Genomic DNA, 56626 nt, shown 5'->3' with positions numbered 1-56626 from the left:
AACCGCTGGTACGAGGACGACCACTACTACGCGGGCGCGATGGCGATGCCCTGGATGTTCGCCGGGCGGCGCTGGGTGGCCACCCGGGAGCTCCAAGAGCTGCGCTACCCGGAGACGTCCGCCGTCGCGCAGCCCGTCACGGCCGGCTGCTACCTGTCGACGTACTGGGTGACGGACGGGCGCTACGACGACCACATGAGGTGGACCGTCGGCATCAACAAGAGGCTCAACCGGGACGGCCGGGTCCACCAGGGCCGGACCCATGTGTTCACGGCCTTCCAGGACCACGAGGCGACGGTCTACCGGGACGGTGCGGCGGGGCCCCGGGACTTCCACGCCCTCGACCACCCCTACCGGGGGCTGGTCCTCGAAGTGATCGACGCCGAAGGGGCAAAGGAGCGGGCCGAGCTGCTGGAGTGGCTGCGGTCGCGGCATCTGCCGAAACGGCTGGCCGGCTCTCCGGCGGCGATGGTGACCGTCTTCCGCCCCACACCGCTGCCCGGCGACCGGATGAGCTATGTGAAGCAGGTCGAGGGCGTCGACACCCGGCTGACCCTGCTGTGGTTCCTCCAGGAGGACCCGGGGGAGTGCTGGGCGGAGCACTTCGTCGGACTCGACGCGGCGGTCGCGGAATCCGGCCTGGGGCGGGTGGAGCTGGTGGCGCCGTTCATCCCGACGGTGCCGGGCACCGATCTGTACGTCGATCGGCTGCGGTCGGGGAGTGCCATGAAAGAGGTGTGACCTTTCCAGGTGTGACCTTTCCCGAAGGAGTCACCCCGCGAGTACGGCGACGGATCACTGGAGCGAGGCCGTCCGGCAGCGCGTCGCTCGTCGTGGCCGATGACACACCACCTTCCGTCGCCGCTTCCCCACCCTGTGTGTGAATCTCGTCAGTGCGTCCTGCGGACGCCTCAGCGGTGAGGGCCGACCCCCTGTCGCTCGGCGTCAGTGCCTGCGCGCCCCCGGTTCGGCGAGACAGCTCGGCGAGGCAGCGAAGGGCGGCAGCGATCTCGTCAGAAGTAGGGTCGAAAGAAATTTGTCCCCGGTTGAACCGTGCGTCCGGGCACGTCGTTCCAGGTGCTGAGCAAGGTAAATGCCGCGACCCAGGAGTCGACATGCACAGGAACCCACCCCGCCAGCAGGCAGCGGCTGCTGTGGCAACCCGTTGACCGAGGCGATCCGCAGCGTCGAGGCGCTCCAGCAGGAGTTCGGCCCTGTGGTGCGCGCGTACCTCAATTCGCGTTGGCGGGACAGGCACCAGGCCGAGGACATGTTCCAGGAGACCTTCCTGCGGGCTTGGCGCTCGGGCGCTCCCGAATCCGACAGTCAGTACACGCCTGCCCAGATCCGGTCCTGGCTGTTCACCATCGCGCGCAGCGTGCTCGTCGACCACCACCGGGCCGAGAGCCGGCGACCCGCAGTGCCCCGGGGTCACGAGGAGCTGGTCGCTCTCAGTGACGCGACGAGCCTGCCGGTCGCGGAGACCGACCGGCTCGCGGACGTCTGGTCTGTGCGCGCGGCACTCGACCAGCTCACCCCATCCCATCGAGAGGTAGTTGTGGATCTTTACTACCACGGACGCACCGTGGCGGAGACCGCTGAACGCATCGGTATCCCCGAGGGGACCGTCAAGTCCCGTGCCTACTACGGCGCCCGTGCCCTGCGTGCCGCCCTGCAGGGCCAGGGGCTCGTACCGTGAGCGCATCCGGCCCGGATGACGCGCGACTGGGTCCATCGTCCGAACACGCCCAGGTCAGCGGGTGGCTCGGGGCATACGTACTCGGTGGGCTCAGCGCCCATGACCAGGCTCGTACCGACGCTCATCTGCTGGCCTGCGACGAGTGCAGCCGTGCCTGCGACGCACTGTTCGACGTCCCTGAGGCCCTGGCCGCAGGCGGCCCACAGGTACTTTCGGACCGGGTCGAGCCCGCGGCGCCTGTGTCACGGCCGATGAGATGGCGACTGGCTGCGGCCGGGCTCGCCCTGGCCGCCTGCGCCGCGGGTGTCGGCTTCGCTCTCGGTGCCACCACGTACGGCGACAGTGCGCCGCCGCAGGCCGCCGCCGTACGCGACATGCCTCTCGGCGGAGCCCCCGGCCAGGTCTCCGGTAGCGCCGAGCTGGCTTCCCGGCCCTGGGGCACCGAGGTGCGCCTCACTCTGCGCGATCTTCCGCCGCACGAGCGCGTGACGCTCGTGACCGAGAACCGTGACGGCCGCAAGGAAGTGGCAGCGGCCTGGGTCAGCCCCGACAACGGCAAGGTCAACATCACCGGTGCGACGGGCATCAAGGCCCAGGACATCGTCCGCATCAGCATTCTCGACGCCGAGCAACAGGATCTGACGAAACGTCATATCTAGCGCCCCGGCAGACAACGTTCGCCCCGTCGTGACGCCCGGCACGCGCTCTCGCCGCACCGTCCGAAAGCCCGAGTACAGCCAGTACGAGGACTTCCGGCCAGCACGCCGAGAGCACGCACCGCGTGCCGCTCCTTCACGGGCAAACGTTGCCCGCCGCGGCACTGGCTGCCGCGGCTCCCTTGCTTCTCCCCTCCGGTACGGCAGTTCGGTCCAGACCTGCCGGCCCTCGCACAGCAGAACAACACCAACAGGAGTGACAGCATGATCAGCAAGCGCCTCGCGACCACGACGGCGGCCGCCTTCCTTCTTGTCGGCCTCGGCGCCCCCAGCGCGCTCGCGCTCACCGAGTCCACCGAGACCGGCGAACTCAAACTGATCGACACCCAGTACGGCAAGGCGCTCGCCGACTCGGACGGCAACGCTCTCTACGTCTGGGAGAAGGACTCCGCGGGCACCTCCGCCTGCAAGGACGAGAAGTGCGTGACCGCCTGGCCGGCCGCACTCGCGGACGACAAGCCGGAGGCGGACGGCGCCGTGACCGGTGCACTCGGACACATCGACTCCGTACAGCCCGCGACCAAGGGCAAGCAGCAGCTCACCATCAACGACCAGCCGCTGTACTACTTCGCCAAGGACGCCGCGGCCGGCGACGTCAAGGGGCACGGTCTCGCCCCGGGCGGCGCCGGGACCACCTGGTACCTCGTCGGCGCCGACGGCAAGCGTCTGGCCACCAAGGCTTCCACGGGCGGTGCGGGCTCCGACTCCGGCAAGGACAACGGCGCCGGACAGACCGCCGACAAGCCCAAGGGCGGCGTTGACGCCGGTGCCGAGGGTGCCACGGACAACAACACCTCCCTCATCGCCGTAGGCGGCGGTGTCGCCGCCCTCGGTGCCGCGGCCCTCGGCTACTCCGTCATGAGGCGTCGCAGCGGCTCCGCCGCCTGATGACCGGCAGGCACGCATGCCGACGGGGCGTCGCGGGCTCGCGTCCGCGGCGCCCCGCCGGCGCCGCCGTGGCGGGCGTGGGCTCGCTCGCCCTCGGGATCGGCATCGCCGTGTACGGCGGCCTGGGTGCCCCGGCCGACAACACCGGCGCGCACATCCCGGTGGCAGCCTCCCGGCAGGACACCTCCCCCTCGACGGCCACGCCCGCCGCTGTACCCCCGCTGGCCCGGTCCGAGCCGGTCCGGGTCCGCATGGCGTCCGCGGGCGTGGACACGGGGCCGCTGTTGCCACTCGGCCTGCGCAGCGACGGAAGCGTGCAAGTGCCCTCTGTCGCCCAGGCGGACCGCATGGGCTGGTACACCGGAGCGGTCACTCCGGGGGAGCGTGGGCCGGCCGTGCTCATCGGCCACTTCGACACCGTCGAGGGCCCCGCCGTGCTGCGCGACATTTCCCGCACACGCCCCGGGGACAAAATCCTGGTCGACCGGGCGGACGGCAAGCAGGCCGAGTTCACCGTACGGGAGCTGCAACAGGTCCCCAAGGACCACTTTCCCACCGAGCAGGTCTACGGCGACACCAGCACAGCCACCCTGCGCGTCGTCACCTGCGGCGGCTCCCTCACCGACGGCCACAGGCCCGACAACATCATCGTCTACGCGGAATTGACCCGAACCACATGACTGCCCAGCACACACGTCCGTCCCGTACACGCGCCACCCGCTGTGCCTGCGCCGCCGCACTGGCCTCCGCCACCCTGCTGCTGAGCGCATGCTCGTCGCCCGACGGCTCTTCCGCGAAGGCCCCGCCGAGCGCTGCCTCCGCCTCCTCCGGCGCCCGCACCACCCTCCTCGCGCAGACCCCGGACTCGTTGAACGTACCGCGCGGGGGCCGACTGGCCGTCCCCGTGACCTTCGGGTGGAAGGGAGAGCGCCCGGCGGCGGGGGCCGAGCTGAGAATGACCGCGAAGAACGGGTTCACCTGGGCGGCCGTCGCCAGCAGGGGCACGCGCGTGAACCCGTCGACGGTGAGCATCACCTACGACGACCTTCCCAAGTCCGGCAAGACCAAGGCTCGTCTGCAGGCGCCCGACGGCGCATGGGACGCCTCGAAGCCCGCGCTGAGCGTCGAACTGGTCGAGAAGGGCGCGGCCGGCGGTTCCGCCTCGGGCGACAGCGTCAGCGCGACCAAGGCCGCGGAGAAGGAGGCCGACGTGGACCTGTTCATGTTCCCGCCGCCCCGCGCCTCGAAGCCGGACGCCGACGGAGTGGTCACGTACGACTTCGACTACGGCAACCAGGGCTCGCAGCCCGCCAAGGGGAAGATCCGGCTGGAGCCGTTCCCGGGATACTCGGTGCACTGGAAGCCCGAGGAGTGCGCCACACCCGCCAAGGACGGAACGGTCACCTGCGATCTCGGGGACATCCCGGCGCAGGCCACCTTCACTTTCAAGGTCGAGGTCCCCGAGGGGGCCACCGGCATCCCGGAGGCTGTGCGGTACAGCATCCAGCCAGTCGGCTCGACAGATGCCGATCCTCTCAACAACGACGGAATACGGTTCGTCGAGATCAACCGCTGACGCAGTGACGATGTGGGGCGGACCGGCTCGTCGGCCCGGTCCGCCCCACACATGCGTGCGGGTGTGGCCCGGGCCGACGAGGCATTCCGATTGTCCGGCTGCTCGTCGGATCGGGCATCGAGCCCCCTCGGCCAGGACGGCGGACCAGTCGAGAGGGTTGATGACGACACCGGAAAAGATGCCGCGATGTGAACGAGAAAGAAATAATTGATCAGGCGTCGACGGCACCCTTGCCGGCATCGCGCACAAATGCGTTCCACGCGGCGGGGACGAACGTGATCGAGGGGCCCTCGGGGTCCTTCGAGTCGCGTACGTCAATTGCGTGGGTGAAAGGGGACTTGACTTCGACGCAGGCGCCGTTGCCCCCGGAATACGAGGACTTCGTCCACTTGTCCGTAGCACCCTGACGAATGGCCATGTTCACTCCGGTTCAAAGAGTTGCGTGATGACACCAACGAGTTCCGGTTGGTGTGATGGACGCTACTCGCCAAGCTCCTTGACCGAAGGGGGCGTTCACTCGACTGAGTGGTATATACCAAGTAGTTCTTCCGCTCGGGGCGGGCGGCGGTGTACCTTGCCGCCGCCCCTCCCGTAACATCACTTCATTTCCAGCAATCCGGACTTTGCGGGCCGCTTTGTCGCGGCGCCCGGCCGGTACTCGGCCGGTACTCGGTCGGGGCTCGGCCGGCGCTCAGGCGGTGCTCATTCGGTGCTGACCCCGGCGTACCCCTTCATGATCTCGTTGATGAAGTGGCGCGTCTGCTCCACATTCAGCGCCTGTGCCCGCAGATGCTCGTACATGAAGCTGTACCGCTGCACATCCTGGGCCTTCTCCAGATAGAGATCGCTGGTGACTCCTTCGATATAGACGACGCTGGAGTCGGCGGTGTCCGGGAATTCGAGAACGGCGTACTGCCCGTTGATTCCGGGGTGCGCGCCCATCTCGAACGGCAGTACCTGCACGGTGACATGCGGCAGATGGGAAAGCTCGACCAACTGCTCAAGCTGTTCGATCATCACCTGCTTGCCGCCGACCATCCGGCGCAGCGCGGACTCGTCGATGACCGCCCACAGTCGCAGCGGGTGCTCGGGGTCGGTGATCCGGTCCTGGCGGCGGGCCCGGACGTTGACGCGCTTTTCGATGTCGGACGGCGGGGCCTCCGGCAGCGCTCCGTTGATCAGTGCCTCGGCGTAGCCCCGGGTCTGCAACAGGCCGGGGACCACCTGGGGTTCGTACACCCGCAGTGATTCGGCGTCGGTCTCCAGACCGATGTAGACGCTGTACGGGATGTCGCCGAAGGCGTGCCACCAGCCCTGCTGGCGGGAGTCCTTGGCCATCTGCATGAGCGAGTCGACGATCCGCTGGTCCGCGACCTCGTACACCCCGCAGAGATCGCGGACATCGCGCTGGCTGATGGAGCGGCGGCCGTTCTCCAGGCGGCTGATCTTCGACTGCGAGACGAGCAGTCGCTCCGCCACCTCCTCGGCCGTCATGCCCTTGAGCTCGCGCAGTCGGCGCAATTCCTGGCCCAACCGGCGTCGCCTGACGGTGGGATTGACGTTGGACGGCACGGAAACGGCACCTCCGGCTGTGTAGCTGTGCGTATCTACTGCTGAGCAGATTGCCACCACTGCCCACGGTCGCGCTGGGAAATGGCCACACGCATGTGCGCGGGGCAGCCATGATTCCGGCTGCCCCGCGCGTGGTGCGGCTCCCGAACCGGGCCTCGGGGACGACGGTGCGGCGGTATTCGGTTGGTGCTGCCGTGCTTCCGTGCAGTCGCGCGGCGGTGCTGCGGTGCCACGGCGTGGCCGTGCTGTGGTGCTGCGGCGCCGCGGAGTAGCGGTGCTGCGGTGCCACGGCGTGGCCGTGCTGTGGTGCCACGGCGTGGCGGTTCTGTGGTGCTGTGGTGCGTGCGGCCCCGGGGGGTGATGTGCCTAGTGGGCCGCGGTGTGCGCCATGCTGCCGCGGCGTGACTGCGGCTGCACTTGCGGTTGCAATGGAACTCCGGCCGCCTGGTTGCGGCGCGGCTGTGCGACCGCCCCGTTCTGGACGTCCATCACGGCGTGCGCCACGAGTCCGCCCATGGGGTCGTGTCTGATCAGGTCCCGGAGCCGGGAGCGCGATGAACGCCCCTCGTTCCCGGGGTACAGGTGCTTGCCGAGTCCGACCGCGTGGGCCAGTGCGGCGAGCGCCGCGGTCCGCGGGTCCGGCGGTACACCGGTGCGGATCGCACTGTCCAGCCTGGCCCTGATGTCCCGGCTGATTGCCGTGTCCGTCGCCTGGTAGCGAGTCGTCGGCAGCACTCCGCACATCTGGCCCGCCACGGCATGCACCATGCCGCACCGCTCCAGATGAGCGAGGTAGATCTGACGCAGCCCCAGCCGGGGCCCGCCAATCCAGTGGACCGCCCGAACCGGGCTGCCGCGTCGCCGCAGCAGTTCCAGTGCGGAGTCCAGAGTCGGATCTCCTGTCGGCCGTGGCATCACCACGGCGATACGATCCCCGTCAGGGGCTATCCGTCCTGCCAGAGCCAGCTCCACTAGCTGAGCTCCGGCGAGGCCGAGGTCGAGCGACTGCGGCTGCGCTGTGGTACCCGTGGTCGGGTCCAGAGCGAGCAGCAGAAGCTCCTCCGGAATTGTTCTGCGGCTCCTGCCCATCCATGCCTCCCCGCGTGGATGAATGACAGGGTGACCCCTCTCACATTGGTCTGTCGAGAGTGCCTGGGGGCTTTGTACGGGAACCAGTAGGTATGTCGTTCCCGTCTAGCAGCCGGGCCGGTGGTTGCACACGGGACACTGGTAGATGGTTCGGACAGCGCGGGGGTGTCCCCCGCGCCGCATGGAGGAGGCATCGGTGGCGGGCGAGTCCCCCGACAAGTCGGAGCAGCAGAAGTCGTCGGGGACGGCTCGGAGCGAGAGCGATCCGCGGCTTTCCGTCTTCCGTGAACCGCCCGCCGAAGACGCGGCCGGTACCAAGACGGACACGGCGACGGCTGTTTTCCGCACGAAGCCGTCCGAGGACGGCGAAGGCGCGAAGGCGGACACGGCTACGGCCGTCTTCCGCACGGCGCCGTCCGAGGGTGGCGAGAGCTCCGAGAGCGGTGACGACACCGAGAGTCGTGAAGATGCTGCGGGCGGTGACGGCTCGGAGTCGTCGGCGGACGCGGGTACGGACGCGGAGGTCGAGGTCGAGGGCTCTGGCGGCGCTGTGGGCGCCGAGGAGGCCGCGGAGGCCGAGGGGGCCGAGATGGACGCCGAGAGCCCGGAGAAGACGTCTGAGGCCTCGGAGAGCGCGGATTCGGTTGAGCCCGCGGATGCCGCAGCGGACGAGGAGGCGGCGGAGCCCGTCGAGCCCGTCGAGGGCGCTGAGCCCGCTGAGGGCGCCGAGGGCGGCGGCAGCGCCGGGGAAGGCGACTCGCGGCTGCGTGCGGCCGTCGCCGCCTGGGTGTCGAAGGACGACGCGGACGGCGACGCGGAGGACAGCGACGCGAAGGCCGAGGACGCGAAGGCCGACGCCTCGGACGACGCGGCGGCTGCGTCGAGCGATGCCGACGACGCCGATGCCTCGGGCGACACGGACGAGCCGTCCGATGACGAGCCGTCCGGTGGCGAGGCATCCTCCGGCGAGAAGAAGGCCGACGACGCCGACGCGGCCGAGGACGCCAAGGACGCAGGCGACGCCGAGGACGCCGACGACAAGCAGGGCATCGATCAGCCGACCGCCATCTTCAGGGCGCCCACCGCACCCCGGGTCGACCAGCCGACCACCGCGCTGAAGATCACCCCGCCCCCGTCGAAGCCGAAGTCGGAGGCCGAGTCCAAGCCCGAGTCCGCCGCCGAGCGGACCAGTAAGTTCGTACCGCTGCGCGAGGCCGACGTACGGCCGGCGACGGCGCCCGCGCCCCGTAAGCCCGAGACGCCTGCTGCCCCGGCCGCCCCTGCCGCGCTGTCCACCGCCGAGCGGACCACGCAGCAGCCGATGCCGCCCAGGCCGCCGCTCGACCTGCTGGCCGAGCTGACGAACACGCCCCCGCCGCCGGAGACGCCGGTCCGCACCGCCGTCCGCAGAGTCAAGATCTGGACCCCGCTGGTCCTGCTCCTGCTGATCGTCTTTGCGATCGCGCAGATGGTGCGCCCGCTCCCGGACCCCGAGCTCCGGATGTCGGCGAAGGACACGTACACCTTCGAGGGCGAAAAGCCGTCCCTGCCGTGGCCCGACGAGGGTCAGGGCTACATGGCGGCCACCGGGCTGGGCGAGGTGGACTCGTTCGGCGAGCAGAAGGCCGTGCCGATCGGCAGCGTGGCCAAGGCGATGACCGCGTACATCGTGCTCAAGGACCACCCGCTGAAGAGGGGCGAGAAGGGCCCGTCCATCAAGGTCGACGCCAAGGCGGAGTCGGACGGCAAGCTGGACTCGGAGGGTGAGTCGACGCTCAACACCGTCAAGGCCGGTGACGAGCTCACGGAGCGGGACGCGCTCTCCGCGATCATGATCCCCTCCGCGAACAACATCGCGCGGTTGCTGGCGCGTTGGGACGCGGGCTCCGAGAAGGCGTTCGTCAAGAAGATGAACGACACCGCCAAGTCGCTCGGCATGAGCAACACCACCTACACCGACCCGTCCGGTCTCGACGCCACCACGGTCAGCTCGGCCGAGGACCAGGTGAAGCTCGGCCAGAAACTGGTGGAGATCCCGGCGCTGATGGACATCACCAAGCTGCCGTCGTGGACCGATCCGTCGGGCAAGACCCACCGGAACTACAACACCCTCGTCCCGTACGACGGCGCCCTCGGCATCAAGACCGGCTCCACCACCAAGGCCGGTGGCAACCTGCTCTTCGCCGCGCACAAGATGGTCGGCGACACCGACCAGCTCATCGTGGGCGCCGTGCTGGGCCAGCACAAGCCGGCCATCATCGACACCGTGAACGCGGTGAGCAAGGAAGTGATGGTCGCGACGCAGGAGCTGCTGGAGAGCGCCAAGGTCGTGAAGAAGGGCGACGTCGTCGGCACCGTCTCGGACGGCCTCGGCGGCAGCGTCCCCGTGGTCGCGACCAAGGACGTCCCGGCGGTCGGCTGGCCCGGCCTCACCGTCAAGATCGAACTGACCGACGACGGGAAGACGATCCCGCACTCGGCGGCGGCCGGCACCCACGTCGGCACGCTCACCGTGGGCGAGGGCACCAGCCAGGTCAAGGTGCCCGTCGCGCTGCAGAGCGATCTGTCCGAGCCGGGCTTCAAGGACAAGCTGACCCGGATCGGCTGACCGGCCGACGGGCAACGGCCCGATGGCCGGAACGACCCGATGACAAAAGGGGGCGCCGATCCCGGCGCCCCCTTTTGTACTGCGCACGTGTTAGCGTCCCGGGGCAACTCGATGACGCACGGACGGCGTCCTCACAGGTGCATGGGTTACTGGGGGCACGGGGCGGGGCGGATTCGGGGAGACGGGGAGAGCCGTAGTGACCACTGCGGAGCCGAGGCCCGGCCATGAGGCGGCCGACAGCACAGGCACGAGGGACAGCAGCACCGGCGGACGGACGCGGACCACCACGACCGCCCGGCCGGATGCGGAAGCCGGGGACGCCCTCGCGACGCCGCGTACCGACCCGTCGCGTACCGACCCCTCGCGCAAGGCCCGCATCGGACGGCTGCTGCGGCATCCGGTGACGGTCGCGACGGCTGCCGCCGCCGTCACCCACCTGCTCTGGTTCCTCTTCTTCGCGAACAGCGGCGGCGACCTCGCGGCCCAGGACGCCTGGGCCGAGTTCGTCGGCCGGCACCCCGGTACGGCGTACAACCTCGCCTGGTACGGGGGCATGCACCCCGTCTCGTACAGCGTCGTCTCGCCGTATGTGATGTCGGTGCTCGGCGTGCGTACCACGATGATGATCGCCGGGACCGTGTCGGCGGGCCTGACCGCGCTGATCCTGGTCCGGGTCCCGGCCGTCCGCAACCCGCTGGCCTGCTCGCTCGCCGGGGTGTTCGCGTATCTGTGCAACGCGCTGTCGGGGCGGGTGACGTTCGGGCTCGGCATGATGTTCGCGGTGGGCGCGACGGCCGCGGTGTTCTGCTGGCCGTACCGCTGGCGGTACAAGCGCTGGGCGAAGGCGGCCGTCGCCGCACCGCTCGCCGGGCTCGCGACGGCGAGCAGCCCGGTGGCCGGGCTGTTCCTGGGCGTGGTCGCCGCCGCGCTGTTCCTGAACAAGCGGCGCCCCGGCGCGTACGCGCTGGGCCTGGCCCCGGTCGCGGTGGTGGGGCTGTCCGCGTGGCTGTTCCCGTTCTCCGGGACGCAGCCGATGTCCATCGCGACGCTCTCGCTGCCGTTCCTCTTCTCGGTCCTCGTCTTCGTCCTCGTGCCGCGCGACTGGAAGACGGTCCGCACCGCGGCCGCCGTGTACGGCGTCGGGACGCTGCTGACCTATGTGATCGACTCGCAGATCGGCTCGAACATCACCAGGATGGCGATGCTGTTCGCCGGAGTGGTGTTCCTCGCCGCGCTGCCGTACACCGAGCCGCGCTCCCGGCGCTGGTACGCCCTGGTCGTCGCGTTCGCCGGGCTGAACTTCTGGATCGGTTTCAAGAGCGTCGACGACATCGTCCGCACCGCCCCCACCGCCTCCTGGGCGCGTGAGCTGGCCCCGCTGGTCAACGAGTTGCAAGAGGTCGGCGCCGAGCGGGGCAGGGTCGAGGTCGTGCCCGCGAGCAGCCACCGGGAGGCCTCCGCGCTCGCGCCGTACGTCAACCTGGCCCGAGGGTGGAACCGGCAGGCGGACATGGAGCGCAACCCGCTCTTCTACGACGGCACCCTGAACAGCACCAACTACCACCAGTGGCTCGACCGTTGGGCGGTGCACTACGTGGTGCTGCCCAAGGGGACGCCGGACTCCAGCGGCGCGGTGCAGGAGGCGCAGCTGGTCGACGAGGGGCTGCCGTATCTGAAGCCGGTGTGGTCCGATGCCAACTGGCGGCTCTTCGAGGTGGACAGCCCGGTGCCGCTGGCCGATCCGCCGGCCACGGTGGACCGGGCCGACGCGGGCGAGCTGACCATCCATGTGAAGAAGCCGGGCCGGATCCTGATCCGTGTCCCGTACTCGCCCTGGCTCGCCCTGGTCGACAGCGAGGGCAACAGCGTCGAGCGGCCGCAGGAGACCGAGGAGTCCAAGCAGCGTACGGACGAGGGCACTCCGCGGACCTTCGTCAACACCAACGGCTGTCTGCTCAAGGCCGAGGAGGACGCGGACGGCGACGAGTGGACGGAACTGCTCGCGCCGCGCCCGGGTGTGTACCGGCTGACCTCCCCCTACCAGCTGTCACCCGGCACACCGTGCCCGGAGGAGCTGCGCTGACGGTCCTCGGCCCGGCGTTCGAGGGGCTGTGGCCCGTACGGGAAACGGGCCTCACGGAGCCGGTTTCGCGGCCATAGTGGAGACATGAGCCTGACCACTGGCGGAGAACCGCCCGGCCCTGTGCGGTTCTACCTCGCGTGCGACCGCGGACGCTGCTCGGCGCGGGCCGTGTTCGACCTGGTCATCGCGGAACCGCCGCCGGACATCGAGGCGGACCTGTTCGGCCATGTGCTGCACAGCGCGACCGTCGCCTCCCCGTACATCGAGGAGCTGGGCTGGGTCTTCGTCCAGCAGGAGGGCTACCGGTGCCCGAACTGCGCCTCCCCGGGCCGTCGTCCGCGGTCGAGGGACGTCACGTCCTCGTGATCCGGGACGGTTCGGCGGGGGCCGAAGCGTCCCGGATCTAGCGTCGAACCATGACGAACACCGAGCACGCCCCCGGCACCTCTGCCGCCCCCGGTACCTCTGCCGTGCCGGACACCTCTGCCGTGCCGGACACCCTCTCCGCACCCGGCAGCACCCCCGACAACGTCGACGAGGCACCGGCGACCGACGAACGTGACCCCGCTCAGCTCCTGACGGCCATGGTCGACCACGTCCTGGCCCTCGCCGCGACCTGGACCGACTGGGACGGCAGCCCCGTCCCCGCAGGTGACCGGATCTACACCCCGCACAAGGCGATCCGTCGCGTCGCCGACCACATGGTCGACCATCTCGCGGAGATGGAGGCGCGGATCGTGGGCGAGGAGACACAGCCCGACCACTGGCACGCCTCGGCGACCACCACCGAGGCCGACCTGGCCCCGTTCACCGCGGCCGACCTGGACGAGGCACGCAGCCGGCTCACCCGCCTGGCCAGGATCTGGGCGAACCGTCTGGACACCCTGACGCCCGACGAGCTCGACCGCTCGGCCGGAACCGGCTGGACCTTCCGTCAACTCGCCTTCCACCTGGCCGAGTCGGCCTACTACGCGGACTCCGTGGGCGACCTGACGGCGAAGCCGTGACGGCCGGCGCGCCTGTTCCGCCTGTTCACTGAGAACGTCGCCGAAGACGTCACGGACGCCGGGCCAGAATCCGGTTCAGCGGCGGTTCCCCCGCCAGTACGGCACCGATCGTCACCCCGAAGGTGATCGCGGCACACACGACGATCAGCCAGGTCAGCAGCGTGAGCACCAGGCCCAGGGAACCGTACTCGTGCAGGGCGCGATTGAGCGCGGCCGGCAGGTAGAGCGGGGCGGTCAGCGCGAGGGCGCTGGTGGCTGCCGAGGCCAGGACCGCTCCGGGCAGCAGTGACAGCCAGGAGACGCGGCCGGCCAGCAGCAGGTGCTGCGTCCACAGCCACACCCCCGTGCTCACGAGGAAGAGCAACGGGATGCCCAGCCACGCACCGACGCCGAAGCCATCGCGTACCGGTCCCTGCAACAGGACGACCAGGACCAGTACGAGCAGCCACACGATCCAGCGCCAGGCCGCGATCCTCGTGCCCGCTCTCGGAAGCCGCCACGCCCGCTCGCAGACCCGGGCCATGGCGCGGCTGAAACTGGTGGCGGAGAGCAGCGTCACCATCAGACCGATGGTGCCGCTGGTCTCGTGCAGGCCGCCGTCGGCGGAGCTCTCCAGCACCTGGCTCAGTTCCGCGTCCGCCTGGCCGGTCAGGCCGAACATGGCGCGCAGTGACTCCAGCAGCTGGTCGCGGACGCCGGCCGGCGTGAAGGCGGCGAACGCGAACAGCAGGGGCACGGAGGCCAGGAACGCCTGGGCGGCGAGCCGGGTCGCCGCGTCCAGGAGGTTCGCCGACAGCAACCGGGCCGTCAGCTGGCTCACGACGGGGAAGTGCTGCTCGACACGGGCACGCAGCCGCTCCAGCCATGCCGGGAACGCCATGGCGCCTCCGTCTCCCCTCGTTCTCCTGCCGGTGGTTCACCCGCTCCACCGAGCATGCGGTCCGCCGGGCCCCACCGCCCTGGGACGCGTCGGCCCGCGTACAGCTCGGGGCGCCGTTCCCCCGTACGGCGTACACCCGGTCGTGGTGCCGGGAGGCCCGGGTGAGGGTGGCATGGGCCGAGCCCACCGGCCCCGGAGTCCTCTGCGAGGGAGATCGACATGCCCTGGAACACCGAGACAAGGCCCGCGGAGCCGGGGATCGACACCGCCGAGACCAAGCCCGCGGAGCCGGGGATCGCGGAGGCCAACCGGTCGGTGCGGCGGCGTTTCCCCTTCGACGACGACCAGGATTTCCAGGACGCGCGGCGCGGCTTCATGGGCACGGCGCCGGAGAGCGTCGTCCGCGACGCCGAAGGACGCACGGTGTGGGACCTGGATGCCTACGGCTTCCTGGCGCAGGACTGCCCGGACACGGCCAACCCCAGCCTGTGGCGGCAGAGCAGACTGTGTTCCGACCACGGCCTGTTCGAGGTCGTGGAGGGCATCTACCAGGTGCGCGGCTTCGATCTGTCGAACATGACGCTCGTCGAGGGTGAGCGCGGCGTCCTCGTCATCGATCCGTTGCTGTGCGCCGAGACGGCCGCCGCGGGCCTGGCCCTGTACCGCGGCCATCGCAGGGACCGGCCCGTGACGGGTGTGCTGTACACCCACAGTCACATCGACCACTTCGGTGGCGTACGCGGTGTGGTGACCGACGAGGACATCGCGGGCGGCGTACCGGTCCTCGCCCCGCAGGGCTTCCTGGAACACGCCGTCAGCGAGAACGTCTACGCCGGTACGGCCATGGGCCGCCGTGCCGCCTACATGTACGGCGCGGCGCTGCCGAAGGGGGAGCGCGGGCAGATCGGCGCGGGGCTCGGGCAGACCACCTCCACCGGTGCGGCCGGCCTGATCCCGCCGACGGTGGACATCACCCGCACCGGGCAGACGGAGACCGTCGACTCCATCCGGATGGTCTTCCAGCTGACCCCCGGCACCGAGGCACCGGCGGAGGTGAACATCCACTTCCCCGACCACGCGGCGCTGTGCATGGCGGAGAACGCCACCCACAACCTGCACAACCTCCTGACCCTGCGCGGTGCCCAGGTCCGCGACCCGCGGGTGTGGGCCCGCTACCTCACCGAGGCGGTCGATCTCTTCGCGGAATCCAGCGAGGTCGCCTTCGCCTCGCACCACTGGCCGGTGTGGGGCCGCGAGCGCGTGACGGCGTTCCTGGCCGAGCAGAGCGACCTGTACGCCTACCTCCACGACCAGACCCTGCGCATGCTCAACCAGGGCCTGACCTCCGTGGAGATCGCCGAGCGGATCCAGATGCCCCCGGCCCTGGAGCGGGCCTGGCACACCCACGGCTACTACGGCTCCGTCAACCACAACACCAAGGCCGTCTACCAGCGTTACCTGGGCTGGTTCGACGGCAACCCGGCGCATCTGTGGGAGCACCCGCCTGCCGAGTCCGCCCGCCGGTACGTGGAGTTCATGGGCGGCGCCGACGAAGTCCTGCGCCGCGCCCGGCAGTCCTTCGCCGACGGGGACTTCCGCTGGGTGGCCCAGGTCGTCAACCACGTCGTGTTCGCCGACCCGGACCACGCCGAAGCCCGCGCTCTCCAGGCCGACGCACTGGAACAGCTCGGCTACGGCAGCGAGAACGGCACCTGGCGCAACTTCTTCCTCATGGGAGCCCTGGAACTGCGCCACGGCAAGGTCGGCACCCCCATCGACACCGCGTCTCCCGACCTCCTGGCCGCGCTGACCCTGGACCAGCTCTTCGACGCACTCGCCATCCGGCTCGACGGCCCGCGCAGCTGGGACGCGGACATCGCCGTGCGCTGGAACCCGAAGGGCGGTGACCCGGTCACCCTGCGCCTGCGCAACGGCGTCCTCGGCCACGTCACCGGCACCGGCCCCGCCGCGGCCGGCCCGGACGTCGAGATCACCCTCGACGAGGCGGACCTGCGCGCCGTCCTGCTCGGCACCGTCACCCCGGCCGAACTCGCGGCCCGGGACACCGTCAAGGTCGTCGGCGACATCGGGAAGCTCACCGAACTGCTCGGCCACCTCGGCGACCCGGACCCGGACTTCGCCATCGTCACACCGTGACCCGAAGGCCGGACGGCCCTGCGGCGGACAGGAACAGGGCCTGGCCGGCGACGACGTGCGAGTCACCGTAGAAGGAATGAAGGACCGCCCCCTCGACGGGGATCTCCTCGTGCGTCCGCTGGGGGACTGCTGGACCCCCGCTCTGTGCCTGCCGCTAGAGTGCGATGCTTGTTCGATTTTCCGCGGGGCGGAGGGGGAGGCTCTGTGAGTGCGCAACTGAGAGACACGGCCGGTGAGTTGGCGGAGATATTGTGGCGGGAACACACCGTGTACCGAGAGCGGTCCGGCGGTGTGGTCATCCGGGGTGAGCATGTACGGCGGTGGATCAGCCTCGCTCCGGCGGGGGGCCGGGACGAGGTCCTCGTGCGCGCGGGGCGCATCCTGGACGGCGGCACCACCGCTCCGGCGCGTTCGGAGGCTGTGGTGCCCCTTTCCGCCGGTACAGGCGTGCTCGCCGCGACCTGCCGTCGCCTGCTCGCCGAGACGGCGGCCGATGTGGCACCGGTCGCGCCAGGACGGGCAACGCCCGGGCGGTCCAAGCGGTCCAATCGGTCCAGGCGGTCCAAGCGGTCCAATCAGTCCGGGAAGGCCGCGCGGCCCAAAGGCAGTGGGAAACACACCAGTTTCGGTTCATGGGTGATCCTCACCTGCGTCGCCGGTGTGATCGCCCTGTACGTCTACAGCACCGCGATGCACGGCTGACCAGTGCTACAGGGGCAGATCAGCCTGGCCGCACGGGAAGGGGCGTGTCGCCGGCCCTTGAACGACCCCTATCGGTTGATGAAAAGCGACCCCTTCGTGCTGCTGGACCGCCGTGAACGGCTGCCCCGCATGTGGAGGCACGGGTCCGGTCAACCGCTCGCTCGATCTTCGCAAGATGGGCTGCAACGATCGGGATTGCCTCGTCGTACTCGCTGGGGTCCGCGGCCATGGGCTCAGCCGATCAGCACCGACCGATCGGGTTGAGGCCGGCGCCAAGCCATCAGCTTGGGAAGCTGCGGTCATTTGGGATTGGTTCAGGCGCTGACCTGGGTGAACGGTCTAGATGGGGCCTCGCCGGGCCAGGCTGCTTTCCCCGTGCTTCCCCGCTGGATCTGGTGCGCTTGTGGTGCGGGGTCCTCACATGCCGTATGCGCTCCAGAGCCTGTTCGGCCGTAGGGAGCACCGCGCAGGGCCATAAGGCGCAATCCGGGATGAAGTATGTGATGTCGTGCGGTACATGGGGCACCTTTCGCTTGCCCTCCCGCCCGCGGCGCCTCATCGCCCCATCCTGTTGGCCGGACGTTCGCGGCGGGCGACTTCAAAAGGAGTGACATGCTCACGCGTAAGTCCCTCGCTCGGACCGCCAAGGTGCTCTGTATGGGCACCGTCGCCACGCTGGCCCCCATCGCGCTGGCCACCCCCGCTTCGGCCGCGATTCTGCCCGTGGCGTGCAGCGAGGCCGCCTTGCAGAGCGCCATCGAAACCGCCAACAGCATCCCTGGAAGCGACACGCTCAACCTGGCGCCCCGCTGCACTTACCGGCTGACCACCGAGCTGCCCGCCATCACCTCGCCGATCGTCATCAACGGCAACAGCGACACGATCACCCGTGTGTCGGGAACGTTCCGTATCCTCACCGTGGACGGCGGCAACCTGACCCTGGTAGGAGCCACCCTCACCAACGGCGACGCCACGGGCAGTTCGATCCAGAACGGCGCCGGTGGCGCCATCGTCGTCACCGGCAATGGCTCCCTGAGTCTTATCGGCGCCCTGATCGCGAGGAATCACGCCAACTTCGGCGGCGGCATCAGCGTTTTCGGTGGCTCCCAGGCGCAGGTGAACGGGAGTGCCTTCACGGGCAACACCGCCGCAGTGAACGGCGGCGCCATCGCCAGCGACGGCAGCACGGCCGTCAGCTTCAGCAACCTCAGCGGGAACACGGCCGGCAACGTGGGCGGTGCCATCGCCAACACCGGAACGCTGACGGTCAACGGCAGCACCCTCATCAACAACACCGCGCCGAACGGCGGCGGCGGTCTCGCCAACGGCGTAACCGCCCAGCCAGGCGGAACCTCCACCGTGACCGCCAGCGTCATCAGCGGCAACTCGGCCAGCGGCGTGAACCCCGGCGGCATCTACAACAACCAGGGCACCGTGACCCTGCGTATCACCGTGGTCATCCGCAACACCCCGAACAACTGCCTCAACAGCCCGACCACGGTCCCCGGCTGCCGCAACTGACCTCCGGCACCCGTCGCCGACTACCGTCGCGCGGTCCGGTGTGCACCCGACACAGATCTTGAGAACCCGTCGTGACAGCGATGCCACCATGGGCTCAAATCCCAAACCCACCGCGCAGGTTGAAGGCCCCTGGCCAGCAAAATCGGTCGAGGGCCTTCGTCGTGCACGTTGCCTGTTGATGACCGCGATTCCCGTGAATCCTCGGTCTATCAGGCACGGATGGGGCACAGTCGCACGCGGGCTTTGAGGTTGGTCCTCATCCTTATCAGGTCGATCACGGTGGCCAGTGATCGTGACCAAACCGGTCGACGCCGAAGCCCGGCGAACGTTGACTGCGCCGCCGCGATATCGACACCGCCGGGCGGGTGGTCCTGGTCCAGCGGGCTCAGGCCGAGATGCAGAACGGTAGGCTTTTCGACAAGGCTCCGAAGCCGGCGGCCGGCGTCCGTCCCGTCGCCTTCCCGGTCGAGATCCTGGCCGACGTCATCGAGCACCTGGAACGCTCCGCGGGTGCCGGTCGCGACGGCCACGTCTTCCTCGGCCCCCAGGGGGACAGCTGCGGCGCAGCAACTTCCGGGACGGCTGGATCAAGGCGCGCAAGAAGGCGGGCATCGCTGCCGATGTCCACTTCCACGATCTGCGGACACGGGGAACAACCTGGTCGCTGCTACGGCGAGCACGCGTGAGCTGATGACGCGCATGGGGCACAGCACCGCCCGCGCCGCGCTGATCTACCAGCACATGACGGCTGACCGGGACCGTGCGATCGCCGATCGGCTGGGGGCGGTGATCCGCAAGCAGCAGGGGGACGCCGGCACGTAGTGACACGTACATGGCACGGCCTGATCATGCGAAAGGGCCAGTTCGAGAGGATCAAGCCTCTGAACTGGCCCTTAGTGCTGTGCCCCCGGCAGGATTCGAACCTGCGACACCCGCTTTAGGAGTTCGATCTACGCCCGCCCCTGGGGCCGTCGACGGCTTGTCCGACGGTCGCCCGGGGGCGCTGCCGTATGCCGCCGTTCGGGCTCGTTGATGTCAGCGGTGGATGTCAGGTTCCTTCGCCTGGCCTGTCCTCTCTAGGGCCGACGGTAGGCAGACGCGTCGACGCCATGCTCAGGCATCCTGCTGAAGGTCACGTAAGTGGGGTGCTCGGGATCGCCGACCTCCATGAGGGCGAACAGATCTAGGTCATGGTTCGCGAACCGATGCAGGTACTGAAGGAACAGCTCCAGTTCGTCGTCGGACAACCGTTCCTCGTGCCGCTCGTTGCGCATGTGCTGCCCGCCTTGTTCGGCTATCGATTGATGGGGATCTCGTAGACGACCTCGCACAGGGCGGCGGGCACCACAATGTCGGCCGTCTCCACGGGATGCCCCTCGTCGCTGTAGTACGTCCGTCGGATGTGCGTGACGAGTGCGGCCTTCTGGATGCCGAGTAGCGACGCCTCCTCGGCGGTCGCCTGCCTCGGCTCGGGCTGCTCCACTGAATGGCTGACGGTGACCCCGATCGTGGCCATACGGTTCACGACGCCCGTCCCCGCATGAGGCCCTCCTTCGGGCAGGACGATGAGAGTGCCGGCGGTGAGGTCGTACGGCTCCCAGCTCGTCGACAGCTGCACCGGCCTGCCGTCCGCCAGGAACTCGTACGCAGTGCGCACGCACAACTCGCCTTCAGTGATGCCGAGTCGCGTCGCGATGTCTGCAGGGGCCGGCACTTTGGCGTCCGTCCGGCTCTCCCAATCCCCTTGTCTGCCAACGGCCTTCATGTCGGTCCGGAAGGGCGACCCGGTCGTCTGCTCGCGCGCCGACGACCGCACCACCCGCACCCGCTGTCGGGGCTCGGCGACATAGGTGCCGGAACCGGCGCGACCCTCCAGCACTCCTTGGGAGATCAGCAGTTCCTGGGCCCGGCGGACCACGTTCTCGCCCACGCCGCACTCCTGGCCGATCTGAGACCGGGAAGGCAGGCGGTCTCCCGGCTCCCACACGTGCTCAACGATCCGCCGCCGGAGTTCGTCGGCGATGCGGAGATAGGGCGGCTGCTCAGGCATATGGAAAATCTAGTCCACTAGCTCTAACCTAGTTAACTAGCTTCACTAAAGGTGATCGCTGGTGACGGAGGCTGCCCTGTGCCCGCTTCGGGAGTTAGCGCGGCGGCCATCGCTGCCCGACTGTCCGCCCTCGGGCTGCCCGCGCGAACGGAGGAACGAACCCGGCATACGTCGGTGGAAGCGCAGGTGCCCGATGCGCTCTCCGCCGAGTCATGGCGGGAGGTTCTTGCCGCGGTGGCTGAGGCTGATCGGTTCGGACTTCTCGCCACCAGCTTGAACGGCCGCACCTTATGGGCGGTCGTACGCAAAGAGGTCCCCGCGACGGGCGATGTCGGGGGACCGAGCTATCAGCGATAGGAGCTGAACAGCGTGCTCAACCGTATCCGCCGCGCCTTCGCTCTCGCCAGGGTGCGTTACTGCTCAAAAGGCAGGCACCGCCGCGCGTTAACGCCCTCCTGCCCTCCGGCGTCCCCACTCGCCTCCCATGAATCCGTTGGCGTGCCGGCTCCCTTCCTGGGCTGGGCAACTGCCGACGTGGCGCCCCACCGAACCGTGCTCAGGGGGGAAGACGTCGCGCTCGTCCGCCCGTACGTGCTGGCGTCGGAAAGGCGCGTTCGGGCAGGCGCGATGATCACTGCTTCTCACCTGCCGCCGGATGGCTGGGCGTTCCTCGCGGGAGGCCACTGATGCCACCTCGTCGACAACCACACGTCTCAGGTACCTCAGCCGTCTCCTATCGCTCAACCGATTGCAGGATCGGCACACACGCCTCCTGCACGGAATCCTCCCCGGCCTTGGTATCGGACGACCTCCCGGTGATCTGCGAAGCGTGTGACTGCCCGTGTCACTCCTCTCCTGGCCCGTCCACGCCCACGGAGGTGACGCGGTGAGCGCTTGGGCCCCTGGCGGCGTGCTGGTCTCCAGCATCGAGATCACTGCGGCCACCGTTCGGCGAGGCGACGTCATTCAGCTTGGCGGCCAGGCCTGCCGGGTGGGAGATCTCATTCAGCTTCCCCAGGGAGCGAAGCAATTGCTCTTCGAGTCGGGTGAGCTGCTGACCATGCACGCGCGTACCCGGCTCGTAGCCATGCGCATGTTGAGAAGGCGGTGACCGGCTCCATGCGCTCACGCCACCGCGACATTGCCGACGACCTTCGTCAGCAGATCACCACCGGCCGCATTCAGCCCAGCGAACGTCTTCCGTCCGAAGCCAACCTTGCCGACCAGTACAAGGTCAGCACGGTGACCCTGCGGAGAGCCCTCGCCGTGCTCCAGAGCGAAGGCCTCGTCGAGAAGATCCACGGCAAAGGCAACTTCGCCCGTCGCCCTCACCGCAAGATCTTGTACGTCGGCGGCTGGGGCACTTTGGACCCGTGGACAGCCGCTGAGCCGGCATTGCGCGTCACTGTCCGCAGCACCACCGTTCAGGCCCAAGCACACCTCACGGCCCTGCTGAAGGTGCCCGCAGGCAGTCCCATCGTGGAGACCACCTGCATCAGCCACGAAGGGGAGTCTCCGCACGGCCTGGCTCGCATCTACATGCCGCGAGACCTGGTCCCGGCCGGAGTGCTCGATGACGACTCCATGTGCCGAGACGCAGTCACAAGATTCGCCGTCCTTGCCCCGCCGCCGACCGCTCTCCGAGAGACCGTATGCGCTCGTCCCTCGACACCGGACGAAGCATCGACCCTTCGCGTCAGCCCGGCGTCGGTCGTCCTATCCATCACCCGCATCGCCACCGACTCCACCGGTCGAGTCATCGAAGTCACGCTCTTGGCGTTCCCCGGGGATCGCGTAGACGCCGTCTTCACTACCCACCCCGTGACCGACGAGAGGCAGACCCAAGAATGACAGCACCGAACGAACTACGACTCCTCCCGTGGACGGGCCCGGACGGCAAGCCGTGCTACCTGAGTACCGACGACCAGGGCGGCTACGTGTCCCGCCTGGCGGACAACATCGAAGCGGTCCAACTCGGCACGGCGGCCGGACTGCTGGAAGAGGTCTCCGAAACCCTCGACGACGAGGACGCGACCCTTGACGAGATGCGATGCCTGGTTAAGGAGCTGACCGGGGCTCTGCGGGACATACTCCGCGTCGCAACCAGCCGCGGCCGCCTCCTGGCGGCGAGCGAACCGCGTGAGCCCGCCTACTGATTTACGCTCCCGCTGACCTGCACAGCAAGAGAAGCCCACGGCTCTGACCAGCTCAGACGTCGTGGGCTTCTGGCGTTGTCTGCCGACTTCGGCTGACCTTGGACAGCCCAGGACCGCTTCGTCCCGAAGCAATTGGGTCCGCTCGCTGTCCTTAGGCTGCTGTGCCTGTTACCTGCGCTGATGGTCCACTGACGTCCACGGGTGTTCGCGGTTGTGTGTCGCCGTTGTCACGCAGCTAGACACTCAGGCGTCGTGCGATCCCTCACTCCTCGCCAGGCGGTTCGAGCAGGTCGCGGGTGAGCCGGGGGACGGGGTGTACCGGAAGTCGACTTCGTCTGACCCGGTGGGTGCTGCCTAGTCAACTGCGAAGAAGGGATTTCCCCTCACACGAGGTGCCGCGTCGTTCGGGCTGGCCGTACTGACTGCCGTCCTACTGCGGGTCAGATGACGTCGGCCTGCCCCTGATGCGGCTGCTCCAACTGTTGTTCCCGCTTGCGCTGCTCCACCCGCAGCATCTCTACGTTCTCCGCGAACCTCTCCAGGTTTACCGCCGCGTCCGCATCCGAGTATGGCGCAATGCCCAGATCGAAGGCCGTGACGTGCTGCTCTACCTGGTCCGCGGTCTGCTGAAGGTTGTATGCCCGCTCACGAAATTTAAAATAGCCCGTCACCGCAGTTGCGAACGCCAGGAACGACCCCAGCACGATCAGGATCGTCTTACCCGGCTGCGGGGTCTCCCAGAAAGCCGTAGTCGCCGTGGTGCCCACGGACGCGAAGAACACCCCCCACTGGAACCAGTTATGAATACGCCGGTAGAACCGCGTATCCCGCCTCAGACGCTCCACCACCCGCGGTATGCGCTCCCGGTAGCTGTTCCTATGCTCCCGTGTGGGGCGCGCCTGTGAGGCGTTGAGGATCCATCGGTCATGGATGATCTCCAGTTCTCTGCGGAGCAGAAACACCGACCTGACACCGTGTTTCTCGTCCTTCACCCGCAGAAGGAAGCCGACCAGGAACACCACCACTAGGACCAGCATCACCGCGATGGTCACGATGTTGAACGTACGTAGGTCCGGCACTTCTTCCGGCCACAGGTTTCCCCACCCGGCCACTGCCAGAACTAGCGGCGTCACCGCAAGTGGTCCCAGCCGGAGCCATCGCGACAGAAGAGCCCTGCGTATACGGCGCTCCGCTGTCGCTACGTCCCGACGGTAGGTGATAACGCTGTTCGCGTACTCGTGCTGTTGAGTGGGCTCTAGGCTCCATCCGTATTCTCGTTTTGGGTCATTGAGGGATTCAATGACCTCTTCAACGAGGCGGCCCCAGGTGGAATCCGAGTCCGCGGTGAAAAGGCTCTCAAGTCGTACGTACCGCTTGTATCGGTCAGGTGACCCATACCTTCGATGGAAGACGTATGCGCCGTCACTGGCGTATCTGACCTGCCTGGCTATTTGGACATCTATGGTCCACTTGAGTTCTTCTCTATCGGTCTTCCAAGCAGCGGAGAGGATCGCGGCTACGCCCTCCCAGGTCAATACGAAGTCCTCGGGGAGGGGGGTGAGCATGCCGGCCTCGGATAGCCGCTGGTCTTCGTATTCGAGGTGACGCAGGACATCACCCACCCACGGTTCGTAACTGCCAGCGGTCTCGGGTTCATATTCGCGCGGCACGTCGGTAAGGCCAGACATCTTGGAGTGGCTCCCGGTCGAGGGTGGTGGTGTGCGTCGATGGCACGCTACCGCCACCCTGTTCTCCACAAGCGCATAACTCTCGTGCTGGGGAGTGGAGTTGCCCACCCCTGCCCCTGAAAGGCGCCTCAGGCCTCGCGCTTGCACGCTCGCTCAACCCACCACTTACCCCAGCTCCCATCCCGTCCGCCTTCGACCCACACTCCGTGGAGCGGTCGTGGTTCAGGGCGTCAAGGTGGAGCGCGCCACTGTACGAACGACCTTGACGCCCTGGGCCGCGACTGCTCGGCTCTGCCTGGGTCGAAGGTGGTCGGGATGGGAGCCTCACGACGCTCGCCCCGCTCCGGCCGGCACTTGCGAACGGTGCCCCGTCCATCCCGGAGTCTGAGCGCCCCCGCCGGAGGCACCCTCTTGAAGTCGCGGGCTTGGTTCTCGTCTCATGCCCCTCGGGCCTATCCAGTTGTGGGCGCGCGTCGGCGGCGGCAGCGCCGAGCGGGCCGAAGGCAGGAGCGCGGGCGCAGCCAGAGCCGGGAAGCGCGCCCGGCGGAGCGGAGCGCAGCCGGGTGCCTTGATGAAGTAGGGAAAGTCTTATCCCGTTGGGATGAGGTGCTTGCCGTCGCGGCTTCGTACGCGGGGGCCGTTGCTGTCCAATGCGTCCAGAAGCCTGATTGCGTAGACCTCGGGCATGCTCGCTGACCTCGTCGGGTGTGGGCCATGAATCGGCTGTGGACTTGCCGGAGGTGCGTTCGGTGCTGCCGGAGGGCTTGCAGCGAAAGACCAGGGCGGCGATGCCTCGGGTCGTGTTCTTGTAGACGCCGGTGAGTTCGTCCACCTTGACGTGGGGTCCTGTCTCTTCCCAGACTTCGCAGATCAGCATCACCACGGATGTGTGCACGCACGTCGTCCGGAACACGCAGCGCGAAGCCATGAGGCACATGGACCGGCTGCTCAGGAGGCGTCCCGGTCGTCAGTGACCGCCGCCGTTGATGTCAGATCTGGATGTCAGAAGGGGTCCACCTCCGAAAATCCGGAGGTGGACCCCTTCTGAACTGGTGCCCCCGGCAGGATTCGAACCTGCGACACCCGCTTTAGGAGAGCGGTGCTCTATCCCCTGAGCTACGAAGGCGAGGCGGGGATCTGTGGGAAAAGTGTAGGGAATAGCAGGAATGCTGCTGATCCCGGACGCATTGCCCCACTGATCCAGCGGCGCGCCAGCGGAGTGGCACACCGCCGCCAGTGTAGCGGGTGGGGCTGTGCGGGCGAGGGGGTTACCCCGCCCGGCGTCAGGAGGACAGCTGCCCGACCTGCGGCCGGGCAGCTGTCCTCCTGCGAGGCTCACGTGCTGTGCCGACGGAGATGGGGTTGGTCATCCAGGCGAAGTCGAGGTGGATGGGCAGGGCTCCGCGTCGGCGGAGACGGCCCGACGGGTGAAGGCCCTCCGGCCCCAGCTGAGTCTGGGGTGCCACTCCCACCTGTACGAGCTCGGGCCCCCGTGCGGCCAGGTACGGGCCTGGCGGACCGAGGCCGACGATCTCGTCCGAGAGCTGGCCCACTGACTGGCCGATGATCTCGTCCGAGAGCTGACCTGCTGACTGGCCGACCATCTCGTCCGAGAACCGATCCACTGACTGTTCGTCACCATCTGGTTTCTGATAGTTGTTTCAGCGGGGTACGGGCACATGCCCGTGGCGGTGTCCCCCGGCACCGCAGGGAGGACGCACATGAGCACCATCACTCGGGACGAGATCCTCGCCGGCGAGCAGCGGGCGGTGGACCACGCGTACGACTGCTACGCCACGAAACTGGCTGAGCTGAGCGGTACCTCGGCCGCCACCGCCTCGGCGAGCGGCAAGGACGGGATCGCCAACCGGGCCGAGGCGGAGGCTCGTGCAGAGGCCTACGGAGGGCTCGGCGACGAAGCCCTGGTCTTCTCCCGTGTCGATGCGCCGGAGGACCCGGGAGGAGACCCCCGTCCCTGGTACATCGGGCGCCGCGGCGTGCACGACGCCTCGCACGAGCCGGTGGTCCTGCTGTGGACCAGCCCCCTGGCGAAGAGGTGGATCGAGACCCGGCCCGAGAATCCGGGCGAGGTGGTCCTGCGCCGGCAGCTCCGCTGCGTGCAGCGGATCGTCGAGAGCTACTTCGACGAGATCTGCCGGCCGACGCCCGCTCCCGTGCCCTCGGCCGTACCCGAGCCCGCCGCCGTACCCGAGCCCGCCGTCGTACCCGAGCCCGCCGCCGTACCGGAGCCCCGTCGGGCCGCCGATGACAGCGCGGCGGAGGAGACGGACGCGTCCCCCGTCCCGGAGCGCACGTCGGCCCCCACCTCCGGCGATGTCGTACGACGCCGGCGGCGGAAGGCGCTCCAGCCGGACGACTTCCTGCTGCGGGAGCTCCAGCGGTCGCGCGGTGGTCGGATGCGGGACATCGTCGAGACCATCCGCCGTGACCAGATGGAGCTGGTCACCGGCTCGCCCTCGGACATCCTCGTCGTGCAGGGCGGCCCCGGTACCGGTAAGTCGGCGGTCGGTCTCCACCGGGTGACCTGGCTCGTCAACAACGAGCACTTCAAGGCCCAGGACATCCTCGTCATCGGCCCGCACCAGCGGTTCCTCGACTACGTCGGCCAGGTCCTCCCCACCCTCGGCACCCGGGACGTCAACGCCGTCCAGCTGGACCGGCTGTGGGAGGGCGAGATTCTCGGTGCCGACCCGCCGAAGGCGCGTCTCGTGAAGTCGGACGAACGCATGGCGGCCGTGCTGCGGCGCCGCGTCGAGAGCGACTACCGCCCCGAGGCTCTCGACGCCCTCACCGTCGCCCCCTCTTTCGAGGGCGACGAGCCCGCGATCGTCGTCACCGCGGGCAGTACGACCCTTCGCGTGCCGAAGTCCGAGGTCCTCGCCCTCCTCGACCGGGCCCACGCCGCCGACGGGCCCTTCCGGGAGCGGCGCGACCGTTTCCGCGGCCTCTTCGTCGACCGGCTCCTCCAGGAGCTCGCCGACATCGCACCACGCCGCGGGCAGGCCGGCACGATCCGCCGCGACCTGGAACGCAACCGCCGGGTCGAGCGCCTCGTCGAACGCGTCTGGCCGTCCCCCGGACCCCGGGAGGCCCTTCGCAGCCTCTACGACTCGGCCGACCTCCTGCGGGACTGCGCCGACGGCATCCTCGACGAGGACGAGCAGGCGGCCCTGCTGCGGGCCCGCGCCGCCAGCGCCGACGCCGATCCGTGGACCCTCGACGACCACGTCTGCCTCGAAGAGCTCCGGGTGCTGATCAGCGGCGACAACCCACCGCGATACGGCCACATCGTCGTCGACGAGGCACAGGACCTCACGCCCATGCAGGCCCGCTCCCTGCGGCGGCGCTGTGCCGTGGGCGGCTCCATGACCGTCCTGGGCGACCTCGCGCAGGCGACGGGCGCCCACATCCCGACGAGCTGGGACCTGCTCGGCGCGCTCCTCTCCGACCACGGCGACTGGAGCGTGGCCCAGCTCACCACCAGCTACCGCGTCCCCGCCGAGATCATGGAGTTCGTTGCTCCGCTCGCACGGACGATCGCTCCGGCCCTGCCGTACCCGCAGGCTGTCCGGGAGACGGGAGCGAACGCCGTACGGACCGTGGCGACCGAGCCGTGGAAGCTGCTCGACGACACCGTCGCCCACGTGGCCCGGCTTGCGGACACCAGTGACGGCAGCACCCCCCGCTCCGTGGCCGTCATCGTTCCCGACGACTCGGACTGGCTGGACGCCATCAGCCGCAGGATCGGCGAGGACGGCGACATCGGCGAGGACGGCGACATCGGCGAGGACGGCGACATCGGCGAGCGGAACCGTGAGGCCGTCTCCGTGCTGGCCGCAGCTCAGGTCAAGGGCATGGAGTACGACCACGTCCTGGTCGTCGAGCCCGCCACGATCGCCGACCGCGGTCCCGCCGGGCTGCGCCAGTTGTACGTGGCCCTCACCCGCAGCACCCAGAGCCTGACCGTCCTGCACACCGCCCCGCTGCCGGAGGCGCTCACCGGTTCCGGGGACACCGAGGCACCGACGGCGCCCGATGCCCAGCTGGAGGGCGGCGGGGTCGGAAGGCTTCCCCGGATCGGTACCGATGTCCGGGTCGAGGTCGTGGAGCGGGCCCCGGGCGGTCGCTTCAAGGTCAAGCCGGTGTCGCCGGTGATCGACCGACCGCTCGTCCTCACCGTCCGCCATGGATCGGTTCCTCCGCTGCGGGGCGAGACGCTGGACTGCTGGGTGCTCGCCAACGAGACGACCCAGACGGTACTCACCGCCGACCAGCGCGGTCGCTCGCCCGTTTCGGAGCGGATGGCAGGACGCTACCTCGCGGCACTGGATGTTCTCGGAGAACTGACCGAGAGCGACGGCGACGTCCCCGACGCCCGCATCCGGCTCTCCGAACTCCAGGGCATGGCCAACCGCATCCTCCGACGGGACCAGGCCGACTGGGTTGACGTGCTTCACCTGTTCGGCGATCCGAACAGAGAACGGCTCGGAGTTCTTCGCGACCTCGCCGCGACCACCAACCGTGCGCTCAAGGAGGGCACTTTCGACGCGGACCGGCTCGCGAAGGGGCTGGCAGCTTCCGATTGGGCGGGGTCTCTCGCTGAAGCGCGGCGAGAGCTCCAGGAGCGCTTCGGCACGACGACGAAGCCTGACTCCGACGGCGCGGTCCCCGCCGTCCCGACGCAACCCGATCAGAAGGAAGAAGTGCAGATGACCACCGCGGACACCACCGCCGCAACACCGGCTGTGACGGCGAAGGACGGCTTCCTTCGCGCGCTGGAGACGGCCGCCGACACCGACCGCGCGTGCAGAAAGCACGAAGCGGTTCGTCACGCGCTGAAGGCATCACTCCTCTGGGCGGACCTCCAGCCGGCCGATTCACCGGTCGTCGACGTCAGCTGCGTCACCCAGCACGGTCTCTTCCTCTACGAGGCCTTGGGCGCAGGCTGCTCCACCTATGCGGACCTGCGATCGGGCGCCACCCGCCTGCTCGAGATCAACCACACACTGCCCGCCCCGGCCGACGGTCTCTACCTTGTTCTCTCCGAACCGCCTGCCGAGGACTGGTCTGTGGACACGATTCGCGACGTCTTCCATGTCAATGTCATCTGGCGCAGCCCGGTCGGCTGGGGTGGAGAGAACGCAGACACCGCGTTTGGTTCCTTTGGCGTGAGCAACTCTCAATAGTTGTAAGCCTCCCGCCGGGGCATCCGCCATGCTGCGGTCGGCGGCCGCGTCCCGCCACTGCGGTCGGCGGCCGCCTTCCCGTAGGGCTACAGCTTTCGGCAGAGCAGAGCGTCGGGCGTCTTGCCCTTGACGAACGCGCCGGTGAAGGCGATGCCCGCCGCGTACTCGTCGGTGGCGCACTGGCCCTTGTAGTTCCCGGAGGCGAATTCGCCACCAGGGTTGCCGACCGGGCGGTTGTCACCGCGGTCGAACCACACGGTGCGGCCCGTCGTCGGCAGCGCACGTGACGCGGCGGAGCACAGCACACCGGAGACCGCCTGGCCGCGGATGCTGTATCCGGTCATGAACTGGTCCCGCGGGCACTGGAACTTGGTGTACCCGGAGGCCCAGTCCCCCTGCTGGACGTACCGTTCGTCCGTCACGACGGTGAATCCGACTGCCGGGTCGGCGAGTCCGGGCGCACCCGCGTCGGTGCACAGGGTGCGGCCGTCGCGGTGGGACACGCCGGTGATCCGCTGTCCGTCCGGGCATACGCCCTTGCGGGCTCCAGGGTCCCAGTCACCCTGGGAGCGCACCCGGAGGGACTGCACGGCGTCCGCGTGGTCGAGGTTCAGCATGTTCCAGCGCTGGTCCACCGGTACCGGCCCGGTCTTGCCGGGCGCGGAGACCAGCCGGTTCCAGTCAGCGGTGCGCCAGTCGCCGCCGTCGAGGATGCCGGAGCGCTTGCCGTCGGTGTCGTAGTCGAGCAGCTTCCAGCGCCCGTGTCCGGTGAAACCGACCAGCGGCCAGTATGCGAAGTCGGTGTCGTTGGCCATGAGGTAGTCGACGAAGTTGCCGAACCAGGCGCGTGCCTGCGGGTTGGTCTCGTCGGCGCCGATGCCGAACTCGCTGATCCACAAGGGTGCGGTGTAGTGCTGCCCGGTGTCGGAGGAGACGAAGAACGCCTGCCGGTGCAGCGTCGCGAACAGTTCGTCGCGCGAAAGCTCCTGGTAGCGCCAGTCGTGCGTCTCGCCGGTGCCGGTCGCCCCGGTGTGGTTGGGTCCGGTGTACCCGTAGAAGTGCGCCGAGTAGACGAGTTTGTTCGACGCCACAAGCGTGTGCGAGAGCATCCGTGCCGGTTCCAGCGTCGGTCGCCCGTGCGGCAGGCCGTCGGCGGGGATGCCCTGCCAGTTGATGCCCTCGACCATCACCAGGAGGTCCGGGTCGGCCTCGGTGAGCAGCCGGTCGCCGAGGCGCTGGGTCGCGGCCCACCAGTCGTGGCCGTCGCCCAGGCCCCAGTTGGCGTCGTCGGTGACCGTACGCCGTACCTCGTTGTACAGGTCGGCGCCCACGACGCGCTTGTTTTCCTTGTACCGCTTGGCGAGGAACAGCCAGTCGGCTTCCCACTGCGCGGTGCTCTGGCTGGTGTTCCAGCGCTCGTTGCCGTCCAGGCCACAGCACCAACGTGATGTGACGGTGTGGTTGTTGAGCACGACGGCGAAGCCCTCGGCGGTGGTGGCGTCGATGACCGCGTCGAACACCTGGAGCGGTGTCTTGCCGCGGAGTTGGGGGTTCGCGGCGACCGCCGCGTCCGAGACCGGGCGTTGGTCGTGCAGCATCTCGTTGGAGAACGGAAGGCGGATGCTGTTGATGCCGAGCGCATGGAAGTCCGACAAGATGGTGGCGATGGGCGCCCGGTCGAGGCCGAGCGGCACCTGATCGGACTTCTCCGAGTCGTGGTGGTTCGCGGGGTCGTTGATGTCCCCCGATCCGTTCCACGAGCCCTGCGCGCCCTGCCAGTTGGCCGACTTGAGTTTGAACCGGTTGCCGTCGGCGTCGACGATGTACCGGCCGCGTGTGCTGAGGGGTGGCTTCCAGCTGTCCGCGAGGGTGGTGCCGGCCGTCGTGGCCGTTTTGTCGGCGTCCGGTGCGGGGGATCCGCCGGCCGGAGCGGCCAGCACTGCGGCCAGCAGGCCTCCGGCCAACAGGGCCCCAAAAAGGGTTCTCTTCACGGTGTCCTTCAGCGGTCCGGGGTCATGCCGCAGCCTCAAGGAGGCTGCGATGCGCGGTCGACCCGGTGGATATGGGTGTGAAGCGGTAGTGCGTGATGGAGCGGTGGATCTGCCTGGGCCGCAGGACGGCCGAGGAGCACTCGGGCGACAACGTCGCGGAGCCGGGGTACGCGCTGCGCCGGTGGAACGTGCGGCACTCTCGAGTTGCGCCCCTTGAGCGAGAGTTCCGAACACTGCGGCAAGAGCTGTTCACGCTTGGACGGGACCGCACCGCCGGGCGAAGCCGGACCGTGTGCGGTCCGTTTCAGGTATGGCCGGCAGCCGAAATCTCGTCCGTTCAATCGGTGTTGGTCGGTGGCGCGGTGCTGTTGCGCACGATCAGTTGCGGGGCGACGGAAGTCACCGAGACCTGAGGTGGGCGACCGCTGCGGATCTGGTCGAGCAGCAGGGTGACCGCGTGCCGCCCGATCTCCTCGAAGTCCTGGTGGATGGTGGTGAGCGGCGGAAGGAAGTGCGCGGATTCGGCGATGTTGTCGAAGCCGACCACGCTCACGTCGTCGGGCACCCGGCGCCCGGCTTCGTGCAACGCGCGCATCAGGCCGAGGGCCATCTGATCGTTGGCCACAAAGACGGCAGTGATGTCAGGGCGGTGGGCGACTTCGCGGCCGACGCGGTAGCCGCTGTCCGCGGTCCAGTCGCCATAGAGGGCCGGCGGGACGGGGCAGCCGGTGTCCTTGAGGATGTGATGCCATGCCTCGGCGCGGCCGCGAGCCGGATAGGAGTCCTGCGGGCCGGCCAGGTGCCAGACGGTGCGGTGCCCGAGGCCGAGGAGGTGACGTACCGCAAGACGGGCGCCTTCCGCCTGATCGGTGTGTACGGCGGCGTATCTGTGGGTGCCGTCACCGTCGTTGACCACGACGGGCAGGCCGGTGGGCAGGCGCAGCGCGGGGGTGTCGAGGATCTGCGCCTCATTGAGGATGATCCCGTCAACTGCCTGCTTGGTGAGGCGCTCGAATGCCTCACGCACTGCTTGTTCGGTCTGGTCCTGCACAGTGACGATGCTGACCGAGTAGTCGATGCGCTGAACGGCGGAGACTATCGACTCCAGGGTGCGGGCGTTGCCGTGTGCCTGGAGATCGAAGCTGATGACGCCGATCGCGCGGAACTGGCCGGTGACCAGCGCGCGGGCCGCGGTGTTGGGGCGGTAGCCGACCATCCGCATGGCGTTGAGGACGCGTTCGCGCGTGGTGTCGTCGACGTTGGTGCGGTTGTTGGCGACGCGGGACACGGTCTGCGCGGACACGCCGGCGAGGGCTGCCACGTCGGCCATGGACGGGGCACGCGTGCGCCCCGTCACGGCTTCCACCGTCCGTCCTGCGCCATGGATCGCTTCCTCTCATCTTCATCACCCAGCGCGGGCGCTGATCACTGACTACGTTTACGCAAACATGCAGATCGAGTCAACAGCTTCGTCAAGAACATCTTCGGATGTCGGCGTGCAGGGCAACCCCCTTGGAAATTCCGGGAATTGCCATCTTTTGGTGTGTTTGGTTTCCCCTGTGACGGCCTCTCGATGCCTCCAGGGGCGGCTGGGTGCACTTCCGAAGCGCGTCCACGATGTTTGCCCTAACAGGAACCCGCCGGGCTCCGCCGGGGCGACCGAGCCGTTGTCGTGAGGCGTCACCACCCGGGGCGTCGATCACTGTGGTCAGCGGCGAGTGATCCGGACGCGCACTGGTGGAGAGCGCCGGCATCCAGGCATCGGAAGGTGCGTCCGAGTCGATGTCGACCTGAGCGATGAGGAGATGAGGAGTCGAAGGGCCGCTTCGAGAGGGGTGTGGTCGGTCCGGAACCCGGCTGCACAGTACACGTCACACGGACGGGCGTGCGCCGGTAGGCGGGTCGCCCCCCATCGGGGCCGCAGTCGGGCGCGTGTCCGTCCCGTGGGGGAGGGGTTCGTAAGGGGGCTGTCCGTGGGGGGAGTTGGGGGTGGGCGTACCGTTCTGACTGACCAGCAAGAACCGTTGTTCAGCATGCACGGGGGTGTTCCCGCATGCCCGCATGCCGTGTCCGCACCGCTCCGCGGATGCCGGGGCCTCTCGGGGTGCCGGGTGTTGCCGTAGGGGCGGCCGGGGGAAGCGGCGTGGTGCGGGTTCGGGTGCCCCCGCGCCCGGACGTCGGGTGGCGCCTGACCGACGCCGCCCCGAAGGACCCCCCATGAAACGCCCCTTTGTTCCCTTTCTGGCTGCCCTTGCCTGCGCCGTCGCGCTCATCGTCGGGATCACGACCGGAGGCGGTCCGGACACGCCCGATGGCTACCACCGCGGCAAGGACGGCACGCTGACGATAGACGTTGCGCACCGTCCCGCCGCGCCGGACTTCACCGGAAGCGATGCCGACGGGAGGCTGGTGCGGCTCTCCGACTACGCGGGGAAGACCGTCGTGGTCAGCGCGTGGGCCTCCGGGTGCGGGCCCTGTCGCAAGGAGACCCCGGACCTGGTGCGCTACCACGAGAAGATGAAGGACCAGGGCGTCGTCGTCCTGGGGCTCAACCAGGACCGTTCCGCCAATGCGGCGCGTGCCTTCGCCCAGGAGTCCCACATGTCCTACCCGAGCATTCTCGACCCGGGGGGAGCGAAGCTCCTCCTTCTGCCCAAGGGGCTGCTGAGCACCCAGGGACTGCCCGTCACCCTTGTCGTGGACGAGCGGAGGCGGGTCGCCGCCACGGTGTCCGGGCCCCTTGGTGATGGGCGGCTGGAGGGCCTTGTCGCCGCCGCGCGGGCCGGTTCTCCAGCCGCGCGCTGAGCGGGACGGGGTGTTTTGACGGGGGCGGGTGCGGGCATGGCGTCGCGAACGTACTGATGACTGAGCAAGCGCTTAGATGCTGAAGAGGTCGTTCGTGCCGCACCCCGACCCCGACCCCGCCCCCGACGGCCCCGACCCCGACCCCGCCCCGGTGGACGCCGGGCATATCGAAGCCGCACTGACCGCGCCGGGAGCTGCGCGGGACCGTCGAAGCGGAGGTCAGTGGCGGGTGAGCGGTGCGGTCGGGCGGTGTGGGTGGAGGCGTTGTCAGTGACGGGTGAGCGGTGTGGGTGGAGGCATTGTCAGGGGCGGGTGATGCGGATCCGGTACTTGCCCTTCTCGTCCTTGTCGACCACGGATATGCGTATCCCGCTGGTCCGGTCGGTGAAGGTCTGGCCGGGCTGGAAGGTGGCGTCGGAGAGGTCGGTGTGCACATTGGGAAGCCGTGTGCAGCCGGTGCTGCCCTTGGTGCTGTCCGTGACGGACACCGGGCCCATCCCGGTGTCGACGTCCGAGCTCACCTTGTAGATCAGCACGCCCGGCTTGCAGACCGCATGGTCGTTGCCGGCCTTGGTGCGTACCTCCACCGCGTAGCCGGACTTTCTGCTCAGCGGTACGAACGCCAGCTTGGTGCCGCCGCGAGTGGCCAGCGGACCGAGTACGTGCTCGGTGGTGCCGGACCGGGCGGCGCAGTTGATCTGGCTGTTGTCCAGCCAGCCGAGCTTCCACTTGTGCCAGCCCAGCAGGTCGTTGTCGGCCCCCCAGTCCTCGGACATGATGTCCCAGTGCCCGACCGCGCCGCCGCCCTCCACCGTGTACAGGTCGGGGAGGCCGAAGACATGGCCGTTCTCGTGCGGCAGGACGCGGTATCCGGTCTGTTTGAACGATCCCGAGCCGTCGTCCTGGCGGCTGTAGATGAAGGACGTGTTGGCGAGCGGGACGCCGTCCGCCCGCGGAGCGTCGTCGTTGCCGGAGAAGGTCACGGACAGGACGGTGTCCAGGGCGGAGGGTCCGGCGTTCGGTGTGACCAGGATGTTGACCAGGTCGTACGTGGCGAAGTCCACCTCGGGATCGGCGGCGGAGACGATGTCCTCGATGAGGTCGCGGTAGCCCGGTTCGTACGGTGAGCCCCGGTCCATCCCGTACTCCGAGAACGGCAGGGGCATCCGCAGCCAGGACTTCAGCGGGGTCTCGGGGACATAGGTGAGCCGTCCGTACGACGCGGTCCGGAACCAGTTGGAGGTCTGCGGGAAGAATTCGGCGTACCGGTCCATCGCGGAACCGGCGCCCGGTGCGTCCGGGAAGTCGATCATCAGGTTGAGGGCGTGGACCTTGCCCTTGGAGCGGGCGTAACCCTCCGGTGTCGGCATGCCTTCCGACATCTGTACGCCCATGGGCGCGGGTATCCGGCACGAGGATATGCCTGCCGACCTGGCGGTGGCCACCGGGCCCGCCGTGGCCCGGCCGGCTATCGGAAGAGTGTTGCTGGCTGTGGCCATTGTGGCTATGACCAGGGCTGTTGCGGAGGTGAGCGCGATCGGGCGGCGGCGGTTGCGTATCCGGTGGCGGGGCATTTGCATACAGGCGCCTCGGGGTCCGCGGCAGTCGGCCGGCCCTGACTGCGCTCTGCGGATCAGCCTGTTGCGGGTGGTGCGGCCCCGCTCGTTGGGTGCGCCGTTCGGATGATCTTCCGTCCCGATTGTGTGATCCAGGTCATGCCGCGAGGGGGAAATAAGCGGGGACTGTTTCCCCGTTTGCACTCCTGTCCCCCGCGAAACGGGGAGGCGGTCCCCGGTTACGGGAAGGGTCGCCAAGAGGTCGATGTGCGGTCGCCGTGGAGAACGGGGATCGTCGTAGGGGAAGAGAGCAGCCGTCGTGGACACCGTCAGCCGCACCGCCACCGGAGCGCCGCAGTCCCGGACACCGCGTCCGCGGGCCGATGCGCTGCGCAACCGGGAGCGGATCGTGACGGCCGCGCGCGAGATGTTCGTCGAGTTCGGGCCCGATGCGCCGCTCGACGAGGTGGCCAGGCGCGCCGGCGTCGGCAACGCCACCCTCTACCGGAACTTCCCCGACCGGGCCGCGCTGGTGCACGAGGTCGTGCTCGCGGTCACCTCCCGGACCACCGACCGCGCGGAAGAGGCGGCGGCCGAGGAGGCCGACCCCTTCGCCGCGCTCAGCCGCTTCGTGCACGCAGCGGCCGACGAGCGGATCGGGGCGCTGTGCCCGATGCTCTCCGGCGCGTTCGACAGGGACCATCCCGAATTGCTCGCCGAGCGCAGACGTCTCGAAGAGGCCGTCGAGGGGCTCGTGTCGCGCGCCATATCGGCGGGGCGGCTGCGCACCGACATCGCCGTCGGTGACGTAATCGTCGCCCTCTCCCAGCTCACCCGGCCGCTGCCCGGCATCGGCTGCCCGGACATCGACCGGTTCACGCACCGTCATCTACAGCTGTTCCTGGACGGACTTCAGGCCCCGGCCCGGTCCGAACTGCCGGGAGCGGCGGCGACCCTGGAGGATCTGCGGCGCCGGCCATGACATCCGCACCGGGCTTCCGGGACGGGTTCCCGAACCGGGCGCCCGGTGACGTGTCCGCCGCGCCTTGACCATTCCTTCCCTTTCACCGTCCCTTTCACCACCCGCCCCTTCACCGACATCTCGGTTCACGACTCTTCGCGTGCGTGCGCGTGCATGTGCGTCCTCAGGTGGATACCCCCATGTCAAAAACAGCCGATATCCGGCTCCCGGACCCCAGTCGCTGGAAAGCGCTGGCGTTCATCGCCCTCGCGCAGCTGATGGTCGTGCTCGACGCCACGATCGTGAACATCGCGCTGCCGCACGCCCAGACGGCCCTGGGCATTTCCGATGCCAACAAGCAGTGGGTCATCACGGCGTACGCCCTCGCCTTCGGCGGGCTGCTGCTCTTCGGAGGCCGGATAGCCGACCTCTGGGGCCGTAAGAGGACCTTCGTCGTCGGTCTGATCGGCTTCGCGCTGGCCTCCGCGCTCGGCGGCGCGGCGCAGAACCAGGGCATGCTCTTCGGCTCCCGCGCGCTCCAGGGCGCCTTCGGGGCGCTGCTCGCCCCGGCGGCCCTGTCGCTGCTCGCCGTGATGTTCACCGATGCCAAGGAGCGCGCCAAGGCGTTCGGCATCTACGGTGCGATCGCCGGTGGCGGCGGCGCCGTCGGCCTGATCCTCGGCGGCTTCCTGACCCAGGCGCTGAACTGGCGCTGGACCTTCTTCGTCAACATCCCGTTCGCCGTCATCGCGGCCGTGGGCGCGTACTTCGTGATCCGTGAGCCGGCCGGCAGTCGCAACCGCTCGCCGCTCGACGTCCCGGGTGTCGTCCTGTCCGCGCTGGGTCTGGTCTCGCTGGTGTACGGATTCACCCGGGCCGAGTCCGCCGGCTGGTCGGACGCGCTGACCATCGGCATGTTCGTCGCGTCCGGCGTGCTGCTGCTGTCCTTCGTCCTGACCGAGTCCAGGGTCAAGTCGCCGCTGTTGCCGCTGCGCGTGATGCTGGACCGCAACCGCGGTGGTGTCTACCTCTCGCTGGGGCTGGCCACCATCGGGATGTTCGGGCTGTTCCTCTTCCTGACGTACTACCTCCAGGTCGTGAAGGGCTACTCGCCGATCAGGACCGGCTTCGCCTTCCTGCCGATGATCGCGGGCATGATCACGGGCTCGACGCAGATCGGTGCCCGGCTGATGACCCGGGTCCCGGCGCGCAAGCTCATGGGCCCCGGCTTCCTGACCGCCGCCGTCGGCATGCTGCTGCTGACGCAGCTGGAGATCGACACCTCCTACGTCGGGCTCATCCTGCCCGCGCAGCTGCTGCTGGGTCTCGGCATGGGTACGGCGTTCATGCCGGCGATGTCGCTGGCCACGCACGGTGTCGAGCCCCGGGACTCGGGCGTCGCGTCCGCGATGGTCAACACCTCGCAGCAGGTGGGCGGTGCGATCGGTACGGCGCTGCTGAACACCATCGCCGCGTCGGCCGCGACGGCGTACACCTCCTCGCACGCCGCGCTCGGCGCGAGCAACCCGGAGCTGCTGAAGCTTCAGTCGATGGTGCACGGTTTCACCGGTGCCATCTGGTGGGCCGTCGGCATCCTGGTGGTGGCCTCCGTGATCGCGGTGACCTTCATCAACGCCGGGCGTCCCTCGGCGGGCCCGGCGACCGGAGCCTCCGGTTCCGGGGGCGCCGACGGAGTCGAGGACGAGCTCAAGGTCCCGGTCGTCGCCCACTGAACGCCGACGCGTGACGCACGAGGTGACACGGAGCTGATGTGAACGCGGCTGTGCCCCGGTTCCGGTCGAAGGCTCGATCGGGACCGGGGCACAGCCGCGTCGGTATGTGCGCGGCTCAGCGCAGCCAGGGCAGATCCGCGTCCGTGCCCTCCGGCTGCAGCCCGGCGGCGACGACCTGCATGATCTCGCCCAGCGAGCGCACCTGCTCGGGTGTGAGCCGGTCGAACATCGCCTGGCGTACGGCGTCGACATGGCCCGGCGCGGACCGGCGCAGCATCTCGAAGCCGTCGTCGGTGAGGACCGCGTTCTGGCCCCGCTTGTCGGAAGGGCAGTCCTCGCGGCGCACCCACCCGCTCTTCTCCAGCCGTGCGACGGCGTGCGAGAGCCGCGAGCGGGTGATCTTGGCGTCCTTGGCCAGTTCCGTCATCCGCTTCCGGCGGCGGGGGGCCTGGGAGAGCTGGACGAGCAGTCCGTAATAGATGTGTGGCATGCCGGCATCGCGCTGCAACTGGCGGTCGAGATGGTCCTCCATGAGCGTGGTGGCGTGGAGATACGCGCGCCAGACGCTCTGCTCTTCGTCGGTGAGCCAGCGGGGCTCACCGGTGGATGCCGTGGTCATGGAGTCCACTGTACGACCTTTTCTTGAAAGTTGAACTAGGTAGCGCTAAGGTCTCCGGAGAGGGGAAGCTTGAAGATTAAAGAATCCTTCCTTCTCGAAAAGACGCCAGTAGAAGACTTACCCGGATCAGCAGTGGATGGGGAGTGCCCATGACCGTCACCCCGGAGCGCATGCCCGCCCTCTACCTCTCCCACGGCGCCCCGCCGCTGGCCGACGACCCGGTCTGGCCGGGTGAACTGGCCGCCTGGTCCGCCGGGCTGCCCCGCCCCCGCGCGATCCTGATGGTCTCCGCGCACTGGGAGGAGGCCCCGCTGGCCCTCGGGGCCACGGAGACGGTCCCGCTCGTCCACGACTTCTGGGGCTTTCCCGAGCACTACTACCGGGTGCGGTACGCCGCCCCGGGCGCCCCGGAGCTGGCGGAGAACGTGCGCAAGCTGCTGCGCGGCGCCGGTACGCCGGTCCAGGACATCCCGGACCGCGGGCTGGATCACGGGGCGTACGTCCCGCTCGTGGAGATGTTCCCGGACGCCGACATCCCCGTACTCCAGATCTCCATGCCGACGCTGGACCCGCAGCAGCTCATGGAGATCGGACGCAGGCTCGCGCCGCTGCGCGACGAGGGCGTGCTGATCGTCGGCAGCGGCTTCTTCACCCACAACCTGGCCGCCCTGCGGCACGCGGGCGGTGGCGTCCCCGGCTGGTCGGCGGAGTTCGACGACTGGGGGAGCCGCGCACTCCAGGCGCAGGACATCGACGCGCTCCTCGACTTCGAGCACAAGTCCCCGGCCGGCCGGCTGGCCCACCCGCGCACCGAGCACTTCGCGCCGCTCTTCGTGACGCTCGGAGCCTCGGAGGGCGACCTCGACCGGGGGCGCAGCGTCATCGACGGGTTCTGGATGGGGCTCGCGAAGCGGTCGGTGCAGTTCGGCTGAGACCGGCTCCTGCCCGGACCCCGGTCACAGGGCCGGCGGGTTCAGTTCGATCGAGCGGAGTGCGGCGGCGAGGGCCGTCTCGTCGCCGATGTCCAGCGCGGTGTCGGTGAACTTGATGGTGTGGTCGTCGCCATGCGCCGCCGCCCGCGCGAACAGCTCATCGGCGGACGCGTCCGCCGGTGCGTACGGGGCGGCCTCGGCCGGGCTGTACGCGGCGGTGACCGCGGCGCTCGCCGCCCACGCGGCCTCCAGGCTCGGCGCCCACAGCGCGCGGGGGAGCGCGGGCAGGGCACGCAGCACGGCATTGGGCGCGGTCGCGGCGTGCACCAGCATGATCGGTTCGCCGTGCCCGTGCGTGGCGAACCGGTGCGTCGCGGCCCGCACCAGTTCCGTCAGCCGGGCCCGAGCCTCGTCCGGGTCGCCGCTGGACCGCGGCGGCCACACCGGGAACGCGGTGAGCTGCGCCAGCCGGTCCCGGATGCCGCCGTCCTGCTCGGGCACCGGCGGTACGGCGTCCAGTGCGGCAGCGGCGGTGGGCGCGGGCGCGAGCGGGGCCGGCGTGGGCAGCGGCTGGTGGCGGGCGGCCCAGTAGCCGAGACCGTGGGCCAGCTCGGTGATCCGGGGCGCGGTCGCCTCGCCGGCGAGCAGGGTGCGTACGCCGTGGCCGACCCGGATCACGGGGTGGGTGGCGCCCGCCGCGATGCCGGGGAGCAGCCGCGGCCACCACTCGGCGAGGACGTCCCGCCAGGGGCGCTCGGTGGTCTCCCGCTCGAAGTACGCCGTCCAGTCGGTGATGCGGCGCGGGTCGCCGAGGGCCTCGCGCCAGTTCTCCGCCGTCACCCGGTCCGAGGTGTCCGGCATGTCCTCCAGCTTGTGGCTGTAGTGGTCGAGCCAGCGGTGCACGGCCGGTGCCTGACCGTGCCGGACCAGCGCCTCGACGGCCATCGGGCCGTGATTGCTCAGCCAGCCGTTGCGTTCGGGGCCCGAGGCGTGGAGACGCTCCAGCGCCTCGTCGAGCGTGCCGGTGGTGTCGTCCGCGGTGTTCCTCGTGTCGTCCATACGGGAGCACGCTAGGCGCGGGGTCGGCGCGGCGTAACGGACCGGAGACCCGGATCGGCATCGGCCGGGGGGACTAGGGCGTGTCGCTTGGATCAGGTCGGACGAAAGGCCCTGGGGCCGCGGCCCCCAGCCGCTTCTCGTACCAGGCCACGTCCCAGTACCTGCCGAACTTCCGGCCCACCTCGGCGTACGTACCGACATGGCGGAAACCGAAGCGCTCGTGGAGCCGGGCGGAGGCGTCGTTGGGCTGGGTGATGCCCGCGTACGCGCGATGCAGGTCCTCGCCCGCGAGTGCCTCGAACAGGGACGTGTAGAGCAGCGTGCCGATGCCGCGGCCGGTGGCCCAGGGGGCGCAGTACACACTCACCTCGACCGAGGTCGCGTACGCCGCCCTGGGGCGAAAAGCGCTGCTGGTGGCGTATCCCAGGACCGAAGCGGGGCCGGCAACCCGGACATCCCGAGCAACCAGAAGACGGTGCGGGCCGTCTTCCGGGTGGGAACGCAACCACGGCAGCCGCTGTTCGGGAGTGAAGGGGGTCGTGTCAAATGTGAGCGCGGTCTCACGTACGTAATGGTTGTAGATGTCCGTGAGCGCCATCAAATCACCCTCGACGCCCGGCCTGACCTGCACTTCTGTGGGCCCCTCCGGCATGTGCACCCCCTTGCGGCGGCACAGGGTACTGCATGATCGAGAAAATGAATGCCAGGCGTGGGAATTCTGTCCGGATTCCAGTCGTTGTTTCCATCGGATGCAGGGCACCCGGAAGGGTGTCGCGACCTACTCAGCAAGGGAGCACGCATGGCAACCCGTGCCGTCGCCCGTCGTTCGTCCACCACCGGTGGGACCAGCCGGGCAAGCAGTGTTCGCGCCTCGGGCGGAGAGATCGCCGATCGCGACCTGGTCGGCATGTACCTGGACGAGATCGCGCGTACGCCGCTGCTCGACGCCGCCAAGGAGGTCGAGCTGTCGCAAGCCGTCGAGGCGGGTGTCTACGCCCGGCAGATACTCGGCGGCGAGGTGGACAGCGAAGCGGGCGGAGCCACGCGCGAGGAGCTGGAGGCGCTGGTCGCCGAGGGCGAGCGCGCCAAGGACATATTCATCCGTTCCAACCTCCGGCTCGTCGTTGCCGTCGCCCGCCGCTACCCGCGGGCCGGGCTGCCCCTGCTCGACCTGATCCAGGAGGGCAACGCCGGCCTGGTGCGCGCGGTCGAGAAGTTCGACTACGCCAAGGGCTTCAAGTTCTCCACGTACGCGACGTGGTGGATCCGTCAGGCCATCACCCGCTCCATAGCCGACCAGTCCCGTACGATCCGGCTCCCCGTCCACCTGGTGGAGGAGCTCGGCCGGATCCGCCGGGTGCAGCGCGAGTTCAACCGTGAGCACGGCCGCGAGCCGGAGCACATGGAGGTCGCGGCCGAGCTGGACTCCACGCCGGAGCGCGTGGGCGACGTCCTGGACTGGGCCCGTGACCCGGTCAGCCTCAACATGTCCGTGGACGACGAGGGCGAGACCCAGTTCGGCGATCTGCTGGAGGACACCTCCGCGGTGTCGCCCGAGCAGTCGGTGATGACGCTGCTGCGCAGCGAGGAGCTCGAGCACCTGATCGGCAAGCTCGACAACCGCACCGCATCCATCATCCGTATGAGGTACGGCATCGAGGACGGCCGCGAGCGGACCCTCACCGAGGTCGGCAAGCAGCACGGGCTCACCCGGGAGCGGATCCGTCAGATCGAGAAGCACGCGCTGCTGGAATTGAAACGAATGGCCCACGACACGGGTTTTGACGCTGCGGCGTGAGCCTTCGTCCAGTAACCTCCGAAATAGGTCGCTTCGCGTGACCCCTGAGCTGAGTCCCGGCGCCCACCCCCCCCTGGCGCCGGGGCTCATTCTTTTCATGACCGGTGCGCTTCCTTCATGACCGGCGTCTTCTTTACCGCGTCTTCTTTCGTGCCCCGCCCCGGCGGTGCGTGCCCCGGTCGCGCCCAGGTCCGCCCCCGCAGGCCGGGTCAGCGGGCTGCCGCGCGGGCCAGGCGGGCGCCCAGATCGCCCAGGTGGTCCACCAGCTGCGGTGGCTCGTGTGCGGTGAACTCGCAGTCCACCAGCGCCAGTCGGAGCGCCACCCACTCCAGCGAGTCCGCGAGCACCGCCCGCAGCCGGCAGCTGTTCTCGCCGGTCGGTTCCAACGGGCCGATCGACGCAGGCAGCCGCGCGGACACGAAGTCCGCCGGGGCCGCGAAGCTCACGTCGACCGCCAGCTGCGGCTGCCGCCGGGCGATGGAACCGGCGAGGAACTCCGACGCGTCCCCCGCGGGCAGCTCGCGGGGCGCGAACCGGGCCCCGGTCGCGAACGGCTCGCTCACCCGGTCGACCCGGAACGTACGCCAGGCTCCGCGTCCCAGGTCGTACGCGACGAGATACCAGCGCCACCCCGTGCTCACCAGCCGGTACGGCTCCACCTCCCGCTTCGTCTCGGCGCCGTCGCCCGCTCGGTACGCGAACCGCAGCCGCTCCTGCGCGGTGACCGCCGACGCGATCACGGTCAGCGTCCTCGGGTCGATGGTCGAGCCGTCGCCCCGGGTCAGCGGCATCGTCGCGTTCTGCAGGGTCGAGACGCGGTGCCGCAGCCGCGAGGGCAGCACCTGCTCCAGCTTCGCCAACGCCCGTACGGACGCCTCGTCCACCCCCTCGATGGCATGCCCGGCCCCCGCCCGCAGGCCCACCGCGATGGCCACCGCCTCCTCGTCGTCGAGGAGCAGCGGCGGCATCGCCGTGCCCGCGACGAGCCGGTAGCCGCCGACGGATCCGCGTGAGGCCTCGACCGGATAGCCCAGCTCGCGCAGCCGGTCGATGTCGCGGCGGATGGTGCGCGGGCTGACGTCGAGCCGCTCGGCGAGCTCGCTGCCCGGCCACTCGCGAGGGGTCTGGAGGAGCGACAGCAGATTCAGCAGTCGTGCCGGGGTGTCGGTCATGGCCTCGCCTTCTGCCGGGGTGTCGGTCATCTCGCCAGGGTGCGTGTCCATTAGGTCATGGTCGGACCTAATGGCTGTCTAACTTCTGCCCATGACTTCTTCCTCATCTCTGCCGTCCACGGCATCCGGGCCCGCGGTGTCCTCGGACCCGTCGGACCGGCGACGCTGGTTCGCGCTCGCCATCGTGATGACCGCGGCCTTCATGGACCTGGTCGATGTCACGATCGTCAATATCGCCATCCCGAGCATCCGCGAGGACATCGGCGCCTCGTTCAGCGCAATCCAGTGGATCACCGCCGGTTACTCGCTTGCCTTCGCGGCCGGTCTGATCACCGGTGGCCGGCTGGGTGACATCTACGGCCGCAAGCGGCTGTTCCTCATCGGTATAGGCGGCTTCACCCTGGCCTCCGCGCTCTGCGGCTTCGCCGCGAGTGCGGAGATGCTGGTCGCCTCCCGGATCCTCCAGGGCAGCACCGCCGCGCTGATGGTTCCGCAGGTGCTGTCCATCGTGCACGCCACCTTCCCGGCGCACGAGCGGGGCAAGGTCTTCGGTCTCTTCGGTGCGGTCGTCGGCCTCGGCGCCGTGCTGGGGCCGCTGCTGGGCGCGCTGCTCACCGAGTGGAACATCGCCGGTCTCGAATGGCGGCCGATCTTCCTGATCAACCTGCCCGTCGGCATCGCGGGCCTGATCCTCGGCCGGCGGTTCATCACCGAGTCCAAGGCCCCGAAGGCGCTCCGGCTCGACCTGGTCGGCGTCGCCCTGGTGACCCTGGGGATGCTGATGCTGATCTACCCGCTGACCCGTGGCCACGAGCTGGGCTGGCCGCTGTGGGGCCACGTATCGATGGTGGGCAGCCTGCTGGTGTTCCTGTTCCTGGTGCTGTTCGAGCGGGCGAAGGCGCGCAAGGACGGTTCGCCGCTGGTCGAGCTGTCGCTGTTCCGGGTCAAGAGCTTCGCCGCGGGCATCGCCGTGCAGCTGACCTTCGGCATCGGGCTCGGCATCTTCTTCCTGGTCTGGACGCTCTACATGCAGATGGGCCTCGGCTGGAGCGCGCTGCGGGCCGGCACGACCGGTATCCCGTTCTCGATCGCCGTGTCGCTCGCCGCCGGGATCTCCGTGCAGAAGCTGGTGCCCCGCTTCGGCCGCAAGGTCCTCCAGACGGGCGCGCTGCTGATGATCGCCGGCCTGCTTCTCTACATCTGGGAGTCCGACCGGTACGGCATGGGCATCACGTCCTGGCAGATGGCGCTGCCGCTGGTGGTCATGGGCCTCGGGATGGGCCTGATCGTGGCGCCGCTGACGGACGCGGTGCTCTCCGAGGTGCCCAAGGAGCACTCCGGCTCGGCCTCCGGGCTGATCAACACCGTGCAGCAGATGGGCAATGCGCTCGGGCTCGGACTGGTCTCGGTCGTCTTCCTCGGCGTGATCGGTGACCATCTGGCGCCGCAGGAGGTGGGCCCGGCGTTCGCGGAGGCCTTCCGGCACTCGCTGTGGTGGGTGGCCGGGGTGCTCGCGGTGATCTTCCTGGTGATGTTCGCGCTGCCCGCACGGCCGCGGCAGCACGTGGAGGACGGCGACGAGGCCGTGGACGCGGCGGGCCGCTCCGGGAGCGCCAAGGAGCCCGCGCTGACGCCCTGACCGGCCTCCGTCGGGACCGAGGGGCGAAGGACGAGAACGACGGTGCCCGCACCCACCCCGGAATTCGCCGGGAGGGGTGCGGGCACCCGTGTGTCTGCGTCTGTACCGGCTCGGGGCCCCGGAACCCCGCCCCGGTCAGCAGATGCGCGTACGGCTCTCCATGGCTCCGCGTGCGGTGGCCTCGTCGCCGTACACCTCGCACATGTGGCGGCCGTCCGGGGTGGCCGTGTGCTCGACCTCCCACAGGCTGGTCTCGCTGCCGTCGAGGAGCAGGAAGGCGTGCTCGTACAGGGTGAATCCGGCATCCCGCCCGCCCACCTGGCACTGTCGGCCGAAGACCTGGGTGATGTGGTGGGCGAAGGCGGCGCGCAGCAGCCGGGCGGTCTCCTCGCCGGGACTGTCGCTGTTCTCCGCGCGGCGCAGGACACGGCGGGCGTGGTCGGCGGAGTTGTCCGGGGCGTACACCCGGGGCAGCGGCGCCGGGGGAGCCGCCATCAGGACCGTCAGTATCTCCAGGTCGGCCTGGGGCCCGTCGTCCCCGAACACCGGTACCTCGCCGAAGCCGCCGGTCAGCCGGGCGGCCGCGACATGGGCATCGGCCTCGTCGTCGTACAGCTCGTGGTGCATGAGGTCGGGCTCCGTACGGGACCGCGGGACCGTCGCGCTCCGCGGACCGCCGTGCACCAGCTCCCACAGGGTGAGAGGGGTGCCGTCGGCCAGCAGATACGTGTGCCGGTAGGTCTCGCGGTGGAGTACGGAACTGTGGTGCGAGGAGTGCAGGGAACTGCTGTGGGCGAGCGCGGTACCGAGTCTCTCGACCGTGTTGTCTGGCAGGTCGAAAGAGTTGAGTGCCCGTCGCAGGAGTCGCTCGAGGTGCTGCTCGGTTGTCTCGTACGGATCGCTCAAGGTGCTGTCTCCAGGCCGTTGCCGCGTGTTACTTGCTGCGTGCATAACGTAGTCCCTGGGTCCGACATCGTGACCGGGGTTCAGGAAAACGTATGGCGCGCACGGATGGTTCCTGATGATTCGTCCGAACTTCCTTACTCGGCGGGCGAGTCGGGAGACGGCTGGCTGTTCGCCGACGGTCCCGGGGGGCTGGGGCGGATGCCGTAGAGGTCACTGTACGAGGGGTAACACCCGCCGCCGGGGCGGCCGTCCACGCTCTGAGCTGCGCGGACGGCCTTCACGATGGCGCGCGTGAGCACGTCCGCGCCGGCCGCCAGCAGCTCGTTGAGCGCGATCGGATTCTGCGGATCCAGTGGCCGGGCGCCGGTGGCCAGCGTGAAAACGGTGTCCCCGTCAGTGAGTAGATGTACGGGGCGGACGGCGCGCGCCAGTCCGTCGTGCGCCGTACCCGCGAGCTTTTGCGCCTGGGCCCGGGTGAGGTCGGCGTCCGTGGCGACGACGGCGAGCGTGGTGTTGAGCGGGGGCCGTGCGTCCGTCTCCCGCGCCTGGGCAAGGCGCCGCTCCGCTGCGCGGAGCACCTCGGGCGCCGGGTGCACCGGAGGTTCGGCGGCGCCGTACTCTCCGTACAGCACCCCGGTACGTGGATCGACCACCGAACCCGCCGCGTTCACCACGACGAGGGCGCCCAACGTGATCCCGGAGGCCAGCCGGATGCTCGCGGTGCCCACGCCGCCCTTGAGCCGGCCGGCGACCGCGCCCGTGCCGGCGCCCACGCCTCCCTCGGCCACCGGCGCCCCCGGTCCCGCGGCCGCCGCGTCCTCGACCGCCGCGCGGCCCGTCGAGGTGTCGGGGCGGGCCCGCCAGTCGCCGCCGCGCCCCAGGTCGAAGACGCAGGCGGCGGGGACCACGGGCACGACCTGCGCCGGATCGGGGCCGACCCGCACCCCGCGCCCCTGCTCCTCCAGCCAGGCCATCACACCGGACGCCGCGTCCAGGCCGTACGCACTGCCGCCCGTCAGCACCACGGCGTCGACGCGCTGCACCAGATTGCGGGGATCGAGCGCGTCGGTCTCCCGGGTGCCGGGACCGCCACCGCGTACGTCGACGGCCGCGACCGCACCGCCCTCGGGGGCGAGGACCACGGTGGTGCCGCTCAGCGCGCCCTCGCCCGGCACCCGCGCATGGCCGACGCGCAGCCCCGCGACATCGGTCAGCGCGTCGAGCGGACCGGTGGCGTCCGGACCGGTGGCGTCCAGCCCGGTCGCGTCCGGCGGGGCGGAAGGGGCCTTCGGCCTTCGGGGTTCATGCGTCATCGCGTGCTCCTCACTGCGCGAGCCGTCGCCGGCCGTCCATGTGTGCTCACCCGGCCACGGCGGGCCGCCGGGACAGCAGCTCTCCCACGGCCACGGTCGCCGCGGCCACCAGACCGGCCGCGAACACCGCCCACCCGCCCGCGAACGTACAGGCCAGGATCGCCAGCGAGGCCACGGGGAGGGGCAGTTGCTCCGCGAGGTCGCGCTTGAAGTGGCGGGCGTGCAGCGCCCACAGCGTCAGCAGGAACAGCGCGGAGGGAATGGTCACCGCGGCGGCGGCCACCGTGCCGGAGACATGGGCCTTGCCCACCGCCTCCTCCACCGCGACCTCGATGCCCGCGCCGATGGCGGCCGCGGAACCGAAGATCAGGTAGTGCCCGTATCCCCAGATGAACGCTTCCCTGCTGCCGCGCAGGTAGTCATGGATCGGCACGGCGAAATAGACCCACCAGGCGGAGAAGACGATCAGCAGCCCGCCCGCGGCGATCGGCAGCAGATCGTCGAGCGCGTCGTTCTCGTACACCGCCTCCTGGACCGCGATCGTGGCCGCCGCGATGGTCTCGCCCAGCACGATGATCGTGAACAGCCCGTACCGCTCACCGATGTGGTGCGGATGCCAGCTCGTCGAGCGGTCGCGCTCGGCGAGCGCCGGAACGGACAGCTCCGCCAGCACGAGCACGACGAAGACGACGGTACGGGCGCCGCGCGACTCGGCGGGCAGCAGCAGCATGGCGGCCCAGCCCAGCTGCAACACCGTGATCCCGACGGCGTACCGCAGCGCGACGCGCCGCTCCCCGCCCCGGGTGCAGTGCGCGGCGCGCAGCCACTGGCTGGTCAGCGCGAGCCGCATCACCACGTAACCGATGACGACGACCGTCCAGTCGCCCGCGTCGAAGGCGCGCGGCACCCCCGCGGCGAGCACGAGCACACCGGTGATCTGGACGAGCGTGACGACGCGGTACAGCGGGTCGTCGGTGTCGTAGGCCGAGGCGAACCAGCTGAAGTTGACCCAGGCCCACCAGATCGCGAAGAAAACGGCTGCATAGCTGCCGATTCCGGCGAGGGCGTGCCCTTCGGCGACGGCATGGACCAGCCGCGCGCCCGCCTGGGCCACGGCGACCACGAAACAGAGGTCGAAGAAGAGTTCCAGCGGGGTCGAGGCACGATGCTTCTCGGTGCGGCTGCGAGCCGTCATTACGGGCATGGGAGCCAGCACACCAGGCGGGCTCGGCCACGCCGAACGGGGCATGCCCGGATGGTCGGCACGGCTCACCCGGCTGAGCCGTAAAACAGGACCAACCGTCATGTACGACCCTACGGTGACGGGGTGACAGAGCCGCCAGAGCCCTCCGCCGCAGCCGCGCAGCCCGCCCCCGGTGCCCGCTCCGGCTCCGTCGGAACGCCGGGCGCCCCGCCCCCCGCCGGGACCCGGGCCGAGAGCCCCCGGACCGCCGACTCCCGGGACACCGGGCCCCGCTCCGTCACCGGCCTCGCGACCGCGGCCGGGGTCATCGTCTCCGCCCTGCTGATCCTCGCGATCGTGTTCGGCAGCCGACTGCTGGAGAACTTCGACTCCGCCCTCCTCCCGTACGCCGTCGCCACCGTCTTCCTCGCCTTCGGTATCGCCTACCGCTACACGGTCTGGGTCTCCGCGCCCGGCGCCCAGCGGCTGTTCAAGCAGGGGTGGCGGAGCTTCTTCTCGGTGGCCAACTTCCGCAAGGCCCCCACCGCGCTGCCCCGGATGATCGCCACGTACCTGGGCTTCCAGAAATTCCTCGGCGCCCGCTCGCACGCCCGCTGGGCCGCCCATCAGCTGATCTTCTGGGGCTGCGTCCTGGCCTCCCTGATCACCTTCCCGCTGACCTGGGGCTGGTTCACCTTCACCTCGAACACCGGCTCGGGGCCCGGCTACGAGATGCGTATCTGGGGCTTCAAGATCATCGGATTCGACTCCCTGGGCATCCTGGGCTGGCTGATGTTCCACGGCCTGGACATCGCCGCCGTGCTCGTCATCCCCGGCGCCTCGTACTTCCTGTGGCGCCGGATGAAGGACCGCGGCGCCATCACCGGCCAGCGCTTCGCCTATGACCTGGTGCCGCTGATCGCTCTCGTCGTCATCTCGGTGACCGGCCTGCTGCTCACCTTCTCGTCGATCTTCCTGCACGGCGGCGGGTACGAATTCCTGGCGATCCTCCACATGGTGTCGGTGGTGTTCACCCTCATCTACATCCCGTTCGGGAAGTTCTTCCACATCGTCCAGCGCCCTGCCGCGGTCGGCATGCAGCTGTTCAAGTACACCGCCCGGCAGGACCAGGAGGTGCTCGGCTGCCGCCGCTGCGAGGAGCCCATCGACACCGGGCCGTACATCGAGAACCTCCGCGGCACCATGCGCGACCTCGGTCTCGACTTCGACGAGTGGGCCGAATACTGCCCGCGCTGCAAGCGGGTACTGCGCGGCAGTGCCTATCTCTCCCAGGTGAAGAAGGGCTTCAAGTGACCGCGGATCCCCATGAGGGCGGCACCGGCACGGCCGGCTCCCGTACGACCGTTCCTCTCGACCCCTCTCTCGCCCCGCCCGGCACCCGGGCCTTCCGCGACGCGGGCGGCATCCCCGCCGACCGGTGGCGCGCCGACCAGGAGGGCGAGACACTCGTCCCCACGCACTGCTGCTTCTGCGGTGTCCAGTGCGGGATGTATCTGCGGGTCGACCGAGGCGGCAAGGTCTTCGGCGTCGAACCCCGCAACCACGACATCAACCGGATGCGGCTGTGCCCCAAGGGAATCAACGCGTACCAGCAGGTCAACCACCCCGACCGGCTCACCGCCCCGCTGATGCGCCGCTCCCGTGACGAGGACTTCCGCGAGGTTTCCTGGGACGAGGCGCTCGACTTCACCGTCGCCGAGATCAAGCGCATCCAGCAGAGCTACGGGAACGACGCCTTCGGGCTGCTCGGCGGGGCCAGCCTCTTCACCGAAAAGACTTATCTGGTCGGCAAATTCGCCCGGGTCGCCCTCAAGTCCCGGCACGTCGACTACAACGGCCGGCTCTGCATGGTCAGCGCCGCGGGCGCCAACAAGCTCGCCTTCGGCATCGACCGGGCCGGCAACCCCTTCTCCGACATCCTGCTCACCGACTGCCTGCTGATCGCGGGCTCCAACGTCGGCGAGTGCTTCCCCGTGATGACCCAGTACGTGTGGGGAGCCCGGGACCGCGGCGCGAGCCTGATCGTCGTCGACCCGCGCGAGACGGCCATCGCCCGGACCGCCGACATCCACGTCGCCCTCAGGCCCGGGACCGATTCTGCCTTCTTCAACTCCGTGCTGAACGTGGTCGTCGAGGAGGGGCTGACCGACGAGGCGTATCTCGCTGCCCATGCCACCGGCTGGGAGGAGGTGAAGGCCAAGGTCGCCGAGTACCCGCCGGCCAGGGCCGCCGAGATCTGCGGTGTCCCCACCGAGCAGATCGTCCAGGTCGCCCGCGCCTTCGCCCGTGCACCCAAGGCCATGGCCTGGCACGCCCGGGGCATCGAGCACCACTCGCAGGGCGTCGAGAACTGCCTGAGCGTGATCAACCTCTGCACCGCCACCGGCCACATCGGCAGACCCGGGGCCGGCTACGGCACCCTCACCGGCCAGGGCAACGGGCAGGGCGGCCGCGAGCACGGGCAGAAGTCCGACCTCCTGCCCGGCGGCCGCTCGATCACGAACGAGGAGCACCGCAGGCAGATCTGCGAGATCTGGGGCATCGAGGAGTCCGAACTCCCACCCGTCGGAACCTCGATGATGGAAATGGTCTGGCAGATGCAGCGCCGCGAGATCCGCGGCCTGATCGGCATCTGCAACAACCCCTTCGTCTCCCTTCCCCACTACAAGGTGGTCAAGGAGGGGTACGACGCCACAGAGTTCCATGCCCAATTCGACTTCTTCCTTTCCGAGACCGCCGCCAACGCACATGTTGTCCTTCCCGTCACCACCTGGGCCGAGGACGAAGGGGTGATGGCCAACGCCGAGGCCCGGGTGGTCAAGCACAACAAGGCGCAGGACCCGCCGCCCGGCGTGCGGACCGACACCTGGGTGATGTGCGAACTCGCCAGGCGCCTCGGTGCGGGCGACAAATTCGCCTTCGCCGACTCCCGCGCCGTCTTCGACGAACTGCGGACCGCCTCCGCCGGGACCGTCAACGACTACTACGGCATCACCTACGAACGGCTGGAGGAGACCGGCGGAATCGCCTGGCCCTGCCCCTCCACCGATCACCCCGGCACTCCTCGGCTCTTCGAGGACGGCAGGACCTACCACCCCGACGGCAAGATCCATCTGCAGGTCGTCGAGTGGCACCCGCCGATGGACCCGTACGACGACGAGCACCCCATGTCGCTCACCACCGGACGGACCGTCGCCCACTTCCTCTCCGGCAACCAGACCCGCCGTCTGGCTGCCCTCGTCGAACAGACCCCGCGCCCCTGGGCCGAGCTCCATCCTTCCCACGGCTTCCGCAACGGCGAACCGGTCCGCGTCGTCACCCGGCGAGGCAGCGAGGTCTTCCCCGCGCTGGTCACCGAGGCGATCCGCCCCGACACCGTGTTCATCCCGTACCACTGGCCCGTTCCCACCGCGGCCAACGCCCTCACCATCGACGCCCTCGACCCCCGCTCCAAGATCCCCGAGTACAAGGTGTGTGCCTGCCGTATCGAGCACGCCGGGAAGATCGACGACGTCCCCGCACCCCCCGTCGCACCCGGACACGTCAGTTACCCGGAGACCCAGGTCTCCCGTACGGACCCGCTGCCACCCACGGCCCCCCAGGGGCGTGGCACCTCGGAGAGGAGCTGACCGCCGCATGATGGGCAGAACGATCTTCATCGACCCGGGGCGTTGCATCGGCTGCCAGGCCTGCGTCTCCGCCTGCCGGGAGTGTGACTCGCACCGCGGCAAGTCGATGATCCACCTCGACTACACCGACGAGGGCCAGTCCGTGGCCTCCCTTCCCACGGTCTGCATGCACTGCGAGGACCCGGTCGCACCGTGCGCCGAGGTCTGCCCCGCCGACGCGATCCTGGTGACCGCGGACGGTGTGGTGCAGCAGGCCGACACCACCCGCTGCATCGGCTGCGCCAACTGCGTCAACGCCTGCCCCTTCGGTGTCCCGAAGATCGACCTCGGGGCGAAGCTGCAGATGAAATGCAACCTCTGCTACGACCGCACCGCCTACGGCCTCGCCCCCATGTGCGCGACCGTCTGCCCTACCGGAGCGCTGTTCTACGGGACCGTCGAGGAGCTCCAGGCCGAGCGCCCCGGCGTCCAGATCGCCGACACCTTCACCTTCGGGCGGAGCGAGGTGCGCACCGGCGTGGCCATGGTCGTTCCCGCCGACCGGGTGCGGTGGCCGGTACCCGGCGGCCTTCCGGTCGTCGAGATCAACGGGAAGGACGTCCGCCGATGAGCGTCACCGACCAGCCGCCGTCCGGCGATCCGCGCGAAGCCCTGCACGACCGGATCGCCGCCGACTCCCTCACCACCCGGCGCGACTACCTCCGGATCGTGACGACCGTCTCCGGCGGGCTCGCCGTCGGCGGCCTCGGCGTGGCGAGCGGAATCCTGCCGCGCCACGGCGACCCCGACGACGCCAAGGCACCCTCGCCGAAGCGGATCGCCGCGCAACTCCTGCCCGGTGAGTCCCTCGCCTTCCACTACCCGGACGAAGAGGACCGGGCGGTCGCCGTACGGCTGGGCGACGGCACCCTCGTCGGCTACTCCGCGATCTGCACCCACCTCGCCTGTGCCGTGCTCTGGCGCAAGGACCGCGGTACCGAGGGCGAGCTGTACTGCCCTTGCCATGAGGGCATCTTCGACGCCCGCACCGGTGAGGTCACCGCCGGGCCACCGCCCCGCGCGCTGCCCAAGGTGGTGCTCGCCGAACTGCCCGACGGCAGCATCTGGGCGGTCGGCACGACGCGCTCGGGCGAGAGCGTCGAGCAGGGCCTGTGCCGTCAGCTCAGCCAGGAGCGTCCGGACCTCGCCTCCCGTATCGGCTGTCCGGCCGTCGAGGGCGGCGGCGCGGAAGCCCCGTCGCGCGCGGCCGGGGACGAGCCCTCCGGCAGGCGGCCATGACCGACGCCCGGCAGTCCCGGCAACAGGAGCCCTCGGAGCGCGGGGAGTATCCGGCGTACCCGGAGTACCACCCGGGAAGTGCTCGCCCCGAACTCAACCGGCCCGTCCATGAGCGCTATCCGCAGATCCGTGCCACCAGCGGCTATGGCGACCCCCGGGTCCGCCACACCGGCCCTGGCCCTGGGGCGGGCACCGACCAGGAGCCCGAACGGTCCTCGAAGCTGACGGCCCGGCTGGCCCTCGCCATGACGGTGGTCGTCGGACAGCTCTGGGGCCTGACCGTCGTCATCGACGCATGGATGGAGGGGCACACCGGCACGGCCTGGTGGGGTGCCGGCTTCCTCTGTCTGTCGTTCCTCGTCGTTCTCGGGCTGTGGCTGATCGATCCGAAGGATCGCTGACCCACCGCCGTACCCTTGATGTATGAGCACCGCCCCCGCCCCCGGCCCGCGCGATTCGAAGCCCTCCCAGCCGGAGCGGCCGAAACCGAAACCGGCTCTGATCTTCGACGATCCGCTGGACCAGCAGTCCTCGGACGATACGGACCGAGGGTGGGGCGAGCGGGCCCCGGCCGGTGGCAGCGCCGCCGATCTGGCGCGCTTTCTCGACGAGAAGCCGCCCCACCACATGTGATTTTCTGCTCCGTGGTGGTCCGGCGGCGGTGCCGCCGGTTCCCCGGCAGAGCGTTGCGCGGCAGATACGCGCACCCAGCCCCGCGACGCCGCGCCCCTCCAATTGCCGCTCGGTCTTGAGGCAATGCGCGTGAAAACCACCCAATCCGGGGGGTTGGTCAGGTGACTTGGGCAATCGTCCGTGCGAATCAGCACAGGGTCACCGCCAGTTGGGACGAGATGCCCGCGCCGGCCAGTGCGGTTGCCGTGGCCCGGGGGACGGAGAGCACGATCAGCGCTCCGTCCTGGCCGGAACCCTCTGCCGGGGTCTGCGGCACCTCCGCCACCCGCGCGCCCCTCGCAAGCACCCGGGCCCCGGCTCCGGCCCCGGTCCCGGTGCCGCCCTCCCCGGCGGCGATCACGTCGACGCGGTCACCCGGCCGCAATAAACGAACCGCCCCCGCATCCGCGATCCGGACCGGAGCCGACACCGGCTGAGCCGTTCGCCTGGCCTGCGACGGCGCCGGGCCGGCCTCACCCCCGGCCCCCGCCCCGTATGCGGCGTCGCCGCCCGCGCCCGAGCCGCCACCGCCCAGCCCTGTGACGGCGAGGGCGGCAGCCGTCAGGGCCAGCCCGGCGGCCAGGGCACGACGCTGCCGCCACAACGCCCGCCGCAGCCGACGCCCACCGCCCCCGCGCACCCGCAAGGGTTCGAACGCGGGCACCCCACAGGGCGGAGGCGCCGGTGACGCCGACGGCAAGGACGAGGCCGAGGACGAGGCGGAGGACGCGGACAGGGACGAGGCCGTGGACGGAGAAAACGTGGACGACGGGAGCATGGTCGACACCACCTGTCATGAGGAGTTTCCGGACGAACACCCCTCACGATCCACCGTCCGCGCGATTTGCGCCGATGCCTGTGGACAGCCCCGGCGTTGTGGACAACTCCGTCACCCACACACGCCCTAAGGCAGCTCGATCCCCGTCTCCAGACCGTCCAGTGCATGCGAGCACGGACAGTCCCGGTCCGCCTCCGCAGGCAGTGCGGCCACCACGTCGAAGAGCACCGAGCGCAGCCGATCCACATTGGCCGCGAACACCTTCATCACCTCGCCGTGCGAGACGCCCTCGCCGGCCTCCGCGCCCGCGTCCAGGTCCGTCACCAGGGTCATCGTCGTGTAGCAGAGGCCCAGTTCACGGGCGAGGACGGCCTCCGGGTGACCGGTCATCCCGACCACCGACCACCCCATCGCCGCATGCCAGCGCGACTCCGCCCGGGTCGAGAAGCGCGGCCCCTCGACGACCACCAGCGTCCCGCCGTCCACCGGATCCCAGCTCTGCGCCCGCGCCGCCGCCAGTGCGGCCCTGCGCCCCACGGGGCAGTACGGATCGGCGAAGCCCAGATGCAGGACGTTCGGCTCCGCCCCGTCGGTCCGGACCTCCCCGTCGTAGTACGTCTGTGTCCGGGACTTGGTCCGGTCCACCAGTTGGTCGGGCACGAGCAGGGTGCCCGGCCCGTACTCCGGGCGCAGGCCGCCCACCGCGCACGGGCCGAGCACCTGACGTACGCCGACGGAACGCAGCGCCCACAAGTTGGCCCGGTAGTTGATGCGGTGCGGCGGCAGATGGTGGCCGCGTCCGTGGCGGGGGAGGAAGGCGACGCGGCGGCCGCCGACCTCGCCGAGGAAGAGGGAGTCGCTCGGCCGTCCGTACGGGGTGTCCACGCGCACCTCAGTGACGTCCTCCAGGAAGGAGTACAAGCCCGAGCCACCGATGACACCGATCTCTGCGTTCACCATGCGATCACACTAGTACCGCGGC

50 protein-coding genes, 1 tRNA gene and 4 pseudogenes (1 of these 55 running past the window's edge) are annotated in these 56626 nt (G+C 69.5%); 33 read left to right on the top strand and 22 right to left on the bottom strand.

Annotation, left to right across the window (positions count from 1 at the left end; genetic code table 11):
• The 7 genes and pseudogenes from ACWCQ6_RS03445 to ACWCQ6_RS03415 form a co-directional block, all read left to right on the top strand.
• A protein-coding gene (locus ACWCQ6_RS03445; protein ID WP_451085087.1) for a hypothetical protein crosses the window boundary here: on the top strand, positions 1-741 show its 3' portion. 123 nt of this gene lie to the left of the window's left edge; the window shows 741 of its 864 coding nt (coding positions 124-864); its start codon lies off the left edge, out of view; its stop codon occupies positions 739-741.
• A 424-nt stretch (positions 742-1165) separates the two neighbouring features.
• The gene (locus tag ACWCQ6_RS03440) at positions 1166-1699 is read left to right on the top strand and encodes a sigma-70 family RNA polymerase sigma factor (RefSeq protein WP_451085086.1); all 534 of its coding nucleotides are present in this window, start codon (positions 1166-1168) and stop codon (positions 1697-1699) included.
• A pseudogene (locus ACWCQ6_RS03435) lies at positions 1696-1833 on the top strand (hypothetical protein); the annotation flags it as partial. The gene ACWCQ6_RS03440 and the pseudogene ACWCQ6_RS03435, both read left to right, overlap by 4 nt.
• A gap of 117 nt (positions 1834-1950) precedes the next feature.
• A complete protein-coding gene (locus ACWCQ6_RS03430; RefSeq protein ID WP_451085122.1) occupies positions 1951-2358 on the top strand; it encodes a hypothetical protein in 408 nt (135 codons plus the stop codon).
• Between the two features lie 261 nt (positions 2359-2619).
• On the top strand, positions 2620-3303 hold the full coding sequence (locus ACWCQ6_RS03425) for a COG4315 family predicted lipoprotein (RefSeq protein WP_451085085.1): 684 nt from the start codon (positions 2620-2622) through the stop codon (positions 3301-3303).
• On the top strand, positions 3303-3983 hold the full coding sequence (locus ACWCQ6_RS03420; RefSeq protein WP_451085084.1) for a class F sortase: 681 nt from the start codon (positions 3303-3305) through the stop codon (positions 3981-3983). The genes ACWCQ6_RS03425 and ACWCQ6_RS03420 overlap by 1 nt, the downstream gene beginning before the upstream one ends.
• Positions 3980-4879, top strand: coding sequence for a hypothetical protein (locus ACWCQ6_RS03415; RefSeq protein WP_451085083.1), 900 nt, complete (start codon positions 3980-3982; stop codon positions 4877-4879). Before ACWCQ6_RS03420 ends, ACWCQ6_RS03415 begins: the two co-directional genes overlap by 4 nt.
• A gap of 211 nt (positions 4880-5090) precedes the next feature.
• On the opposite strand, the gene ACWCQ6_RS03410 is transcribed toward ACWCQ6_RS03415, so the two are convergent.
• The 3 genes from ACWCQ6_RS03410 to ACWCQ6_RS03400 all read right to left on the bottom strand — a co-directional run bounded on the left by ACWCQ6_RS03410 (position 5091) and on the right by ACWCQ6_RS03400 (position 7540).
• On the bottom strand, positions 5091-5297 hold the full coding sequence (locus ACWCQ6_RS03410) for a DUF397 domain-containing protein (protein ID WP_451085082.1): 207 nt from the start codon (positions 5295-5297) through the stop codon (positions 5091-5093).
• A 284-nt stretch (positions 5298-5581) separates the two neighbouring features.
• A complete protein-coding gene (locus ACWCQ6_RS03405; protein ID WP_451085081.1) occupies positions 5582-6451 on the bottom strand; it encodes a helix-turn-helix domain-containing protein in 870 nt (289 codons plus the stop codon).
• A 366-nt stretch (positions 6452-6817) separates the two neighbouring features.
• Positions 6818-7540, bottom strand: a complete 723-nt coding sequence (locus ACWCQ6_RS03400) for a GOLPH3/VPS74 family protein (RefSeq protein ID WP_451085080.1) — start codon at positions 7538-7540, stop codon at positions 6818-6820.
• A gap of 181 nt (positions 7541-7721) precedes the next feature.
• On the opposite strand from ACWCQ6_RS03400, the gene ACWCQ6_RS03395 reads away from it, so the two are divergent.
• From ACWCQ6_RS03395 to ACWCQ6_RS03380, 4 genes are all read left to right on the top strand, one after another.
• Entirely contained in the window at positions 7722-10148 is a 2427-nt protein-coding gene (locus ACWCQ6_RS03395) for a D-alanyl-D-alanine carboxypeptidase (RefSeq protein WP_451085079.1), read from the top strand.
• A gap of 196 nt (positions 10149-10344) precedes the next feature.
• Complete coding sequence (locus tag ACWCQ6_RS03390; protein ID WP_451085078.1) at positions 10345-12231, top strand: MFS transporter; 1887 nt, start codon at positions 10345-10347, stop codon at positions 12229-12231.
• 84 nt (positions 12232-12315) lie between these two features.
• Positions 12316-12597 (top strand): hypothetical protein, encoded by a 282-nt coding sequence (locus ACWCQ6_RS03385; protein ID WP_451085077.1) that lies wholly within the window; start codon positions 12316-12318, stop codon positions 12595-12597.
• A gap of 218 nt (positions 12598-12815) precedes the next feature.
• Entirely contained in the window at positions 12816-13238 is a 423-nt protein-coding gene (locus ACWCQ6_RS03380) for a hypothetical protein (protein ID WP_451085118.1), read from the top strand.
• Positions 13239-13287: 49 nt separating this feature from the next.
• Here ACWCQ6_RS03380 and ACWCQ6_RS03375 read toward each other — a convergent pair whose 3' ends face one another.
• On the bottom strand, positions 13288-14118 hold the full coding sequence (locus ACWCQ6_RS03375) for a YhjD/YihY/BrkB family envelope integrity protein (protein WP_451085076.1): 831 nt from the start codon (positions 14116-14118) through the stop codon (positions 13288-13290).
• Positions 14119-14337: 219 nt separating this feature from the next.
• Between ACWCQ6_RS03375 and ACWCQ6_RS03370 the strand changes: the two genes are divergently transcribed.
• The 4 genes and pseudogenes from ACWCQ6_RS03370 to ACWCQ6_RS03355 all read left to right on the top strand — a co-directional run.
• Complete coding sequence (locus ACWCQ6_RS03370; protein WP_451085075.1) at positions 14338-16275, top strand: alkyl/aryl-sulfatase; 1938 nt, start codon at positions 14338-14340, stop codon at positions 16273-16275.
• A 204-nt stretch (positions 16276-16479) separates the two neighbouring features.
• On the top strand, positions 16480-16977 hold the full coding sequence (locus ACWCQ6_RS03365) for a hypothetical protein (protein ID WP_451085074.1): 498 nt from the start codon (positions 16480-16482) through the stop codon (positions 16975-16977).
• A 657-nt stretch (positions 16978-17634) separates the two neighbouring features.
• Positions 17635-18498, top strand: a complete 864-nt coding sequence (locus tag ACWCQ6_RS03360; RefSeq protein ID WP_451085073.1) for a hypothetical protein — start codon at positions 17635-17637, stop codon at positions 18496-18498.
• A 332-nt stretch (positions 18499-18830) separates the two neighbouring features.
• Positions 18831-19320 (top strand): annotated as a pseudogene (locus tag ACWCQ6_RS03355) (tyrosine-type recombinase/integrase); the annotation flags it as partial.
• 254 nt (positions 19321-19574) lie between these two features.
• Here the strand turns inward: ACWCQ6_RS03355 and ACWCQ6_RS03350 are convergent.
• Both ACWCQ6_RS03350 and ACWCQ6_RS03345 read right to left on the bottom strand, forming a co-directional pair.
• A complete protein-coding gene (locus tag ACWCQ6_RS03350) occupies positions 19575-19772 on the bottom strand; it encodes a hypothetical protein (protein WP_451085072.1) in 198 nt (65 codons plus the stop codon).
• Positions 19773-19792: 20 nt separating this feature from the next.
• A complete protein-coding gene (locus ACWCQ6_RS03345; RefSeq protein ID WP_451085071.1) occupies positions 19793-20548 on the bottom strand; it encodes a GntR family transcriptional regulator in 756 nt (251 codons plus the stop codon).
• A 78-nt stretch (positions 20549-20626) separates the two neighbouring features.
• Between ACWCQ6_RS03345 and ACWCQ6_RS03340 the strand changes: the two genes are divergently transcribed.
• The 4 genes from ACWCQ6_RS03340 to ACWCQ6_RS03325 all read left to right on the top strand — a co-directional run bounded on the left by ACWCQ6_RS03340 (position 20627) and on the right by ACWCQ6_RS03325 (position 22704).
• Positions 20627-20905 (top strand): hypothetical protein, encoded by a 279-nt coding sequence (locus ACWCQ6_RS03340; protein ID WP_384221412.1) that lies wholly within the window; start codon positions 20627-20629, stop codon positions 20903-20905.
• Between the two features lie 529 nt (positions 20906-21434).
• Complete coding sequence (locus ACWCQ6_RS03335) at positions 21435-21659, top strand: hypothetical protein (RefSeq protein WP_124722763.1); 225 nt, start codon at positions 21435-21437, stop codon at positions 21657-21659.
• An 8-nt stretch (positions 21660-21667) separates the two neighbouring features.
• On the top strand, positions 21668-22399 hold the full coding sequence (locus ACWCQ6_RS03330) for a GntR family transcriptional regulator (protein ID WP_451085117.1): 732 nt from the start codon (positions 21668-21670) through the stop codon (positions 22397-22399).
• Positions 22396-22704 (top strand): hypothetical protein, encoded by a 309-nt coding sequence (locus ACWCQ6_RS03325; RefSeq protein WP_451085070.1) that lies wholly within the window; start codon positions 22396-22398, stop codon positions 22702-22704. Before ACWCQ6_RS03330 ends, ACWCQ6_RS03325 begins: the two co-directional genes overlap by 4 nt.
• A gap of 440 nt (positions 22705-23144) precedes the next feature.
• Here ACWCQ6_RS03325 and ACWCQ6_RS03320 read toward each other — a convergent pair whose 3' ends face one another.
• On the bottom strand, positions 23145-24326 hold the full coding sequence (locus ACWCQ6_RS03320; RefSeq protein ID WP_451085069.1) for an SLATT domain-containing protein: 1182 nt from the start codon (positions 24324-24326) through the stop codon (positions 23145-23147).
• 654 nt (positions 24327-24980) lie between these two features.
• Positions 24981-25257: pseudogene (locus ACWCQ6_RS03315) on the bottom strand (NUDIX hydrolase); the annotation flags it as partial.
• Here ACWCQ6_RS03315 and ACWCQ6_RS03310 point away from each other — a divergent pair.
• A pseudogene (locus ACWCQ6_RS03310) lies at positions 25256-25366 on the top strand (tyrosine-type recombinase/integrase); the annotation flags it as partial. The pseudogenes ACWCQ6_RS03315 and ACWCQ6_RS03310 overlap by 2 nt on opposite strands.
• Before the next feature lie 76 nt (positions 25367-25442).
• Here ACWCQ6_RS03310 and ACWCQ6_RS03305 read toward each other — a convergent pair.
• Positions 25443-25518: transfer RNA gene (locus ACWCQ6_RS03305), tRNA-Arg, on the bottom strand.
• Positions 25519-25675: 157 nt separating this feature from the next.
• Positions 25676-26017 (bottom strand): hypothetical protein, encoded by a 342-nt coding sequence (locus tag ACWCQ6_RS03300; protein ID WP_451085068.1) that lies wholly within the window; start codon positions 26015-26017, stop codon positions 25676-25678.
• A 96-nt stretch (positions 26018-26113) separates the two neighbouring features.
• On the opposite strand from ACWCQ6_RS03300, the gene ACWCQ6_RS03295 reads away from it, so the two are divergent.
• The gene (locus ACWCQ6_RS03295; RefSeq protein ID WP_451085067.1) at positions 26114-29599 is read left to right on the top strand and encodes an AAA family ATPase; all 3486 of its coding nucleotides are present in this window, start codon (positions 26114-26116) and stop codon (positions 29597-29599) included.
• 86 nt (positions 29600-29685) lie between these two features.
• Here the strand turns inward: ACWCQ6_RS03295 and ACWCQ6_RS03290 are convergent, their stop codons facing one another.
• Positions 29686-31590: a glycoside hydrolase family 5 protein gene (locus ACWCQ6_RS03290; protein WP_451085066.1), complete on the bottom strand. Its 1905-nt coding sequence runs from the start codon at positions 31588-31590 to the stop codon at positions 29686-29688.
• A gap of 337 nt (positions 31591-31927) precedes the next feature.
• A complete protein-coding gene (locus ACWCQ6_RS03285) occupies positions 31928-32920 on the bottom strand; it encodes a LacI family DNA-binding transcriptional regulator (RefSeq protein WP_451085116.1) in 993 nt (330 codons plus the stop codon).
• A gap of 887 nt (positions 32921-33807) precedes the next feature.
• Here ACWCQ6_RS03285 and ACWCQ6_RS03280 point away from each other — a divergent pair.
• The gene (locus ACWCQ6_RS03280; RefSeq protein ID WP_451085065.1) at positions 33808-34395 is read left to right on the top strand and encodes a TlpA family protein disulfide reductase; all 588 of its coding nucleotides are present in this window, start codon (positions 33808-33810) and stop codon (positions 34393-34395) included.
• 302 nt (positions 34396-34697) lie between these two features.
• Here the strand turns inward: ACWCQ6_RS03280 and ACWCQ6_RS03275 are convergent, their stop codons facing one another.
• Complete coding sequence (locus ACWCQ6_RS03275) at positions 34698-35975, bottom strand: M6 family metalloprotease domain-containing protein (RefSeq protein WP_451085064.1); 1278 nt, start codon at positions 35973-35975, stop codon at positions 34698-34700.
• A 295-nt stretch (positions 35976-36270) separates the two neighbouring features.
• On the opposite strand from ACWCQ6_RS03275, the gene ACWCQ6_RS03270 reads away from it, so the two are divergent.
• Positions 36271-36933: a TetR/AcrR family transcriptional regulator gene (locus ACWCQ6_RS03270; protein WP_451085063.1), complete on the top strand. Its 663-nt coding sequence runs from the start codon at positions 36271-36273 to the stop codon at positions 36931-36933.
• A 179-nt stretch (positions 36934-37112) separates the two neighbouring features.
• Entirely contained in the window at positions 37113-38645 is a 1533-nt protein-coding gene (locus tag ACWCQ6_RS03265; RefSeq protein WP_451085062.1) for an MFS transporter, read from the top strand.
• A gap of 115 nt (positions 38646-38760) precedes the next feature.
• On the opposite strand, the gene ACWCQ6_RS03260 is transcribed toward ACWCQ6_RS03265, so the two are convergent.
• Positions 38761-39273: a MarR family winged helix-turn-helix transcriptional regulator gene (locus tag ACWCQ6_RS03260; protein ID WP_451085061.1), complete on the bottom strand. Its 513-nt coding sequence runs from the start codon at positions 39271-39273 to the stop codon at positions 38761-38763.
• A gap of 140 nt (positions 39274-39413) precedes the next feature.
• Here ACWCQ6_RS03260 and ACWCQ6_RS03255 point away from each other — a divergent pair, with 140 nt between their 5' ends.
• Positions 39414-40196 carry a dioxygenase family protein gene (locus ACWCQ6_RS03255; RefSeq protein WP_451085060.1) on the top strand — a complete coding sequence of 261 codons (783 nt, stop codon included), beginning with the start codon at positions 39414-39416 and terminating at the stop codon, positions 40194-40196.
• Positions 40197-40220: 24 nt separating this feature from the next.
• Here the strand turns inward: ACWCQ6_RS03255 and ACWCQ6_RS03250 are convergent, their stop codons facing one another.
• Together ACWCQ6_RS03250 and ACWCQ6_RS03245 are read right to left on the bottom strand one after the other, a co-directional pair.
• A complete protein-coding gene (locus ACWCQ6_RS03250; protein ID WP_451085059.1) occupies positions 40221-41255 on the bottom strand; it encodes a questin oxidase family protein in 1035 nt (344 codons plus the stop codon).
• Between the two features lie 73 nt (positions 41256-41328).
• On the bottom strand, positions 41329-41907 hold the full coding sequence (locus ACWCQ6_RS03245; RefSeq protein ID WP_451085058.1) for an N-acetyltransferase family protein: 579 nt from the start codon (positions 41905-41907) through the stop codon (positions 41329-41331).
• Between the two features lie 147 nt (positions 41908-42054).
• Here ACWCQ6_RS03245 and ACWCQ6_RS03240 point away from each other — a divergent pair, with 147 nt between their 5' ends.
• On the top strand, positions 42055-43053 hold the full coding sequence (locus tag ACWCQ6_RS03240; RefSeq protein WP_451085057.1) for a sigma-70 family RNA polymerase sigma factor: 999 nt from the start codon (positions 42055-42057) through the stop codon (positions 43051-43053).
• 209 nt (positions 43054-43262) lie between these two features.
• On the opposite strand, the gene ACWCQ6_RS03235 is transcribed toward ACWCQ6_RS03240, so the two are convergent.
• Positions 43263-44225, bottom strand: coding sequence for a helix-turn-helix transcriptional regulator (locus ACWCQ6_RS03235; protein WP_451085115.1), 963 nt, complete (start codon positions 44223-44225; stop codon positions 43263-43265).
• A 91-nt stretch (positions 44226-44316) separates the two neighbouring features.
• Between ACWCQ6_RS03235 and ACWCQ6_RS03230 the strand changes: the two genes are divergently transcribed.
• Positions 44317-45864, top strand: coding sequence for an MFS transporter (locus ACWCQ6_RS03230; protein WP_451085056.1), 1548 nt, complete (start codon positions 44317-44319; stop codon positions 45862-45864).
• Between the two features lie 135 nt (positions 45865-45999).
• Here ACWCQ6_RS03230 and ACWCQ6_RS03225 read toward each other — a convergent pair whose 3' ends face one another.
• The 3 genes from ACWCQ6_RS03225 to ACWCQ6_RS03215 form a co-directional block, all read right to left on the bottom strand.
• The gene (locus ACWCQ6_RS03225; protein WP_451085055.1) at positions 46000-46770 is read right to left on the bottom strand and encodes a DUF6227 family protein; all 771 of its coding nucleotides are present in this window, start codon (positions 46768-46770) and stop codon (positions 46000-46002) included.
• A 134-nt stretch (positions 46771-46904) separates the two neighbouring features.
• Complete coding sequence (locus tag ACWCQ6_RS03220; protein ID WP_451085054.1) at positions 46905-48083, bottom strand: P1 family peptidase; 1179 nt, start codon at positions 48081-48083, stop codon at positions 46905-46907.
• A 46-nt stretch (positions 48084-48129) separates the two neighbouring features.
• Positions 48130-49287, bottom strand: a complete 1158-nt coding sequence (locus ACWCQ6_RS03215; RefSeq protein ID WP_451085053.1) for a low temperature requirement protein A — start codon at positions 49285-49287, stop codon at positions 48130-48132.
• Positions 49288-49410: 123 nt separating this feature from the next.
• On the opposite strand from ACWCQ6_RS03215, the gene ACWCQ6_RS03210 reads away from it, so the two are divergent.
• From ACWCQ6_RS03210 to ACWCQ6_RS03185, 6 genes are read left to right on the top strand one after another with little or no spacing between them, the layout of a single operon-like run.
• Entirely contained in the window at positions 49411-50580 is a 1170-nt protein-coding gene (locus ACWCQ6_RS03210; protein ID WP_451085052.1) for an MFS transporter, read from the top strand.
• Entirely contained in the window at positions 50577-52916 is a 2340-nt protein-coding gene (locus ACWCQ6_RS03205) for a molybdopterin oxidoreductase family protein (protein ID WP_451085051.1), read from the top strand. The genes ACWCQ6_RS03210 and ACWCQ6_RS03205 overlap by 4 nt, the downstream gene beginning before the upstream one ends.
• 7 nt (positions 52917-52923) lie before the next feature.
• Complete coding sequence (locus tag ACWCQ6_RS03200) at positions 52924-53526, top strand: 4Fe-4S dicluster domain-containing protein (RefSeq protein WP_451085050.1); 603 nt, start codon at positions 52924-52926, stop codon at positions 53524-53526.
• Positions 53523-54194 carry a QcrA and Rieske domain-containing protein gene (locus tag ACWCQ6_RS03195; protein WP_451085049.1) on the top strand — a complete coding sequence of 224 codons (672 nt, stop codon included), beginning with the start codon at positions 53523-53525 and terminating at the stop codon, positions 54192-54194. Before ACWCQ6_RS03200 ends, ACWCQ6_RS03195 begins: the two co-directional genes overlap by 4 nt.
• The gene (locus tag ACWCQ6_RS03190) at positions 54191-54595 is read left to right on the top strand and encodes a hypothetical protein (RefSeq protein WP_451085048.1); all 405 of its coding nucleotides are present in this window, start codon (positions 54191-54193) and stop codon (positions 54593-54595) included. The genes ACWCQ6_RS03195 and ACWCQ6_RS03190 overlap by 4 nt, the downstream gene beginning before the upstream one ends.
• Before the next feature lie 22 nt (positions 54596-54617).
• A complete protein-coding gene (locus ACWCQ6_RS03185; protein WP_451085047.1) occupies positions 54618-54827 on the top strand; it encodes a hypothetical protein in 210 nt (69 codons plus the stop codon).
• A gap of 187 nt (positions 54828-55014) precedes the next feature.
• Here ACWCQ6_RS03185 and ACWCQ6_RS03180 read toward each other — a convergent pair whose 3' ends face one another.
• On the bottom strand, positions 55015-55644 hold the full coding sequence (locus ACWCQ6_RS03180) for an RcpC/CpaB family pilus assembly protein (protein WP_451085046.1): 630 nt from the start codon (positions 55642-55644) through the stop codon (positions 55015-55017).
• Between the two features lie 126 nt (positions 55645-55770).
• On the bottom strand, positions 55771-56604 hold the full coding sequence (locus ACWCQ6_RS03175; protein ID WP_451085045.1) for an S-methyl-5'-thioadenosine phosphorylase: 834 nt from the start codon (positions 56602-56604) through the stop codon (positions 55771-55773).
• Positions 56605-56626 lie beyond the last annotated feature (22 nt).

The organism is Streptomyces sp. NPDC001880 (assembly GCF_053594575.1).
The sequence above is the reverse complement of the archived record's forward strand: the minus strand, read 5'-3'. Positions and strand labels throughout refer to the sequence as shown.

Bases quoted from the DNA above. Each gene is read 5' to 3' on its own strand.
- ACWCQ6_RS03430 (WP_451085122.1), top strand. From the start codon at position 1,951: ATGAGATGGCGACTGGCTGCGGCCGGGCTCGCCCTGGCCGCCTGCGCC.
- ACWCQ6_RS03425 (WP_451085085.1), top strand. From the start codon at position 2,620: ATGATCAGCAAGCGCCTCGCGACCACGACGGCGGCCGCCTTCCTTCTT.
- ACWCQ6_RS03420 (WP_451085084.1), top strand. From the start codon at position 3,303: ATGACCGGCAGGCACGCATGCCGACGGGGCGTCGCGGGCTCGCGTCCG.
- ACWCQ6_RS03415 (WP_451085083.1), top strand. From the start codon at position 3,980: ATGACTGCCCAGCACACACGTCCGTCCCGTACACGCGCCACCCGCTGT.
- ACWCQ6_RS03410 (WP_451085082.1), bottom strand. From the start codon at position 5,297: ATGGCCATTCGTCAGGGTGCTACGGACAAGTGGACGAAGTCCTCGTAT.
- ACWCQ6_RS03400 (WP_451085080.1), bottom strand. From the start codon at position 7,540: ATGGGCAGGAGCCGCAGAACAATTCCGGAGGAGCTTCTGCTGCTCGCT.
- ACWCQ6_RS03395 (WP_451085079.1), top strand. From the start codon at position 7,722: ATGGAGGAGGCATCGGTGGCGGGCGAGTCCCCCGACAAGTCGGAGCAG.
- ACWCQ6_RS03385 (WP_451085077.1), top strand. From the start codon at position 12,316: ATGAGCCTGACCACTGGCGGAGAACCGCCCGGCCCTGTGCGGTTCTAC.
- ACWCQ6_RS03380 (WP_451085118.1), top strand. From the start codon at position 12,816: ATGGTCGACCACGTCCTGGCCCTCGCCGCGACCTGGACCGACTGGGAC.
- ACWCQ6_RS03375 (WP_451085076.1), bottom strand. From the start codon at position 14,118: ATGGCGTTCCCGGCATGGCTGGAGCGGCTGCGTGCCCGTGTCGAGCAG.
- ACWCQ6_RS03370 (WP_451085075.1), top strand. From the start codon at position 14,338: ATGCCCTGGAACACCGAGACAAGGCCCGCGGAGCCGGGGATCGACACC.
- ACWCQ6_RS03360 (WP_451085073.1), top strand. From the start codon at position 17,635: ATGGGCACCGTCGCCACGCTGGCCCCCATCGCGCTGGCCACCCCCGCT.
- ACWCQ6_RS03350 (WP_451085072.1), bottom strand. From the start codon at position 19,772: ATGCGCAACGAGCGGCACGAGGAACGGTTGTCCGACGACGAACTGGAG.
- ACWCQ6_RS03345 (WP_451085071.1), bottom strand. From the start codon at position 20,548: ATGCCTGAGCAGCCGCCCTATCTCCGCATCGCCGACGAACTCCGGCGG.
- ACWCQ6_RS03330 (WP_451085117.1), top strand. From the start codon at position 21,668: ATGCGCTCACGCCACCGCGACATTGCCGACGACCTTCGTCAGCAGATC.
- ACWCQ6_RS03325 (WP_451085070.1), top strand. From the start codon at position 22,396: ATGACAGCACCGAACGAACTACGACTCCTCCCGTGGACGGGCCCGGAC.
- ACWCQ6_RS03295 (WP_451085067.1), top strand. From the start codon at position 26,114: ATGAGCACCATCACTCGGGACGAGATCCTCGCCGGCGAGCAGCGGGCG.
- ACWCQ6_RS03285 (WP_451085116.1), bottom strand. From the start codon at position 32,920: ATGGCCGACGTGGCAGCCCTCGCCGGCGTGTCCGCGCAGACCGTGTCC.
- ACWCQ6_RS03280 (WP_451085065.1), top strand. From the start codon at position 33,808: ATGAAACGCCCCTTTGTTCCCTTTCTGGCTGCCCTTGCCTGCGCCGTC.
- ACWCQ6_RS03275 (WP_451085064.1), bottom strand. From the start codon at position 35,975: ATGCAAATGCCCCGCCACCGGATACGCAACCGCCGCCGCCCGATCGCG.
- ACWCQ6_RS03265 (WP_451085062.1), top strand. From the start codon at position 37,113: ATGTCAAAAACAGCCGATATCCGGCTCCCGGACCCCAGTCGCTGGAAA.
- ACWCQ6_RS03255 (WP_451085060.1), top strand. From the start codon at position 39,414: ATGACCGTCACCCCGGAGCGCATGCCCGCCCTCTACCTCTCCCACGGC.
- ACWCQ6_RS03250 (WP_451085059.1), bottom strand. From the start codon at position 41,255: ATGGACGACACGAGGAACACCGCGGACGACACCACCGGCACGCTCGAC.
- ACWCQ6_RS03245 (WP_451085058.1), bottom strand. From the start codon at position 41,907: ATGCCGGAGGGGCCCACAGAAGTGCAGGTCAGGCCGGGCGTCGAGGGT.
- ACWCQ6_RS03240 (WP_451085057.1), top strand. From the start codon at position 42,055: ATGGCAACCCGTGCCGTCGCCCGTCGTTCGTCCACCACCGGTGGGACC.
- ACWCQ6_RS03235 (WP_451085115.1), bottom strand. From the start codon at position 44,225: ATGACCGACACCCCGGCACGACTGCTGAATCTGCTGTCGCTCCTCCAG.
- ACWCQ6_RS03230 (WP_451085056.1), top strand. From the start codon at position 44,317: ATGACTTCTTCCTCATCTCTGCCGTCCACGGCATCCGGGCCCGCGGTG.
- ACWCQ6_RS03220 (WP_451085054.1), bottom strand. From the start codon at position 48,083: ATGACGCATGAACCCCGAAGGCCGAAGGCCCCTTCCGCCCCGCCGGAC.
- ACWCQ6_RS03215 (WP_451085053.1), bottom strand. From the start codon at position 49,287: ATGCCCGTAATGACGGCTCGCAGCCGCACCGAGAAGCATCGTGCCTCG.
- ACWCQ6_RS03200 (WP_451085050.1), top strand. From the start codon at position 52,924: ATGATGGGCAGAACGATCTTCATCGACCCGGGGCGTTGCATCGGCTGC.
- ACWCQ6_RS03195 (WP_451085049.1), top strand. From the start codon at position 53,523: ATGAGCGTCACCGACCAGCCGCCGTCCGGCGATCCGCGCGAAGCCCTG.
- ACWCQ6_RS03190 (WP_451085048.1), top strand. From the start codon at position 54,191: ATGACCGACGCCCGGCAGTCCCGGCAACAGGAGCCCTCGGAGCGCGGG.
- ACWCQ6_RS03185 (WP_451085047.1), top strand. From the start codon at position 54,618: ATGAGCACCGCCCCCGCCCCCGGCCCGCGCGATTCGAAGCCCTCCCAG.
- ACWCQ6_RS03180 (WP_451085046.1), bottom strand. From the start codon at position 55,644: ATGCTCCCGTCGTCCACGTTTTCTCCGTCCACGGCCTCGTCCCTGTCC.
- ACWCQ6_RS03175 (WP_451085045.1), bottom strand. From the start codon at position 56,604: ATGGTGAACGCAGAGATCGGTGTCATCGGTGGCTCGGGCTTGTACTCC.